This is a genomic window from Aliivibrio fischeri (assembly GCF_009727955.1).
Lineage (GTDB): Bacteria > Pseudomonadota > Gammaproteobacteria > Enterobacterales > Vibrionaceae > Aliivibrio > Aliivibrio fischeri_A.
Map to the genome: position 1 here is coordinate 897,097 of NZ_WOBR01000004.1, position 57,671 is coordinate 954,767.

53 protein-coding genes and 1 pseudogene (2 of these 54 only partly in view) are annotated in these 57,671 nt (G+C 38.6%); 27 read left to right on the plus strand and 27 right to left on the minus strand.

The features are described from left to right. The 3 genes from GNP81_RS07475 to GNP81_RS07485 form a co-directional block, all read left to right on the plus strand. Nucleotides 1-559 carry the 3' portion of a LysE family translocator gene (locus tag GNP81_RS07475; protein ID WP_011261706.1) on the plus strand. It extends 44 nt beyond the left edge of the window, so 559 of the gene's 603 nt are visible here — the last part of the coding sequence; its start codon lies off the left edge, out of view; it ends in the stop codon at nucleotides 557-559. 11 nt (nucleotides 560-570) lie between these two features. Next, a complete protein-coding gene (locus GNP81_RS07480; RefSeq protein ID WP_063647359.1) occupies nucleotides 571-1,383 on the plus strand; it encodes an AraC family transcriptional regulator in 813 nt (270 codons plus the stop codon). A gap of 89 nt (nucleotides 1,384-1,472) precedes the next feature. Further along, entirely contained in the window at nucleotides 1,473-2,426 is a 954-nt protein-coding gene (locus tag GNP81_RS07485) for a DUF2860 domain-containing protein (protein WP_155658776.1), read from the plus strand. Between the two features lie 78 nt (nucleotides 2,427-2,504). Here GNP81_RS07485 and GNP81_RS07490 read toward each other — a convergent pair whose 3' ends face one another. Together GNP81_RS07490 and GNP81_RS07495 are read right to left on the minus strand one after the other, a co-directional pair. Then, entirely contained in the window at nucleotides 2,505-2,876 is a 372-nt protein-coding gene (locus GNP81_RS07490; RefSeq protein ID WP_155658777.1) for a hypothetical protein, read from the minus strand. Nucleotides 2,877-2,894: 18 nt separating this feature from the next. Then, a complete protein-coding gene (locus GNP81_RS07495) occupies nucleotides 2,895-3,200 on the minus strand; it encodes a monooxygenase (protein WP_155652956.1) in 306 nt (101 codons plus the stop codon). Between the two features lie 133 nt (nucleotides 3,201-3,333). Between GNP81_RS07495 and GNP81_RS07500 the strand changes: the two genes are divergently transcribed. Next, nucleotides 3,334-4,221 (plus strand): LysR family transcriptional regulator, encoded by an 888-nt coding sequence (locus GNP81_RS07500; RefSeq protein WP_155658778.1) that lies wholly within the window; start codon nucleotides 3,334-3,336, stop codon nucleotides 4,219-4,221. Between the two features lie 13 nt (nucleotides 4,222-4,234). On the opposite strand, the gene GNP81_RS07505 is transcribed toward GNP81_RS07500, so the two are convergent. Next, entirely contained in the window at nucleotides 4,235-5,161 is a 927-nt protein-coding gene (locus GNP81_RS07505; protein ID WP_155658779.1) for a LysR family transcriptional regulator, read from the minus strand. A gap of 164 nt (nucleotides 5,162-5,325) precedes the next feature. On the opposite strand from GNP81_RS07505, the gene GNP81_RS07510 reads away from it, so the two are divergent. The 3 genes from GNP81_RS07510 to GNP81_RS07520 all read left to right on the plus strand — a co-directional run bounded on the left by GNP81_RS07510 (nucleotide 5,326) and on the right by GNP81_RS07520 (nucleotide 8,772). Next, a complete protein-coding gene (locus GNP81_RS07510; RefSeq protein WP_155658780.1) occupies nucleotides 5,326-6,924 on the plus strand; it encodes a DUF1254 domain-containing protein in 1,599 nt (532 codons plus the stop codon). Between the two features lie 48 nt (nucleotides 6,925-6,972). Further along, a complete protein-coding gene (locus GNP81_RS07515; RefSeq protein ID WP_236798235.1) occupies nucleotides 6,973-8,427 on the plus strand; it encodes a DUF1214 domain-containing protein in 1,455 nt (484 codons plus the stop codon). 147 nt (nucleotides 8,428-8,574) lie between these two features. Then, nucleotides 8,575-8,772, plus strand: coding sequence for a hypothetical protein (locus GNP81_RS07520; protein ID WP_011261700.1), 198 nt, complete (start codon nucleotides 8,575-8,577; stop codon nucleotides 8,770-8,772). A gap of 30 nt (nucleotides 8,773-8,802) precedes the next feature. On the opposite strand, the gene GNP81_RS07525 is transcribed toward GNP81_RS07520, so the two are convergent. Beyond that, the gene (locus GNP81_RS07525) at nucleotides 8,803-9,669 is read right to left on the minus strand and encodes a pirin family protein (RefSeq protein ID WP_063668925.1); all 867 of its coding nucleotides are present in this window, start codon (nucleotides 9,667-9,669) and stop codon (nucleotides 8,803-8,805) included. A gap of 9 nt (nucleotides 9,670-9,678) precedes the next feature. Continuing rightward, nucleotides 9,679-10,071 (minus strand): DoxX family protein, encoded by a 393-nt coding sequence (locus GNP81_RS07530; protein WP_011261698.1) that lies wholly within the window; start codon nucleotides 10,069-10,071, stop codon nucleotides 9,679-9,681. 152 nt (nucleotides 10,072-10,223) lie between these two features. Between GNP81_RS07530 and GNP81_RS07535 the strand changes: the two genes are divergently transcribed. After that, the gene (locus GNP81_RS07535; protein WP_012533793.1) at nucleotides 10,224-11,126 is read left to right on the plus strand and encodes a LysR family transcriptional regulator; all 903 of its coding nucleotides are present in this window, start codon (nucleotides 10,224-10,226) and stop codon (nucleotides 11,124-11,126) included. 10 nt (nucleotides 11,127-11,136) lie between these two features. Here the strand turns inward: GNP81_RS07535 and GNP81_RS07540 are convergent, their stop codons facing one another. From GNP81_RS07540 to GNP81_RS07550, 3 genes are all read right to left on the minus strand, one after another. Next, entirely contained in the window at nucleotides 11,137-13,014 is a 1,878-nt protein-coding gene (locus GNP81_RS07540; protein ID WP_012534226.1) for an aspartate:alanine exchanger family transporter, read from the minus strand. Nucleotides 13,015-13,104: 90 nt separating this feature from the next. Then, the gene (gene gad, locus GNP81_RS07545; protein WP_155658782.1) at nucleotides 13,105-14,499 is read right to left on the minus strand and encodes a glutamate decarboxylase; all 1,395 of its coding nucleotides are present in this window, start codon (nucleotides 14,497-14,499) and stop codon (nucleotides 13,105-13,107) included. A 275-nt stretch (nucleotides 14,500-14,774) separates the two neighbouring features. After that, nucleotides 14,775-15,665 carry a LysR family transcriptional regulator gene (locus tag GNP81_RS07550; RefSeq protein WP_047863452.1) on the minus strand — a complete coding sequence of 297 codons (891 nt, stop codon included), beginning with the start codon at nucleotides 15,663-15,665 and terminating at the stop codon, nucleotides 14,775-14,777. Nucleotides 15,666-15,800: 135 nt separating this feature from the next. On the opposite strand from GNP81_RS07550, the gene GNP81_RS07555 reads away from it, so the two are divergent. Further along, entirely contained in the window at nucleotides 15,801-17,057 is a 1,257-nt protein-coding gene (locus GNP81_RS07555; protein WP_005418817.1) for an adenylosuccinate synthetase, read from the plus strand. A 90-nt stretch (nucleotides 17,058-17,147) separates the two neighbouring features. Here GNP81_RS07555 and dcuC read toward each other — a convergent pair. The 3 genes and pseudogenes from dcuC to GNP81_RS07570 form a co-directional block, all read right to left on the minus strand. Then, a pseudogene (gene dcuC, locus GNP81_RS07560) lies at nucleotides 17,148-18,507 on the minus strand (C4-dicarboxylate transporter DcuC). Between the two features lie 2 nt (nucleotides 18,508-18,509). Further along, nucleotides 18,510-19,739 carry a peptidase T gene (gene pepT, locus GNP81_RS07565; protein WP_063647349.1) on the minus strand — a complete coding sequence of 410 codons (1,230 nt, stop codon included), beginning with the start codon at nucleotides 19,737-19,739 and terminating at the stop codon, nucleotides 18,510-18,512. Between the two features lie 165 nt (nucleotides 19,740-19,904). Next, complete coding sequence (locus tag GNP81_RS07570) at nucleotides 19,905-21,572, minus strand: glycoside hydrolase family 19 protein (protein ID WP_155658783.1); 1,668 nt, start codon at nucleotides 21,570-21,572, stop codon at nucleotides 19,905-19,907. Nucleotides 21,573-21,852: 280 nt separating this feature from the next. On the opposite strand from GNP81_RS07570, the gene GNP81_RS07575 reads away from it, so the two are divergent. Both GNP81_RS07575 and GNP81_RS07580 read left to right on the plus strand, forming a co-directional pair. Beyond that, complete coding sequence (locus tag GNP81_RS07575; RefSeq protein WP_155658784.1) at nucleotides 21,853-22,467, plus strand: fumarylacetoacetate hydrolase family protein; 615 nt, start codon at nucleotides 21,853-21,855, stop codon at nucleotides 22,465-22,467. A gap of 169 nt (nucleotides 22,468-22,636) precedes the next feature. After that, nucleotides 22,637-23,272, plus strand: coding sequence for a LysE family translocator (locus GNP81_RS07580; protein WP_011261690.1), 636 nt, complete (start codon nucleotides 22,637-22,639; stop codon nucleotides 23,270-23,272). Nucleotides 23,273-23,317: 45 nt separating this feature from the next. Here the strand turns inward: GNP81_RS07580 and GNP81_RS07585 are convergent, their stop codons facing one another. Further along, complete coding sequence (locus tag GNP81_RS07585; protein ID WP_155658785.1) at nucleotides 23,318-25,027, minus strand: phospho-sugar mutase; 1,710 nt, start codon at nucleotides 25,025-25,027, stop codon at nucleotides 23,318-23,320. Between the two features lie 248 nt (nucleotides 25,028-25,275). Between GNP81_RS07585 and GNP81_RS07590 the strand changes: the two genes are divergently transcribed. Next, nucleotides 25,276-26,271 (plus strand): 2-hydroxyacid dehydrogenase, encoded by a 996-nt coding sequence (locus tag GNP81_RS07590; protein ID WP_011261688.1) that lies wholly within the window; start codon nucleotides 25,276-25,278, stop codon nucleotides 26,269-26,271. A 50-nt stretch (nucleotides 26,272-26,321) separates the two neighbouring features. Here the strand turns inward: GNP81_RS07590 and GNP81_RS07595 are convergent, their stop codons facing one another. The 4 genes from GNP81_RS07595 to topA all read right to left on the minus strand — a co-directional run bounded on the left by GNP81_RS07595 (nucleotide 26,322) and on the right by topA (nucleotide 32,364). After that, entirely contained in the window at nucleotides 26,322-26,795 is a 474-nt protein-coding gene (locus tag GNP81_RS07595) for a response regulator (RefSeq protein ID WP_011261687.1), read from the minus strand. Beyond that, nucleotides 26,782-28,122, minus strand: a complete 1,341-nt coding sequence (locus GNP81_RS07600; RefSeq protein ID WP_155673503.1) for an ATP-binding protein — start codon at nucleotides 28,120-28,122, stop codon at nucleotides 26,782-26,784. The genes GNP81_RS07595 and GNP81_RS07600 overlap by 14 nt, the downstream gene beginning before the upstream one ends. 3 nt (nucleotides 28,123-28,125) lie before the next feature. After that, nucleotides 28,126-29,544 carry an SLC13 family permease gene (locus GNP81_RS07605; protein WP_047863453.1) on the minus strand — a complete coding sequence of 473 codons (1,419 nt, stop codon included), beginning with the start codon at nucleotides 29,542-29,544 and terminating at the stop codon, nucleotides 28,126-28,128. 189 nt (nucleotides 29,545-29,733) lie between these two features. Then, entirely contained in the window at nucleotides 29,734-32,364 is a 2,631-nt protein-coding gene (gene topA, locus GNP81_RS07610) for a type I DNA topoisomerase (RefSeq protein WP_005418793.1), read from the minus strand. 434 nt (nucleotides 32,365-32,798) lie between these two features. On the opposite strand from topA, the gene GNP81_RS07615 reads away from it, so the two are divergent. After that, nucleotides 32,799-33,044, plus strand: a complete 246-nt coding sequence (locus tag GNP81_RS07615; RefSeq protein WP_005418790.1) for a YciN family protein — start codon at nucleotides 32,799-32,801, stop codon at nucleotides 33,042-33,044. Between the two features lie 126 nt (nucleotides 33,045-33,170). Here GNP81_RS07615 and sohB read toward each other — a convergent pair whose 3' ends face one another. Beyond that, nucleotides 33,171-34,232 carry a protease SohB gene (sohB, locus tag GNP81_RS07620; RefSeq protein WP_005418783.1) on the minus strand — a complete coding sequence of 354 codons (1,062 nt, stop codon included), beginning with the start codon at nucleotides 34,230-34,232 and terminating at the stop codon, nucleotides 33,171-33,173. A 163-nt stretch (nucleotides 34,233-34,395) separates the two neighbouring features. Between sohB and GNP81_RS07625 the strand changes: the two genes are divergently transcribed. Further along, entirely contained in the window at nucleotides 34,396-35,136 is a 741-nt protein-coding gene (locus tag GNP81_RS07625; protein ID WP_336495426.1) for a YciK family oxidoreductase, read from the plus strand. An 84-nt stretch (nucleotides 35,137-35,220) separates the two neighbouring features. Here GNP81_RS07625 and rluB read toward each other — a convergent pair whose 3' ends face one another. Then, nucleotides 35,221-36,285, minus strand: coding sequence for a 23S rRNA pseudouridine(2605) synthase RluB (rluB, locus tag GNP81_RS07630; RefSeq protein ID WP_011261671.1), 1,065 nt, complete (start codon nucleotides 36,283-36,285; stop codon nucleotides 35,221-35,223). 356 nt (nucleotides 36,286-36,641) lie between these two features. Here rluB and ainS point away from each other — a divergent pair, with 356 nt between their 5' ends. Beyond that, a complete protein-coding gene (gene ainS, locus GNP81_RS07635) occupies nucleotides 36,642-37,808 on the plus strand; it encodes an N-3-oxohexanoyl-L-homoserine lactone synthase AinS (RefSeq protein ID WP_063646610.1) in 1,167 nt (388 codons plus the stop codon). A gap of 11 nt (nucleotides 37,809-37,819) precedes the next feature. Continuing rightward, nucleotides 37,820-40,282: an autoinducer hybrid sensor kinase/response regulator AinR gene (gene ainR / locus GNP81_RS07640; protein WP_155673501.1), complete on the plus strand. Its 2,463-nt coding sequence runs from the start codon at nucleotides 37,820-37,822 to the stop codon at nucleotides 40,280-40,282. A gap of 58 nt (nucleotides 40,283-40,340) precedes the next feature. Here ainR and GNP81_RS07645 read toward each other — a convergent pair whose 3' ends face one another. Then, nucleotides 40,341-40,961 carry an L-threonylcarbamoyladenylate synthase gene (locus GNP81_RS07645; RefSeq protein ID WP_011261668.1) on the minus strand — a complete coding sequence of 207 codons (621 nt, stop codon included), beginning with the start codon at nucleotides 40,959-40,961 and terminating at the stop codon, nucleotides 40,341-40,343. 73 nt (nucleotides 40,962-41,034) lie between these two features. Then, complete coding sequence (gene rnm, locus GNP81_RS07650; protein WP_011261667.1) at nucleotides 41,035-41,874, minus strand: RNase RNM; 840 nt, start codon at nucleotides 41,872-41,874, stop codon at nucleotides 41,035-41,037. 424 nt (nucleotides 41,875-42,298) lie between these two features. Between rnm and GNP81_RS19315 the strand changes: the two genes are divergently transcribed. The 11 genes from GNP81_RS19315 to GNP81_RS07715 all read left to right on the plus strand — a co-directional run bounded on the left by GNP81_RS19315 (nucleotide 42,299) and on the right by GNP81_RS07715 (nucleotide 52,521). Then, on the plus strand, nucleotides 42,299-43,888 hold the full coding sequence (locus GNP81_RS19315) for an anthranilate synthase component 1 (protein ID WP_196587336.1): 1,590 nt from the start codon (nucleotides 42,299-42,301) through the stop codon (nucleotides 43,886-43,888). After that, the gene (locus tag GNP81_RS07670) at nucleotides 43,888-44,484 is read left to right on the plus strand and encodes an aminodeoxychorismate/anthranilate synthase component II (RefSeq protein WP_155673499.1); all 597 of its coding nucleotides are present in this window, start codon (nucleotides 43,888-43,890) and stop codon (nucleotides 44,482-44,484) included. Before GNP81_RS19315 ends, GNP81_RS07670 begins: the two co-directional genes overlap by 1 nt. A gap of 26 nt (nucleotides 44,485-44,510) precedes the next feature. Continuing rightward, the gene (gene trpD / locus GNP81_RS07675) at nucleotides 44,511-45,509 is read left to right on the plus strand and encodes an anthranilate phosphoribosyltransferase (protein ID WP_419465704.1); all 999 of its coding nucleotides are present in this window, start codon (nucleotides 44,511-44,513) and stop codon (nucleotides 45,507-45,509) included. A gap of 4 nt (nucleotides 45,510-45,513) precedes the next feature. Then, nucleotides 45,514-46,926 carry a bifunctional indole-3-glycerol-phosphate synthase TrpC/phosphoribosylanthranilate isomerase TrpF gene (gene trpCF / locus GNP81_RS07680; protein WP_155673497.1) on the plus strand — a complete coding sequence of 471 codons (1,413 nt, stop codon included), beginning with the start codon at nucleotides 45,514-45,516 and terminating at the stop codon, nucleotides 46,924-46,926. 10 nt (nucleotides 46,927-46,936) lie between these two features. Further along, nucleotides 46,937-48,127 (plus strand): tryptophan synthase subunit beta, encoded by a 1,191-nt coding sequence (gene trpB, locus GNP81_RS07685; protein ID WP_063646614.1) that lies wholly within the window; start codon nucleotides 46,937-46,939, stop codon nucleotides 48,125-48,127. Beyond that, nucleotides 48,127-48,933, plus strand: coding sequence for a tryptophan synthase subunit alpha (trpA, locus tag GNP81_RS07690; RefSeq protein ID WP_155673496.1), 807 nt, complete (start codon nucleotides 48,127-48,129; stop codon nucleotides 48,931-48,933). Before trpB ends, trpA begins: the two co-directional genes overlap by 1 nt. A 301-nt stretch (nucleotides 48,934-49,234) precedes the next feature. After that, nucleotides 49,235-50,470, plus strand: coding sequence for a dicarboxylate/amino acid:cation symporter (locus GNP81_RS07695; RefSeq protein ID WP_155673565.1), 1,236 nt, complete (start codon nucleotides 49,235-49,237; stop codon nucleotides 50,468-50,470). A gap of 169 nt (nucleotides 50,471-50,639) precedes the next feature. Further along, on the plus strand, nucleotides 50,640-51,185 hold the full coding sequence (locus GNP81_RS07700) for a septation protein A (protein ID WP_155673495.1): 546 nt from the start codon (nucleotides 50,640-50,642) through the stop codon (nucleotides 51,183-51,185). A 94-nt stretch (nucleotides 51,186-51,279) separates the two neighbouring features. Further along, on the plus strand, nucleotides 51,280-51,690 hold the full coding sequence (yciA, locus tag GNP81_RS07705; protein ID WP_005418761.1) for an acyl-CoA thioester hydrolase YciA: 411 nt from the start codon (nucleotides 51,280-51,282) through the stop codon (nucleotides 51,688-51,690). Between the two features lie 104 nt (nucleotides 51,691-51,794). Then, nucleotides 51,795-52,097: a YciI family protein gene (locus GNP81_RS07710; RefSeq protein ID WP_011261655.1), complete on the plus strand. Its 303-nt coding sequence runs from the start codon at nucleotides 51,795-51,797 to the stop codon at nucleotides 52,095-52,097. 25 nt (nucleotides 52,098-52,122) lie between these two features. Next, entirely contained in the window at nucleotides 52,123-52,521 is a 399-nt protein-coding gene (locus GNP81_RS07715) for a GspS/AspS pilotin family protein (RefSeq protein WP_155673494.1), read from the plus strand. Nucleotides 52,522-52,595: 74 nt separating this feature from the next. Here the strand turns inward: GNP81_RS07715 and GNP81_RS07720 are convergent, their stop codons facing one another. The 7 genes from GNP81_RS07720 to hisB form a co-directional block, all read right to left on the minus strand. Beyond that, a complete protein-coding gene (locus GNP81_RS07720; protein WP_155673493.1) occupies nucleotides 52,596-53,546 on the minus strand; it encodes a class I SAM-dependent methyltransferase in 951 nt (316 codons plus the stop codon). Further along, nucleotides 53,543-54,229, minus strand: coding sequence for a TIGR01621 family pseudouridine synthase (locus tag GNP81_RS07725; protein WP_155673492.1), 687 nt, complete (start codon nucleotides 54,227-54,229; stop codon nucleotides 53,543-53,545). The genes GNP81_RS07720 and GNP81_RS07725 overlap by 4 nt, the downstream gene beginning before the upstream one ends. 108 nt (nucleotides 54,230-54,337) lie before the next feature. Continuing rightward, entirely contained in the window at nucleotides 54,338-54,958 is a 621-nt protein-coding gene (hisIE, locus tag GNP81_RS07730; protein ID WP_005418750.1) for a bifunctional phosphoribosyl-AMP cyclohydrolase/phosphoribosyl-ATP diphosphatase HisIE, read from the minus strand. Continuing rightward, nucleotides 54,955-55,728, minus strand: a complete 774-nt coding sequence (hisF, locus tag GNP81_RS07735; RefSeq protein ID WP_012533285.1) for an imidazole glycerol phosphate synthase subunit HisF — start codon at nucleotides 55,726-55,728, stop codon at nucleotides 54,955-54,957. Before hisF ends, hisIE begins: the two co-directional genes overlap by 4 nt. Beyond that, nucleotides 55,710-56,447, minus strand: a complete 738-nt coding sequence (hisA, locus tag GNP81_RS07740) for a 1-(5-phosphoribosyl)-5-[(5-phosphoribosylamino)methylideneamino]imidazole-4-carboxamide isomerase (RefSeq protein ID WP_054775608.1) — start codon at nucleotides 56,445-56,447, stop codon at nucleotides 55,710-55,712. The genes hisF and hisA overlap by 19 nt, the downstream gene beginning before the upstream one ends. A 186-nt stretch (nucleotides 56,448-56,633) precedes the next feature. Continuing rightward, complete coding sequence (gene hisH, locus GNP81_RS07745; protein WP_155673491.1) at nucleotides 56,634-57,248, minus strand: imidazole glycerol phosphate synthase subunit HisH; 615 nt, start codon at nucleotides 57,246-57,248, stop codon at nucleotides 56,634-56,636. Nucleotides 57,249-57,256: 8 nt separating this feature from the next. Beyond that, on the minus strand, nucleotides 57,257-57,671 hold the 3' portion of the coding sequence (gene hisB / locus GNP81_RS07750) for a bifunctional histidinol-phosphatase/imidazoleglycerol-phosphate dehydratase HisB (protein ID WP_336495427.1). It continues 659 nt past the right edge of the window; only the last 415 of its 1,074 coding nucleotides appear in the window; the start codon falls outside the window, past its right edge; its stop codon occupies nucleotides 57,257-57,259.

Sequence of the window (57,671 nt, forward strand, 5' to 3'; positions counted from 1 at the left end):
ACTCTCCCCTGGGCCTGTAAATATTCTAGCAACCATTACTGGGGCAAATCACGGTTATGTAAGGACTATTCCACATATTTTTGGTGCTACTATTGGATTTGTGTCTATTCTTATTATTTTAGGTTTAGGATTGATACAAGCCTTTGATGGTTCACATACTGCAACACAAGTACTTAATTATCTTGGCAGTGCTTTCTTACTTTATTTGGCTTATAAGGTTGCAACAAGCAGTAAAACTGAACAGGATGAAACAAAGAAAAACGACGCTCCTACTATGTTCCAAGGCCTTTTGTGTCAATGGCTTAACCCTAAAGCTTGGATTGTTTCACTTTCAGGGGTAACCGTATTTTCTAGCAACGGTGTGATTCCACTCGAAGATCTCGGGGCATTTAGTGTGATATTTTTTATCGTATGTTACTGCTGTATATCAACTTGGGCCTTATTAGGCCTTACCATTGGAAAGTATCTCGAACATCCTATCCACTATAAGTTATTTAATCGTATTATGGGAGGGTTGCTCGCACTAACAGTAGTGTATGTATTCTTTATATCAAAATAATAATGGACGTTATGTTGGCTAATTCAAATCCTCACTTTTTAAGATCATCAATTCTTCCGTTTGAATTACGTTATTCAAGTAATTCAAGCGCCTGCTATAAAAAACATACACATCAAGAATTTTCAATTGGTGTCGTGGATAGTGGGATTAGTGAGTATTTCAATCAAAATAAAAAACAAACGATATCCCCTGGTTCTACGGTAATAGTTAACCCCGAAGAAGTTCACTCCTGTAATCCACAGAAAGGAACCAATTGGAGTTATAAAATGCTCTACGTAGAACCAGAGTGGATTGCAAAGTTACAATCTCAAATATTAAATGATAACAATAATACATTCAGACCCTTTCAAATAACCCATACTGATTGCCCTTTCATTTATAGAGGTTTTCAATCTCTGTCTCATACTCTTATAGAAGATGAATCAAAAATAAAAGTAGAACAAACAGCAATCAACTTTTTTTCTGAATTGATTTTAAAAGATACAAACAACCCTTCTCTTGATGTCATTTCTAAAAAGGCGATCGATTGTGCATATCAATATATTTCAGATAACTTCGATAAGAATATTTCTATTTCTGAGATTGCTGAAGTATCTGGATTAAGTGAATTCTACCTTATCCACTCATTCAGAAAACAATACGGAATTACACCTCATGCTTACCAAATTGTTATGCGAATAAATAAAGCTAAATCATTATTAAAAAATGGGGAAAACATTGCATCTATTGCGACAGATCTTGGTTTTACCGATCAAAGCCACTTCCATCGCAATTTTAAAAGTGTTGTTGCTGCTACTCCAAAGCAATATAAACAAAGTTTATAATTTTTACTTCGACTTCTTTGTTGATATATTTCTGCGTTACTGTTTCAATATAGTTAATTAAATAATAATAACACTAGGATTGACTATTCATGAATTTACGTAAGTTATCGCTTATGTTATGTGTAACAGCATCTCCAGCAATGGCTCAACTTGCAGATCAAGAAGGTGTCAGTGGTGAAATAGCAATTACCGCGGGCTTTGCTTCATCGACATCTAACTTCAATACTGAAGGAAGTGACATAATTTCATCTAACACTCAAGCACCAACCTCTGAAGATAGTTTTCTTGCGTTCCCACTAGGAAGCATCACTTACACCTTTGGTGATGCACTAAATCAGCAAGTATATACAGGTACAAGCCGTCAGGATGTGGCAACAGGTATTGTTGTGCTAGAGGTAGGTTATAGATATCAATTTGAATCCAGAATGGTCATGGATTTCGCTATTCTTCCTACTATCATGTCAAGTGAGACGTGGGAAAATCCATATTTAGTCAATCAATCTCGAACAAAAACAGATGAATCAGGCAATGCATTTCGTTTTCAATTGAAAAATATTGCAGGTTCAAACTTTAGCCTTGATAGTGCCTTTGCAACAAAGGAAGTTGATACCGACACGGTTATCGATGAACTCAAACGCGACGCTAATACGATTTATTTAAAAGGACAATATAGACAACCACTAAGCAGAACAATGCTTGTGATGCCATCGATTATTTATCAATCCTCTTCTGCCGATGGCAAAGCAAATTCATACGACCAATACGGTGTAGAACTCAGCGTATTTAAATTAATGCAAAGACATCAAATTGTATTAACTGCCGGTTATGCTCAACGTCAATATGAATCGACAAATCCGATTTATGATAAAACACGTGAGAATAATAAACTCAGTTTATTTGCTGCTTATGAATACAAAAACATAATGGATTGGAAAGATTGGTCGCTCGTAGCTTTTGCAGGATATGGCACAGAACAATCAAATATCACTTTCTACGATAACTCTGAATACATTATTTCTACTGGCTTAAATTATAAGTTTTAAATCGACTTAAGTTGATAACACAAAAACCCTACTTTATGTGACTACTTCAGATTTCAATCATAAGTAGGGTTTCTCTGTTTATGCTTTTTTAAATTGCACGTAGGTCAGAATAGACAAAAGGATAAAAAAGGCAGGATCACTCCAACCAAAACCAACGAAGATCCCAATCACACCAGCATAGGTCGTAATAACCGCACCTAAGATATTTCCTATCAATAATGCTAAAAATAATTTTTTCGCTACAGGATTTGAGCCAATATCTCGCATTAAAAAACTAACCGCAGCAATAGCCCCCAGAAAAATGCTCGTATGTTGTGATAAAAACACCGCATATTGGTCATTTAGCTCAACGCCATACAAAGGCCACATTAACCTTGGTATAAAAAATAGAGCAAAAGCAAAACAGGTATAAATAACACCGTGAATAGTTAAAAATGTTTTATTCTTCATTATTCAATACTCAAAAGTTTAAGCAATCGGTGCGTTGTTAATGGCAGATAACTCAGCATTCACATCAAAAATATGACCTCGAATATTTTTAATACCCATTTCAGTTAAACGAGCAGAATGCATGATTAAATACGCTTGTGCTGTTGCTTCATCTTCAAAGAGATAGATCCCACCACCCAGTTGTGATTGCTCACTGGTTGTCCAAATTTTCCAAATAATACCCGGCTCTTTGTTAATTGACTCAGCTAAACCTGTCATCATTGCAGCCATTTCATCACCAAATGGGCCAGCAAAATCAAAATCAACTTGCAGTAATTTACTCATCTTTATTCTCCAATGAATCATCAAATGTCGAGGAACGAATCCGTTACCTCCTTTGCGTTGAGTGCTATAATACCTAGATAAATTACACATAAAAGTTCATAAAACTGCACATAACTGTGGGTATTTTAGACAGATGAGATTAAAAACAACGTTAGACCAATGGTTAACTTTATTTGAAATAGATAATGCAGGTAGTATTCAAGCAGCAGCCAATACATTAAATAAAAGTCATACCACGCTGATCTATTCGATAAAAAAATTAGAAGATCAACTCGGTTTATCACTACTAAAAGTGGAAGGGCGTCGAGCCGTTTTAACTAATGATGGGAAATCCCTGTTACGCAGGGCGCAATCAATGATAGAGCAGGCAAGAGCACTTGAAGAAATCAGTACCCAACTGTCACAAGGTGTAGAAGCTGAAATTACTATTGCTATCGATCACTTATGCGACCGTTCATGGTTATATCGTGCCATGACCACGTTTATGAAAGAGAATACCTCCACTTCCGTTCAGGTTGTAGAAACCTCGCTGTCTAAAACAAGTAATATGGTCACCTCTGAAAGCGCTGATATTTCCATTATTACGTTGCCTATTACCAATCACCCGTGTGAAGCCTTTGGAATCACACGCATGTTACCCGTCGTATCCATCCACCACCCACTTGCAAACCTACCCGCCCCTAGCTTGGCTGATCTCACCACCAATTGCCAAATCGTAATCCGAGATCTCGGTGCGAGCAACAAGCAAGATGTGGGATGGTTAAAGTCAAATCAACGCATTACAGTCGATAATTTTGACCATGCATGGCAAGCAACCAAACAAGGCTTAGGTTACTGCCGATTACCGCAACATGTGATTGAACAGCATAATGATAAAGAGATGGTAGTTTTACATATTGAAAACGCATCAAGTTACCAAGTACCTTTGCATTTAACTTTACCTAAAGGCGCAAAAACAGGGCCCGCAGCAAGAGCTCTATATGATTTATTGATTCAATCAATGAAGAATAGAGTTGAGTAATTAATGACTCTTTTTAATCAATCTTAATCTCAGCGGCTGCCTCTTGAGTACACTCCTTTAACCATTTAATTAAAGGAGTTCTCCGATTTTTACTCGCTACAACAAGCCCTATTTCTCCACCCGGTTGAATAACATCATCTGGCAATAGTAGTTTCTGAAAGTCACTACCTAAGGTATTTGCTAATGATTCTGAGCATGGAAAAAGCATATCCGTTCGTTGTATTGAATTTAAGATGACATCAAGGTAGCTGCTTCTCAGCCTCATGCGACATTCTTTATTTAATGATTTTAAAGAATTAACCACATAAGCTTTATGCTCATTCCAATTTGGGATAACAAGTGTCGCAATATCTAATTGAGCTGCATTTTCAAAGCTTTCTTCACCCGTAATTAGAGGGTGTTCTTTACGTCCAATCAATACAAAACGATCGGTGGTCAGTACCGACTGAGAAAGCTGTTTTGAAATTTCTAATGGAAAATAATTTAAACCTAACTGTATTTGATCATGCAAAATATTTTCAGGCGTTGCCCTGTCCCAATTAGAAAATACCACTTCAACATTTGGTGCTTTTTCTAGAATAATGCCACACAAATTAGAAGCAATGGACGGAGCAATAAAACCATTCATAGCGATATTTATTCTTCCCTCTAACTGTGAACTATCAAATTTATCTGATGGTTCTAAAGCAGAAAAAAGTAAAGTCATTGCAGGCGCAATATTATCTCCAATCTCTAATGCCTTAGGGGTTGGCGTTAAGCCATAATGACTGCGTATAAACAATTCATCTTCAAAGAAGTCTCTTAATCGAGCAAGTGCCCTACTGACACCAGGCTGGCTTAAAAACAAACGTTCAGATGCCTTTCGGGTATTACGAACTTCTAATAAAACCGTAAACACTTTGAGTAAATTAAGATCCAGCTGATGAATTTTATGCTTCATTTTGTCCTACTTACTTATCCAAATTAGTACCATAAACGAATCACGCCACCAATAATGACTAAATGATATATCTCATATCCATTCAATTCATTATCTAGGTTATCAAAAATAAACAACAATGTAATTCAGTTGAGCAAATACCTTTGCCTTATATTGGAGTACACATGAAAAGAACCTTACTTGCTATATCAATTTTCGCTATCACGTGTAATGCATCTGCGAGCAGTTCACCTGATGCCGTATCTTCTATGTCAGATAGATATTCAACATTGGCTAACTTAGAAATGAACGGTGGATTTCCGACAGAAACCAGTCAAAAAATCCTTCAAAATGAAAGCTATTTTCAACGTGCATCCATGCTATATCAATGGGCTCTGCCTATTGTAAATATGAAAGCGATGCAAGAAGGTCACGCAGAACTAATGAATGGTACCGCCTATAATAAAATAGCCATTTACCAAGATCGTTTAAAACCCAATTCATTAATAACCACACCAAACTCAGATGTTATCTATGCAATGGGCTGGCTAGATATGAAAGAAACCGGTCCTTTAATTATAGAACATCCCGCAGGTTTACAATCATTAATGGATGATATGTACCACCACCCACTACGAGGTCCATTAGATAAAAACCAACCGGGTGGACAATATTTAGGTGATATTGGTAATGCTGGTCCTGACAAAGGTAAAGCGGCGAAATTTCTTATTTTACCGCCAAATAAAAAGCGTGAAGATTACGCCCAGCTAGCAGATAAATACTTTATTTATGAATCAAATACTTCTGAAGTATTCTTATTCCTTCGCTCTTTCTTTAAAGACATGAATAACCTTGAGCCTGCAGTTAATCGAGTAAAAGAAATCAAAGTATATCCACTAAATGGCAGTGCTGAGTCAATGGAATTCTTTAATGTCTCTGATGTTCCTTCTAAATCGATTTGGGATAACGATTATCGATTCTATGAAACATTAAACAGAGCCGTTCAAAATATGGAGTTGGCTACGTTTGATCCATATATGAATGGTGTCATGGCCGCAATTGGGATAAGCAAAGGAGCTGAATTTACACCAACAGAAAAGCAAAAAGAGATGCTAACAAAGGCCGCTCAAACTGGTTGGAAAATTAGCAAAGAGATTGCCCTTAACTTTGATGAGAAATCAAGTAAAACCACTGGTGATACATGGTTTTGGAAAGAAGCACCATCGTGGGTTGCTCACGCATTAACTGACAAAGGGAATCAATATCATGCGCTATCAGACCCTTATTATCACAATATAAAAACCGGCTACACCAATGTCGATGCTATCACTCATATGTACACCAACCATTATTCTATGTCTTCAGGAATGATTAACGCCAAAATAGGAGCAGGAGCTAAATACGCTGGTGCATATAAAGATAAAGACCTCAATCCGTTAGTTGGCTCTTGTAATTACTCTTTACACATTCCTGCAGATGTACCTGCTAGCTTATTCTGGTCGGTCACCGCTTATGATGCAGCAACGGCTGCGGGTGTTAATGTTGAAAATCATCAATGGCCTTCACTTGGCGATCGTGATAATCCAATTAAAAACAGTGATGACTCTGTCACATTATTCTTTGGTCCAACCGCGCCAGAGAATGTGCAATTAGCCAAAAATAACTGGTTGCAATTTGATAATGACAGCTGGTTCTCCTTGATCCGTTTTTATGGTCCTCAACAAAGTTTATTTGATGGTTCTTGGGTCCCTGGTGAATTTGAAAAAATTAACTGCGTGAAATAACCAACAGTTCAATAGGATAAACACATGAAAAAAACACTCATCGCTTTAATGCTAGGCACAATAAGTTTCACTACATTCGCTAATGATTACCTTCCATCTGGAGGTTATGAAACTCTAGAAACACGCAGTGGCCAACTCACCTTTGAAAATGGCTTTGAGCATGGCGTACCAACTAACAAAACATCACAGAAATTATTTGATGAATTGGATTATCAACGTGCAGTACAAGGATATATTTGGGCAACACCGATCGTAAGTTTCTATAAATGGAAAAACGATCACTACCAAACTTGGGGAACAGAAAATGGCCAACTCGTTTACCAAGCAGGCTACGAGTCCAAACTAGGAGGCTTAACTTATAACACTTCAACACCTTATTTAATTGGTTATATGAACTTAAATAATGGACCAATTGTAATTAATCTTCCAGATACCCAATTACGTGGTGCGGTTCATAACATGTGGCAAATTGGTAAAGAACAAATGACTAAACCTGGAAAGTATGTCATTTACAAAGCAGAAAATTCAGTACCAAGAGTAAAAGGTGCAACATTAATTGCAATGGATACTAATGACTTCTTTTTTGGTGTGCGTTTAATGAATAAAGATGCCAAAGTTCGTTCAACCATGATGAATTCCATTCAAAAAGGCATTACGGATATAAATGGTAACCCATTAACAAACAAAGGAATTTATCATGTAAAACGTGGGATTGACCATAAACAACCACGAGGTATGGAATTCTGGGAAGTCGTTAACCAAGCTATTCAAGCGAATCCAGTGCAAGAGCGTGATCGTATGATGATGGATATGCTACGCCCTTTAGGCATTGAAAAAGGAAAACCATTTACACCAACCCCAAAACAGCAATCTTTATTAAAAGAGGCAGCTATTGTTGGTGAAGCTATGACAAAAAATATCGATTTTAATAAAACCGGTCGTCTTGATCATGCAGAATATGGTCCAAAAGGTAATCCTTGGGAAATAGCAACCGCATCTACACCTAACCAAGACCGAAATAATGGTATGGATTTAGATGGACGAGCAGCATGGTTTTATGAAGCCGTAACCAATGACATTGCCATGCACGGTATGGACAATGGTGGTTGGGGACAAGTATATCTAGATAATTACTATTCTGGAGAAAAAGATCACGGCTTAGATGGCGGTAAACACTACACATTAACCATCAAAAACCCAAATACGTACGCTGATTTATTCTGGACAATAACCGTTTATAATGTTGAAAATAGAGCAATAATTGAAAACGATTTAGGTCGCGCAGATGTGGGCTCCAATATCAAAGGTTCGGTCTATAATAAAGACGGTTCAATCACCTTACACTTCTCTCCAAAGAAACCTAAAGGTGTTGCTGAGGCAAATTGGGTTCAAACTAACGAAAAGGAAGGTTGGTTTGTTTACTTTAGAGCGTACTCACCGAAAAAAGCTTTTGTTGATGAAGAACCAAAAACCTTGCTTCCAAACTTTGAAGAAGTGAAATAAAAAATAATATTTAAATAACAGCCTTCTGGTTACTAAAACTAGAAGGCTTTTTTATCAACAAAATGCGCCGTTATTCATTTAGATTGCTATAAAACGTTCATCTATACATTTCTTATGTTATGGTTCTTCTCAACAATAAGGATCCTTATGAACGATTATGAGCTTTTCATAAAAATCAATGACGCTATTCTACTTGAATTTGATGTGTTTAAGCCTTGGGAAAAAACCATGCTATTAAGTACTCAAAACCAAATGATGGATAAATACCCTCTCTCTGAAGAACAAATACAACTATTAAATAAAGTTCTTAATAAGAAAAGACCTAAAAAACGAAGAAAAAAATAAAGCCATATTAAATAACATGGCTTTTCAACCTTAGTGGAATCGACCTTGGTTAAAGTCATCAAATGCTTGTAATACTTCTGCACGAGTATTCATTACAAACGGACCACCTCGAGCAATCGGTTCATTTAATGGTTTACCAGCAACAAGTAAAAATCGGGCTGAAGAGTCATCAGCAACAAAGGAAACGTTCTGCCCCTTACTAAATACTGCGAGTGATCGCATATCAACAGTTTGAACTTGATTATCATCACTCTTAATACCCACATTACCTTCAATAACATAGATAAAAGCATTGTGCTCAAACGGTAAGCTTTGTTCTAACATTTGTCCTCTAGGTATATTGATATCCATATACGTAGGATAAACATGAACATTATTCACTGGTCCTTTTGTACCTAGATTTGTTGAACCTGCGATAACTCGAATCTCAATACCATTTTCTCGCTTTTCTAAAGGTGTCGTTTCTGGTGGATACTCTTGATAAGCAGGCTCAATCATTTTTGATGCTTTTGGTAAATTAACCCACAATTGAAATCCTTTCAGTAATCCCTCTTCCTGCTCAGGCATTTCGGAATGCAATACACCTTTTCCTGCGGTCATCCATTGCACGCCACCGGATTCAACAACACCTTCATGCCCAGCACTGTCTTTATGGCGCATTTTGCCATTTAGTAGATAACTGACAGTTTCAAATCCTCGGTGCGGGTGCGTTGGAAAACCACCTATATAATCTGAAGCATCATCACTTTCAAAACAATCCAGCAATAAAAAAGGATCAAGCACGTCTAGCTTTTGTGTACCAATAATACGAGTGAGTTTTACACCATCACCATCTGATGTTTCGACTCCAGAAATGGTTTGTACAACTGTTCTGTTTTTTTGCATTACTTCGGACATATAAACCTCCTATGACTCGTTTTTATTACGATTATCTATCGCATACGAGCCCGCACCTTGTGCAAATATCACTAAAAAACCACCTGCTAAGGCGATATTTTTCATAAAGCTTGTCATTTCAGATTGATCGGAAAAATCGGCATGAAAAAGTAACGCAGATAATGCACTAAAACCTGCCAATGCAAACGCTGCATATCTCGTTTTCCAACCTAACATCACGGCTAAACCGCCAACAACTTCGGTTAAAATAACTAATGGTAATAACGCTCCAGGTACGCCCATCGCTTCCATATAACCTTGCGTCCCTTCATATTGTGTAATTTTACTTAAACCCGATGTAACAAATATTAGAGATAAAAAGAAACGCCCTGTTGGTGCTGCCAGTTGTTGTAATTTATTCATGATTTTTCCTTTTCATACATTAAATTAGACATATATCTTTCATGTCTCATCACTTGGTATAAAGAATAGCCATTGAAGGAATCTTGATAAACAGCAATACTGAGGAAACACTGTTCTCATTTAGAGAACAATAAACAAATAAAGGAATGGATATGGGGCAATTAGAAAGCATGCGAATTTTTATTACTGTTGTTGAAACTGGCAGTATTACCAGAGCAGCAGAGCGACTTAATCTTGCCAAATCAGCCATCAGTAAACGCCTTAGTGAGTTAGAGCAACAACTCGGAGTGAAGCTACTTAATCGAACAACCCGAACATCAAGTTTGACTGAAGCTGGTCAAGTTTATTTGAATAAATGTAAATTAATTTTGGATGAAGTGGACGATCTACATTGTCATATATCATCGACTAGTAGCAAATTAAATGGTGTATTAAAGCTAGCGGTTCCATTAACCTTTGGACTCAAGCACCTTGTCCCTGCTCTCGACAATTTTGCAAAGTTACATCCAGAGCTAAAATTAGATATCGATTTTTCGGATAAAAAAATAGATTTAGTTGAAGATGGTGTTGATTTGGCGATTCGAATTGGCTCTCTGAATAATTCAACTTTACGAGCGAAACCACTCGCCCCTATCCATCATGTATTATGTGTAAGTCCAGATTACCTAACGGAACATGGACATATCACAACACCTAATGATCTAAAATCTCATAAATTATTAAGGTATAGCCAACAACCACTGTCCGGTGTTGAGTTAATAGATAACAATAACAAAACAATGACAGTTCCGATGGAAAGCTTTTGTATCGCAAATAATGGGGATTTTCTAAAAACAATGGCGGTATCTGGACATGGCGTATTATTCACACCTAAATTTATTGTCTGGGAAGAGCTAGCAAATGGCTCCCTAATACCAATCATGACCGATTATCGCTTCAACTCTATTAAGGCTTATGCCGTTTACCCAGAGACCCGCTACCTACCTCGAAAAGTTCGAATGTTAATCGACTTTTTAAGTGAATATTTCGGTAACGAGCCCTACTGGGATAAGTAATTAAACGAAATTAATACAGCACCATCGCCAGATAACCTAATACAAGAACAATCATTGATGTTAATGCATAAGGAACAGGGTAGCCTACTGCAGGCATATCGCTTTGGCATTCATCTTGAGCGCCTTTCATTGCAGGTGTGCTATTACGTCCACCAGCACAAGCACCAGCCAGAATTGCAGGGTTCATTTTTCTGACGTATAAACCATAAATCCACGCCAATAATGGAGGAAGTAAAGCAGCAACCAACCCTAACACTGCAATTTTAATCACAACAATGCCTTGGAAAGACGCTAATATTTTAGGGCCCACAGTTGCTGCTAATACCGCAACAAATAGACTCAAACCGATATCTTGTAAGAAGCTACGAGCCCCTTCACTCATAGGTCCACCAAAAGCAGGATTACGAGTACGTAAAAACGAGAATATTATCCCTGTCAACATACAACCAGCAGATGTGCCTAAAGCAAATGGGATCCCCCCTAACGTAACGCTAAAGTGACCACAAACGTAACCAATCAATAAAGAAAGTGCCAAGTAAAAAGTCTCCGTTAGCGTGCTCTCTACAATTGGATTACTGTTCAGTTTCTTACCGGCTTGCTTAACGCACCAATCAGACCCTGCCACACGTATAACATCGCCTACTTCGACAATGGTTTGAGGTAAAATAGGAAGTTGATGCCCTTGTCTAAACAAGGCTTTCATATAAATACCAAAGCCAACTTCTTTACTGATATCTTCTATCGTTTTACCTGTATATTCCGATTTACCTAGGTGAATATCCGCAACTTCAATATCAACATTACGTGCTCTTGGTTCATCTACCTCAATACCTACAGAGGATTCTCCTCCTTCAATCAAGACATGGTAATCACCGCGAATACCAATAATATCGCCAAGTTGAAGTATTGGATTATCTGATGCTTCATAAACATCCTCACCGCGCACAACTTTAAGAATCGCAGCATGAGGATAGCGATGAAATAATGATTCAACATCTTGACCAACCAACTCTTGGTGATCAACACGATAGGCACGAATATCCAAAGGAAGCACACCTAAATTCGAGAAACCATTGGTACTTGGTAACGCCTCTGTGTCCCCACCAGCACCAAATTCAGCCTCGGCATCTTTACCTGCTTTTACTGGATCAATTCCAAACATAGCAGGCAGATACTTAATAAGTAAGATGATGAATACACTTGATAAAATGTAACTGATAGCATAGCCCGCAGCGATATTGGCACTGATCTGATCAAGTGTCATACCTGCAGGAGCTTTAACGGCTCCTGAATTAATCGCAGATTGAGCAACGCCCATAACAGCAGTTACTGTGTAACTTCCTGAAATTATCCCAGCCGCATAACCCGGTGCTAAATCCAATAATTTAGAACCAAAGAACACAATAAGAAAGTTACTAAAAACAACAATTAACCCAATAACTACAAAGTCTAAACCGCCTCGAGCTAAACCAGAGAAAAATTGCGGCCCAACTTTCATACCAATTGCATACATAAACATCATCAAGAATATGTCCGAGACTAATCCCGGTGCATTAATATGTAATCCATAAATAGAAAAAGCAGGTAAAGCAATAGCCACACCAACCACTAAGGTGCCTGCTGTTGAGCCTAAATTAACCCCTTTTATTGTTACTTTGCCTAATGGATAACCAATGGCGATGCTTAAGAAAAGAAACACAAACGGATTTTGTGCAATATAAGAAAAGAGAAAACCAAAGACACTAGATGCATCTTGAGTTGCTTGATTTTCTAATGATTCAGCCAAAGCCAAATGACTGAAGAAAGTAACACATAGTAAAGTAAATAACTGAACCCAACCTTTGGAGCGAACCCAAGTAAATGGACGACCTATTTGACCGATATTCATAATTATTTCCTATATTTTTAGGAAGGAGAGATCCTCTACAGAACAATAGAGGATCTAAAAAGCAAAATGTCTATATCACGACGAAAGGGATTAGCCGTGGTTAAATCCTGATGATTCCAACTCATCACTACCATGAGAAATAGGATGCTTAGCAAAAAACTCAACGCAATGTTTTAAGTCCGCAACCAATAAATCCGCTTGATCTCGACTGAATCCATGACGTACTAAAATACGCATGATGACTAAATCTTCACGTTTTGGTGGCATTGCATAAGCCGCAATTTGCCAACCACGAGAACGAATTCGATCCGATAGGTCAAACAAATTAAAACCAGGATCAACGCCTTCCTTCAATGACCAACTCATTGCTGGAATACCACCTTTACCATCATAGATAATTTCAAACATACCCAGTTTTTCAATTTCAGATGATAAATAAACAGCAGTGTCATAACACGCTTGGTGGATCTTACGATACCCTTCTTTTCCTAAACGTAGGAAATTGTAGTATTGCGCTACAATTTGGCCACCTGGGCGAGAGAAGTTCAATGCAAAGGTCGGCATATTGCCACCTAAATAGTTCACATTAAAAATCAAATCTTCATGCAAGGCTAATGCGTCACGCCAAATTACCCAACCCACACCTAGTGGGCTTAGGCCAAATTTATGACCTGATGCATTAATCGATTTAACTCGAGGAAGACGGAAGTCCCACTCTAAATCAGGATCACAGAACGGAGCTAAGAAACCACCACTCGCCGCATCAATGTGCATTGGAATATCTAAACCCGTCTCTTCTTGTAACTTATCTAGCGCTTCATGTACCGCTTTCACAGGCTCATATTGACAAGTAAAAGTCACCCCCAGTGTTGGAACAACACCAATGGTATTTTCATCACAACGTTTAATCACTTCTTCAGGCGTCATGATCAAGCGATCGCCTTCCATTGGGATCTCACGTAATTCAATATCCCAATAACGTGCAAATTTATGCCAACATACTTGAACGGGACCACAGATCATATTTGGCTTATCTGTTGGTTTGCCAAGTTTTTTCATTTTTTCTCGCCAAGCCCATTTTAATGCCATACCACCTAGCATAGCGGCTTCACTTGAACCTGTAGTTGAACAACCTAGTGTGTTTTCTGCGTCAGGAGAGTTCCATAAATCCGCTAGCATATGCACACAGCGAGATTCTAATTCAGCAGTTTGAGGGTATTCATCTTTATCGATCATATTTTTATCGATACATTCATCCATTAATTTATGGACTTCATCTTCAACCCAAGTTTGGCAAAACGTTGCTAAGTTCTGTCGAGAATTACCATCCATCATGAGCTCATCATGAATGACTTGGTAGGCATGACGTGGGTCATGTTCTTGTTCAGGCATTTTATATTTTGGCATGGATAACGAAAGGTCAGCTGATGAATAAATATCATCAAGAAGATCATCTCTGACTGCGTTTTTGGAATGAAGAGGCATACGTTTTAGCTCCATTGAATTGAACATACAATAAGAATACAAACTGTCGAATTAACTAAATTCGGCCTTAATTAATGAGCAATTTACAATACTGTCAATTAGTTACTCATTAATATTTAGTTACATTTCTAGACCCTTTAATGAGCATTGTCAACGTTCTTTCGCAGCCTTTTTTAGAGCATAACTGTCTTTAAAATGATAATCAGTATCATAAATGCCACACCATTTCTGACAAACCAGACAGTTTAAATTCAATGTAAAACGATAAATAATGTCTACTTTTGAGAGCGAATAATCTCGTCATCCACCCACTTTAATAATTGTTTAATTGCCTTAGATAAAATCTGATTTTGACGAACTATATAACCTAAACTTGTTGTCGGAAATTCAGGTAATGGCGTTACTTTTGTTTTAAGATCTCTCTTTGGATGAATAGAAAACTCAGGCACAATCGCTACCCCAAACCCAGCTTCAGCCCAATCTATTTGGGCATCGACACTACCCACTTCCATGATTCGATATTTGGGTAATTTCAATGAAGGTAACGCCAAGTCTAACAAGTCTCTTGTTCTGGTGTCGTGCCCTAGCAAAATCAAAGTCGGTTCTTCATCCACAACAATTGTAGGATCCAAATACGCTTGTTGCCACTCTTCAAGGTGATTACCTAATGCACACCATTTTATTTGCTGCAATTCGGTAAAATGCAGAGGTTGGCTCTCTTTCTGTGCAATAACAAAGCCCAAATCAGCCTCTGCACTTTTTACTAACTCAGATGCCTGTGAAGAGGTGGTATTAAGCAATGAGAAATCAATTCCTGGAAATTCTTGCTTAAATAATTGAAATGGCCCTATCAATAATAAACGCGAGATAATATCGCTTGCTGCAATGGTTAACGTTCCTCGACTCAAATCATTAATCGCATTCAAATCCGCTTGGCATACTTGCAGCTCCATTAACGTATTTTGGCTCGTCATTAATAAGCGATTGCCCGCTTCCGTTAAATGAAAAGGATTTCTCTCTATCAATTTCACGCGTGTTGCAGCTTCTAACTGTTTGATATGCAAACTAACATTGGGCTGTGTCATATGTAATGCTGCTGCTGTTTTACCAAAATGCTTTAACTCTGCCAATGTCACGAAGGTTTTCAGCCAGTGAAGATCTAACATGCTCATACTCTCTTTTTGAATATATTTCACTCAATATGATATATGAATTTCTTATCAAGTCGATAATTATAATTAATTTCTCATATTGCAAATCTGATATTAGGATAGTGTCTTAATCATTAAGGAGTTTGTGTTATGCCGTCTATTGTTGTTGTTGGTGCTAATTGGGGCGATGAAGGTAAAGGCCGCATCGTTGATTTTCTTGCTGCTGAAGCGGCTGCAAGTATTCGTTTTCAAGGTGGTAATAACGCCGGTCATACTGTTGTAAATGACTTTGGTACCTTTAAGCTACACCAACTTCCAAGCGGTATTTTTAACCCAAACTGTACAGCGGTTCTTGGCCCTGGCATGGTTATTAGCCCTGCAGCATTAAGTGAAGAAATTGCTGAAGTAAAAGCCGCTGGCATCGAAGTTAAAATGCACATTTCTGATCGTGCAACACTTTGCCTTCCAATCCATGCACTTGAAGATACATTAGAAGAATTACGTTTAGGTGATGGTGCTTACGGTTCAACTCGTCAAGGTATTGCTCCTGCATACGGCGACCGTGTTATGAAAAAAGGCATTCTTGTTGGTTGGCTAAAACAACCTGATGTACTTCTTGAGCGTATTAAATTCATGCTTGATTGGAAAATGCCACAGCTGAAAGCGCTTTATCCTACTTGTGACTTCAGCCAAACCGCTGAAGAAATGACAGAATGGTTATTAGAAGTGACTGCTCCTTGGCGTGAATTTATTTGTAATGTTACTGAACCACTAAAAGTAATGCAGAAAAACGACGCAAACTTATTGTTTGAAGCACAACTAGGTGCAGGCCGTGATTTAGTTTACGGTGAATACCCATGGACTACGTCTTCAAATGTTACGGCGGCTTATGCTGGTATCGGCAGTGGCTTACCTGCGTTACGTCCTGAACGTGTTATTGCTGTGGCGAAATCGTTCAGTTCTTCGGTTGGTACAGGCACCTTAGTTACAGCAATGGAAGAACAAGATAACTTCCGTGAAGCAGCTAACGAGTATGGTGCAGTAACAGGTCGTCCACGTGATATGGGTTACTTTGATGCGGTAGCAACACGCAACGGTGTTGAACTGCAAGCAGCAACGGAAATCGCATTAACAAAAATCGACTGTTTAAGTGGTATGGCAGATCTTAGAATCTGTACTTCTTATGCTGGTGAGCACACTGAGAACCCTATTTGGCCTCAAACATCAGCATTAAGTCCTGTGTACGAAAAAATGGAAGCATGGGAAGAAGACATTACAGGTTGTCGTACTTTTGAAAGCTTGCCAAAAGCGGCTCAAGCTTATGTATTACGTATTGAAGAGTTAATGGGAGTGCCAGTAAGCATGGTATCTGTTGGTCCTGAGCGTGAGCAAATGATCATCCGTTAATCTAATAAACTAATAAAGCCACACATACCTATTTTGGGAATTTTAGGTCGTGTGGCTTTTTATTATGATAGTACTTATTTGATTAACTATTTAGCTATAAAAAGCGTAAACAATAACAAAATGAAACACAAAGCCGACTAAAACAGGAACTGATGTTCGCTTTGCAACTTCAAATGGACTTAACTTGGCACCCGTTGCTGAAGCAATAACAACAGCAGAAACAGGTGACATTGCTCGACCTATTGCTGAGGCTTGTTGCATTGGCATTAGCATTGCCGCTGCGTTAGCCCCCATACTGGAAGCTATAGTAGGAATTAATTCAACAAACGCCAAGAATGGCGCATTCCCCGACCCCATGATTACCGCAGCCATTAACGTCACTACAGCAAAAACAAACGTCATCGCTACACTTGGTAAACCCACTGATTTAGCCATCATGATTAGGTTGGTAATCGCTCCTGTTACTTGAATTCCATAAGCAAAAACACCAGCAGCAACTAATAATACAACCACACTGCTAAATGCACTCCCCATTCCTTTTGAGAACACATTGAAACCATCAAAAACCGTTTTTAAACTTCTTTTCGTTATGCATTCACACAACATAGCAACAAACATTGAAACAAATACAATCGTCGTCACATCCATATTGATCGTTGAAATGACGAGTTTAGAAAACACAACAGCCATAATAATAGGAAGCAAAGGTAAAATGACATAATAACTAGGTGCTAACACTTCCTCTTTTTGTGTCTGTTCAATTGATGCTTGTTCGAATTGTTCAGGATGCTTTTTATCAACCTGTGTCTGCCAAATAACATGCATAATACCGATAACCACCATTGTTGCTACCGATGTTGGAGCTTGATAATGAGAAACATAACTCATCAAGTCCATACCTAAAGCTTCACTTGCACGTATTGCATCAACCCCTGTTGGCGTAAAACTTACCGCTAATGAACTAGCAATAACCGCCGCGGCGCTACCACGAGAAATACCCAATCCCAACATCACAGGATAAAGTGTTCCCATCAATAACACACCAAGACCGGTAGCTGAAGGAATTGCCAGTTGTAAGATACTTGCCATACAGTAAGCAAAGAACAACATAATGTTTTTATTTTGAATACGGCTTAGTGGCTAAACGAACGACAACATCGTTAGCTCCAATATGACTCATATAATCAGCAAAACCGACCAAAGCCATAATCATTAACCCCAGCGCTCCCGCTCGATATCCCATTAAAAATTGTATGTATTTAAACGGCTCAAATCCTGAAAAATTAGTCGATGTAACCGAAGCTGGCAACATTGGGCCCCAGCCAAAAAGCCCAGTTGCGAAAATCAATATCGTCCCTGACATTAATAAAGTAGGTTCAGCTTTATACCCCTTTAAAATCATCCTTGCCGCAATAACAACAACGATAAGAACAAGTAATAACGAAGCCATGACTACACCTCTTCATGTTTCGTTAAGTTAATAATGATTGTTTTCACGACATTACTTGCAGCAATTAAAGATGAGACAGGAAGGTATTCAAATATTGAGTGGAAGTTATGTGCGCCGGTAAAAATGTTAGGGCATGGCAAACCTTTTTCAGACAAAACCGCACCATCATAGCCACCGCGCATCGGTATAACTTTAGGTTCAATGCCATTTTCCTTATATGCTTCCAATGCAAGATCAACTGGCAGCATGGAGCCTTTTAAGAAGTTATGAACGTTACTGTAACGATCACTTAATTCAAGAGTTGCACGGTTATTGTTTTCTTCATTGAACATTCGAACTTGTTCAGCAATAAAGGCTTTACGATACACATATCCTGATTCAGTGAAATCTCTGATATCCATATTAAGCACTGTTTTGGCAGAATTTCCCGCCAACTTCTTCATCCAGTAATAGCCTTCTCTTCCTTCTGTATGCTCAGGAGTTTCTTTCTCAGGAAAACGGGACATAAATGAATTAGCCAGTAACAAAGAGTTAATCAAATTACCTTTAGAGTTCATAGGGTGTGCAGACTGCCCCGTAAACGTAACGACCGCATTACCTGCATTCCAGTTCTCACATACAAACTCACCAATGCCACAGCAATCCAAAGTGTATGCAAAATCAGCACCAAAACCGTCAACATCAAAAGCATTCGCCCCTAAAAGACCTTGCTCTTCATCAGGAACAAAACCAACCTTAACCGTTCCATGTTCAACATCTGGGTTGTCTTTAAAAAACTGTAACGCATTTAAGATAGCGGCAATGGCTGCTTTATCATCTGCGCCTAATAATGATTGACCGTCACTTACAATGATGTCTTGACCAATATAATTAGTTAGTTCTGGATATTCAGCTAAAGATAAAACAGGTCCTGTTGCGAGAGGAATATCGCCACCTTTATAATGAACCACTACGGCATGGGTGTCTTCTGTACGTTCAGAGCTGGTATCAAGGTGCCCAAAGAAAGCAACGGTTGGTAATTTTTTTTCGGTATTAGATGGCAGAGTTGCCGTAAGAATAGCGGTATCACGAAGAAGAATATCTGTACAACCTAGCGCTTCTAATTCCTTTTTAACCAAACAAGCCAATTCATATTGCCCTTCACTTGAAGGCATAATGCCTGCGGCCCCATTAGCTTGGTTTGTTGTCGTATTAATCTTTGTGTAACCTAAGAAACGTTCTACTACATTCATTGCTTTAATCCAAAACGATTGATAAAACAACGATATTACAAACTCTCCATCTTATTTAAGTGACTACTCTCTCAATAACCACAATATAAAAATGGTTATTTATATTGCAAAAATAAAAAACACCTTCCAAAAACATCTGGAAGGTGTTTACCTTTATTTAACTAATTAATCTACATCATTAATTACTTCAATATTCGGGAAGTTCGCTTCTACACATTTAGTATAATCGCGGAACTTAAATGCCGAATGAGGTGTTTGATAGCCTACTAACTGACATGCGTAAGCTTTACCATCTGGCGTTTCACTTGACCATCCCCAATCTTGCTCCCAGTAAATATTAACTGCTCCAGCGCCTGCAGCATCAAACTGCTTCATGCCTTTACAACCAAGTATTTCGGTATCTTCAATTGGCACACCTAGGTAATTTGCCATTTCTTTGTAATATTTAATACGATTTAACGATTGTGCTACTTCAACACTGCCGCCACACTCAACACCACCATTAATGATCTGAGTGGTTACACCAAACCCAGGAACTAAGCCGTTATTTAAATCGGCTTGGTTTGGTTGCCATGTTCCATCAATAACATGCAACATGCTTGGCTTTGGTGGTTGTGGATAAACAAAGAAAAAGACCGCTGAAGACAGATTTAACCACGTATCTGCCACCATTTCAGGATTATCTAACAGAGTTCGAACGGTACCAAACATCGCATCAGAAAATGGTCCGTAGTTGTAGTTATAACTTAACTGCTTCGCTCCACGGCCAAAGTATGATTTAAACTCGCCGTTATCAAACGTACCACATGGCCATGTTTGACCCTGCCATACGTCAGGATTACATTCACCGTTATAGCCACCACGCATTTCTTCAGTCCAGCCCATCTCACGAACATGAACTAAACCTTGACGCCACTCAGGCACTTCCCAATGAGCAGTGTGTCCACCGGTCTCTTGAGTAAAGTGAGCAAACATAGTTGCCAGTGACTTTTTACAGATAGCATCAGAGTCACGTCCATCTTCATAAGTACCACAGAAAGCTGGGAATTTACCCGTTGCCTGCAAGAAATGACGGTATGTATATTCAGGAGCACGCTTAGGGAATAAGAAATTCCATGTACTTTCAGAAACAATTTGCTCAATACGTTTTACGTTCTCAGGGTTTGATTCTGCACCAGGAATAATGCGTTCAACAGATTCATTATCTAATGTGGCAATGGATGCTTTTACATCATTCATTACATCAAAATTTGTTAATTCCGCTTCTTTAGCATCCAATGCAGATTGATTTACTTTATAGTCTCCGCCCGTTGGAGGAACTTCAGGATCAACTGGTGGAATTTCTGGGTCTACTGGTGGAATAAGATCATCTTCGGTAATTTTTTCCCAAGCGTCTACCCATGCAGTACCTGTTCCTGGAGCATAGGCCCAAGCGGCTCCTGAACACCAAGTAGCTGTAACGCCTGTTTTACAACGGTATAATTGATTTTCGTTTTGAACAACATCACCACCTTTGTATTTTTCACCCTCTTTATATTGAGGATAATCTCCTTCAGGTAATTCAACCTCAGGCTCTTCAGGATCAACAACGGGTGGCGGAGGCGTTACACCATCTCCTTCTGAGATAAGCTCCCAAGGTGTATCCCATGGATTTGCAGCAACATCAGCAGGACTTTGACCCGGATTTGCCCACCATTTAGCTTCATATATATCCCCATTAAATGATACTTGGCTACCAGCTTGATAGCTTTGCTCTTGGTTATATATTTCAGCAGCATTTACATAAGCAGAGGTCGCAAGCATAACTGCAATGCACAGACTATTTAGTTTCATAAAATTCCCTTATTTACTTATTATTAGATTTAGTCGGTAACCGACTGATCGGAATATAACAGGGAAATTTATTTTATTATCACAAATAAGACGACATAAAATAACGATTCGTGACCTTACTTCAGTTATTTTTATTATTTAAATGATATTGACCGTTGCATGACAGTATTTTCTAATTTTTAGCTAAATGTCGAATTTTTAATAAATACTAATAAAATTAAACGTAATTGAAATAATTTCACGATACAATTTCGAATTATTTTTGTGCTAAGGAAAAGCAATGAATACCATTCGTTTTGGAGAGCAGCTGATCACCCCAACTAAGTTGCTGTGTATCGGTCGCAATTATATTGATCATATTAGTGAACTTAATAATTCGATTCCTGATCAAATGGTGGTATTTAATAAACCCAATTCCTGCATCACTTCTACTTTAAGTTCATTCCATCAAGAACGCTTACATTATGAAGCTGAAATTTGTTTCCTAATTAAAGATGAACAATTACATGCAGTGGCCATTGGGCTCGATTTAACCAAACGTGACTTACAAGCTGAACTTAAAAGTAAAGGATTACCTTGGGAACGAGCAAAAGCATTTAATGGTTCTGCTATCTTCAGCCGTTTTATCCCTATTGATAACCTTAATATCGATGCACTCCAAATCGAATTATTTATTAATAGTATGCGAGTTCAATGTGGCAGCGTAAGCCAAATGATTTATTCTCCTGAAACGATTTTAAATGACTTAAAAAGTTATACCCAATTATGTGATGGTGATGTCGTTATGACAGGCACCCCACAAGGTGTAGGCGAAATACACATGGGGGATATCTTTCTTGCTCGATTAAAATTAGATGGAAAAACACTAATAGAGACTGAATGGGTTGCAAGGTAACGTATTTAATTAAATACAATTAACAATCAATAACACAACCGTATATTAACAATATTATTTATAATATTTAATATGCTGATTTTTTATTCTATTTTGAATCTTTAAGAATGGAAATCTGGATTACTCTACTATAAAATCCGCCCTCTTATTTATAATTTAAAATAAAATAATGATTGATATTACTATTCTTCCAGTTTATTTGACTGCTGTTATTGCCCTCTTATTACTTCCAGGTCCAGATATGCTACTTATTGCAAGTTCAAGCATGAGCTATGGACGAAAAGTAGGATTATTTGCAAGCTTAGGGAATGCAACGTCAGGCATTATTTTGACGTTATTAGCAGCTCTTGGTGTATCAGCTCTTATCGCAATGAGCCCTCTTGCATTAAAAGCATTACACCTTCTTGGTGGTATGTACTTACTAAAAATGGGATGGGATTGCATCCGAGCAGAAGCAGATGAAGCACCTGAATTAACTGATGGTTCTAAAATGGCGACTACCTTTTATCAACGAGCATTAGTAAGTAATCTATTAAACCCAAAAGCACTTGTTTTCTTTGTAATGTTTTTACCTCAATTTGTTTCAACAAACATTACAGCAACATCTGGAGAGCAGATGCTCGCTCTTGGCCTATTACTAAATGTGCTTGGTTTACTGTTTAATTTACTGCTTGTTGCATTGGTTGGCACTCTTGGTAAATCATTACTTAATAACGTTAAGTTTAGAACGTACCAACATAAGTTTATGGGCGGAATATTCATCATTCTGGCCGTATGGATGTTAAGTGCTTTTGTCACCGCATAAAAAAACGGCGAGGTTCTATCCTCGCCGTTTTTATTTCATCTCACATTAAAATGTTAAGCTTTTTTGATGCTCGGCGATAAGATTATCCATCGCGGCTTGAGCTTGCACTTGTTTGTCAAAATAATCCTCACCTTCAGAGATATCTGCCACTACTTCGTAATAACACTTCAACTTAGGCTCTGTTCCTGATGGACGAACGATAATTCGAGCTCCATTCTCAAGATGATAAATAAGTACATCACTCGCAGGTAAATCGATCGATTCTGTTGCCCCATTAGGTAAGTAACGTAACGATGCTTTTAAATCTTCGACAACATCTATCTTCACACCTGCAATGTGTGTGGGTTGATTTGCACGCAAGTGTTCACCTATTGCTGGAGAGCTAGGGTCAAGAGCAATACTGCGTTGTGCATTAATATGAATGCCATGCTGACGATAAATGCTTTCTAATTGATCCCATACACACTTACCTTTCGTCGCCAATTCCGCCGTTAATTGTGCAAAGGCAACTAAAGCAGATAAACCATCTTTATCCCAAACTTGACTCCCAATGGTATAACCAAGTGCTTCTTCGTAAGCGAATAAAAATTGTTTTTCATTCGTCTCTTTTTGCATAGCGACATTCGTTAACCATTTAAAACCCGTTAATGTTTGGAAATATTCAGCTCCCATCGACTCTGCAATTTTTTTAAGTAACGTTGATGACACAATCGTATTACCAACCAGTTTCCCGCTTGCTTCTGTATGCGTTAGTAAATAATGTCCAAATAAAGTACCTACTTGGTCACCAGTTAGCATTTTATATCCACCATCAGGTTTTCTTGCAGCAAGTGCAAATCGGTCTGCATCAGGGTCATTGGCACAAGCAATATCAGCATTAGCAGAAGCGGCTAATGCTTCCACCATGTCCATTGCGCCAGCCTCTTCAGGATTGGGGAAGTTTACTGTTGGAAAATTACCATCAGGCTCTCTTTGCTCTGCCACACTAAATACATGGTTAAAGCCTGCATCACGTAATAGCGTTTCGGCCATATCAGCACCCACGCCATGCATCGCGGTATAAGCAATAGTTATACTTGATGGATCAGTATGATTAGAAAGCAATTTATTGCTGTTCATTGTATTTCGATAAGTTTGGTAGTAATCATCTTCTAACCAAACTAGTAGCCCTTTTTCTTCGGCTTCATCTAACGGCATCATTACAATCGATTTTGTTGCTGCAATATCGATAGTTTGCGCAATACCAGAATCATGTGGTGGAATAATCTGCGCCCCATTTTCCCAGTACACTTTAAAGCCATTGTATTCTGGTGGGTTATGACTTGCTGTAACAACCACAGCACCAGCCGCATTGAAATGTTTAATACCAAAAGCAACGATCGGTGTTGCTGCTACTTTTGATGTTAAAAATACCTTAATACCAAGCGCTGTTAAAACACTCGCGGTATCATGTGCAAACTGCTTTGAATCATTTCTTCCATCGTAACCAACAACCACACCACGTTGCTTAGCATCTTTCACTTGGTCAATAAGGTAATGTCCCAACCCAGTAGCGGTTTCTTGAATCACTAAACGATTCATTCTATTTGGCCCTGCGCCGACTTTACCTCGTAAACCAGCCGTACCAAATTGTAAACGTGAATGAAAACGCTCTTCTAGTTCTTGTGTATTATGACTATCAACCAAACACTGAAGCTCTTCACGAGTTTTAGGATCAGGATCTCGCATAAGCCACTCTGTTACTTTTTGCATCATAATATCAACCTCTTAAGCATTATCTTTCCATTGATTCTAAATGATAAACATTATCAATTACTAGAACGCAATCGCTAAACTCTCATAAAAAACCAGTACTGAACAAATTATAGCGTTTATACGTATCTTTATATTAAGTTTAATTAAAAACCTTTTTTATCCCATTCTGTCTTGAGAATTCTTAAGACTAAATGGTAGAGTGGAAACAGTGAAATTAAATATAACCTGTTTATTTGTAAGGATATTATATGAAAATCGCAATGTTCAGCACCAAATCTTATGATGAAACATCTTTCAATAGTATCAATCAAAACTATCAGTTTGAATGTCAGTTTTTCAATTTTCAGTTAACTGAAAGCACAGCTCCTATTGCCAATGGAGCTGATGTTGTCTGTGCATTTGTGAATGACGACTTGTCAGCACCAGTACTAGAAATACTAGCCAAGCAAGGAACAAAACTTATCGCTATGCGATGTGCTGGTTTTGATCGTGTTGATCTTGAGGCTGCTAAGAAATTAGGAATGCAAGTAGTTCGTGTTCCTGCCTATTCTCCAGAGGCTATTGCTGAGCATGCCGTTGGTATGATGATGTGTTTAAACCGTCGCTTCCACAAAGCGTATCAACGTACTCGTGATGCTAACTTCTCTCTAGAAGGCCTTACTGGATTTAACTTTTTCGGTAAAACCGTTGGGGTGATTGGCTCAGGTAAAATTGGTCTAGCAACCATGCGTATTCTAAAAGGATTGGGAATGAATATATTGTGCTTTGACCCATACCCAAGCCAAGTCGCCATTGATATGGGTGTGAAATACACAACTCTTGACGAAATATTTTCTCAATCAGATGTGATCACTCTGCACTGTCCATTAACACCTGAGAATACCCATCTTCTAGATACAGATTCATTTTCTAAAATGAAAGATGGAGTAATGATCATTAACACAAGCCGTGGTGGATTGCTTAATTCAGCTAGTGCAATTGAGGCATTAAAAGCTGGGAAAATTGGCTCACTTGGTTTAGATGTTTACGATCACGAAAAAGAGCTTTTCTTCCAAGACAAATCAAATGATATTATTAAAGATGATGTTTTCCGTCGCTTATCTGCTTGCCACAACGTACTGTTCACAGGGCATCAAGCATTTCTAACTGAAGAAGCGCTAGACAATATTGCTTCAACAACACTAGGAAATATTGATGCTTTCTTAAAAGGTGAAGCATCGGGTAATGAACTCATTACCAATTAACTGACTTAAGCATCTCCTACTCACTGTAGTGAGATGCTTAAATTACTTACCTATCGTAATCTATCTAGTACGACTTGTTGATCTAAATGTTCTTGATAATCCGTATATTCCAACCCTTTATCAAAAATGTATTCAGTGATAAGTCTTGTAGCTAGTGCCAGCAATTCACTCGCATTCCACGGTTTTTCAATATAACTTTCAATACGTGCTCGATTAATCGCAGTAATAGTATCTTGATGAGTCGCTTGCCCAGTTAATAGTACTTTTTTGGTTCTCAAAAAACGGTAGTCATGAGATACATCCGTTAATAACTCAACACCATTTTTACCCGGCATAATATGGTCAGAAATCACAAGAGCGATATAGCCGCCTTCACTATCTAATTCATCCAATAGATCTAATGCTTCATCCGCAGACTCGCACTCTTCAATATTCACCCAAGTTTTAAGTGGTGCCAAATCTTGTAAAACGGCACTCAGAACTTCTCTTTGGTCGTCCACACAAATCAGATTAAGTTTTTCCATGACTGTCCTCGACAGGTAGTTTAATTCTAAAAATGGTTTTCTCTTGGTTACTTTTCACCGCTATCGAACCACCATACCCACTGATAATTCGTTTAACTATAGCCAAACCAAGCCCTAAGCCAAACGAAAGCCCACCTTTTTTAGTGGTAAAGTTTGGTCTGAAAATTTTTCTTCTTGTCGCTTCATCAATCTCAGGGCCATTATTAGCAATCGTAACCAAAACAAATCGATTCGATACCCGAGTTGATATTTCAATTTCCGGTTCCTGTGTATGCTTCATGGCATCACTGGCATTCTTAATTATGTTTGCCCAAATTTGGACGAGCTCAGTAGCCGATGCTCTTACCATAGGTATTGCTGCAGGACTTAAATGAACCGATACTCGTCGTAAATCACTTTGCAATAACACAAGAGCTTTATTTATGCTGTCGTTAACGTCTAAGACTTCATCGGTATCAATATCAGTGCGTCCTAGTTGCTTAACGGAACGAACAATCCCAACCGAGTGCCTTGCAGCAAGACGCATATCGTGAAGGTCTCGTCCTATATTCCAATACCGCACCGCTTGCTCTGGGCTTTTTAACCAATACTTTGAAAGTTCTCCTTCAGGAACCGCACGAGCGAGTTCTCTTGCAGTATCTCTTTCAATACCATAAGTCACTTCCAATTCACGTCCGCGTTTTCTCACCTCCGCTGAACTGATGTTTTGTCCAAACATTAAACCTTGGTCAACAAAACTGCTCGCTTCGGGATGAATCTCTTCAAGTAGCTCTAAAATAATACTTTGAAGTCTTTCTGTTTTACTACTCAATACCCCAACAGCATTATTCAACTCATGAGCAATACCTGCGGCAAGTTGCCCTAACGTTGTCATTTGCTCTGCGGTATATAACTTTTGTAACGCTTTCTCTTTTTCTATAGATTCATGCATTGCTCGTCGCTGGCGACGTGAAAGCTCATTAACAATAATTGGAGTAAATTGCGCCGTTAAAGGACCATATCTATCCAAATCAATGGCCGTTGTTTTAGAGTCAATCCACCCTAATTCAGTTTCTGTTTTAGTAATGACCGTCGACGACGCTATCAATGTTTCAGAGAAAAAGCTGTGAACGCCAATGAATGCCCCTTCTCCTGCACTGAATACTTTGACTTGCGCTTCGCTATTTTCTTCTTGATAAAACCCTTCAAGTTCACCAGAGCAGACATAATACAAACGATCATTATCTTCTCCTTGCTCAAGTAGTGTTTCACCTGCAGGAAGCGTCACCCGACGCTCAGGTTGAGAAAAATACGCTCCAATTAATCGCTGTAATTTTTCTTGATTCATAAACTATCCAATATGACCTACTGAATGAAGAACCCACACCATAACAAAACTTAATAAAACCCCAACAATCCCTAGAATAACGCCGGTTTTCGCCATTTGGCTGCTTTCTACATTTCCTGTTGCGTGTGCTAACGCATTAGGTGGCGTACTGATAGGCAAAGACATACCTAAAGATGCAGCAAAAGTTACAATTAAGATTAGCGTAAGTTCGCCACCCAGCGGAGTTAACGAGCTCATTGAAGTACCAAGAGCTGCCATAATTGGCATTAATAAGTTTGCTGTTGCAGTGTGCGACATAAAGTTTGCCATTAATAAACACAAGAACGCAGCACCAAATAACACAACATAAGGAGAATAAGAGTCAAAAGGAATACTATGAACAACCAGTTTCGCTAAACCCGTTTTATCTAATGCAAGACCTAGGGCGATACCACCAGAAACTAGCCATAACACATCCCATGAGATCTTCTTAAGATCTTCTTTGTTTATGATCCCTGTAATAGAAAATATGGCTACAGGAATTAAAGCAACTGTATACGAATTCATGCCATGGCTTGATCCCATCAACCATAATAAAATCGTCCCTGCAAACGTGATATAAACCGTAATGGCTTTCGGCGTTTTTAAGAATTTACCCTTAATATTTAAGTTCATGGATGTTTGTTTAGCAGGATACAAATAGTTAATTAAAAACCATGCTAACGCCATCATCACAATAACAAATGGCACACCAAAGACCATCCATTCACCAAACGTAATTAAATTATCACCTACTAAATATTTAAGTGCGATTGCATTAGGAGGAGTACCAATTGGTGTACCAATACCACCAATGTTTGCTGCAATAGGAATACACAAGGCAAAAGCAACACGTCCTGGATCTTTAGGACCAAATACAGCAATAACAGGCGTTAAGATAGATAGCATCATCGCCGTTGTCGCCGTATTTGACATGAACATTGAGAAAATACCCGTGATCAGCATTAAGCCTAACATTACAAATTTAGGATCACTGCCAAACGGCTTTAGTAATACACGTGCTAAGTTAACGTCTAAACGATATTTCGTTGCCGCCATTGCGAGAAAGAAACCACCTAAAAACAGCATAATAATTGGGCTTGCAAACGTCGCCATAATGTCGCTGTAATTCAACAACTCACCAAATTGAGGTGAATCTTGGTTCATCTTAAATAAGAAAAAACCTTTATTTGATACCATTAATAATTCTAAAACGATGATCACAACCGAAGTGGCATAAATTGGGATCGGTTCAAATACCCAACATAGCGCTGCTAATAAAAATATAGCAATAACACGCTGTTGGATTATGGTCATGCCTTCAAATGGAAAGGCTGACAATGGCATCAATAAAATGATGAGAGGAATAATTGTTGGGATTAAATACTTCATGTATTGACGCATAACGTTTCCGACTTCCATAGAACAATAAATGTTGAATTCCATCGATTATCTACTTTTACTGCTATTCGGTATAACGTGTTAGATCAAAGATTATTTTGAAATAATTAAAAATATGACTATTTGTGACAAATATTACGTAAAAAAAGAGCCGCATTTCTGCAGCTCTTTCATTTGATATCTTATTATTGATTATTTTTCAGCTTTTGGCTTCTTACGCTTATCGGTAATAGCCCACTTTCCATCAATATATAAACCAGTCCAACCTGTTGGCTTGCCATCCACTTCTGAACGAACATAGTTCTCTTTTGTTTTACGACTAAAACGAACTACCGCAGGTTTACCATCAGGGTCATGTGTTGGCGCTTCTGTTAAGTATAAGAACTTAGGCGACAAACGATCCTTAAATCGAACTAACTCTTCCACTAATGGTGCACGTGTTTCACGTGATTTAGGGAAAGTGCTCGCAGCTAAGAATAGACCTGACGCACCATCACGCAATACAAAATAAGCATCTGATTTTTCACATACTAATTCTGGTAGATGTACAGGATCTTCTTTTGGTGGAGCAACTTCACCATTCTTTAAGATCTTACGAGTGTTTTTACATGTTTCACTCGTACAGTCCATGTATTTGCCAAAGCGACCGTTTTTCAGTTCCATATCAGAACCACACTTGTCACATTCAACAACAGGACCATCGTATCCTTTAAGTTGGAATTCACCCTTTTCGACCACATAACCTTCACAGTTCGGGTTATTACCACAAACATGAATCTTACGTTCTTGGTCAATTAGATAAGGATCCATCGCCGTTTCACACTTAGGACAACGTTTCTTCGCACGTAATGCTGCAGTTTCTACGTCTTCTTCAAGAACATTTACAATGCCCTCTTCACTTCCTAAGTTAATGGTTGTTTTACAACGCTCTTTTGGTGGCAATGCATAACCTGAACAACCAAGGAAAACACCTGTAGATGCAGTACGGATACCCATATTGCGACCACATGTTGGACATTTAATGTCTGTCTCAACGATGTTATTTGGTGACATACCGCCTTCAGATTCATCTAGCTCTGCTTTTGCAATGTCTGCAGTAAAATCTTGGAAGAATGTATTAAGCACATCTTTCCAATCTTTTTCGCCTTCTGCAATTCTATCTAGATTACCTTCCATGCGAGCAGTAAAGTCGTAATCCATTAAATCATCAAATGATTGATTTAGACGATCAGTTACGATTTCACCCATTTTTTCAGCGTAGAAACGACGGCTATCAATACGAACATAACCACGATCTTGAATCGTTGAGATAATCGATGCGTAAGTCGATGGACGACCAATGCCTTTTTTCTCAAGTTCTTTAACTAATGCCGCTTCTGTGAAACGAGCTGGTGGCTTAGTAAAGTGCTGCTTAGGATCCAGTTTTTCTAACTTTAGCTTATCGCCAAGTTGCACAGCAGGAAGCAGTTGATCTTCATTTTTACCCATTGGGCGCTGTACACGAGTCCAACCATCAAACTTCAGGATACGTCCTTTAGCTTTTAGTGTGAATTCGTCTGCTTTTACGCTCAATGTTGTTGAATCATATTGCGCAGGTGTCATTTGACAGGCTACGAATTGATTCCAAATTAAGTTGTACAGTTTATGCGCATCAGCTTCCATACCTTGTAGGTCGTCAGCTTTTACTTCTACGCTTGAAGGACGAATCGCTTCGTGGGCTTCTTGAGCACCTTCTTTGCTACCATAAACAATAGGAGCTGATGGTAAATAACTATCGCCATACTCAGAACCAATAAACTCACGTAACGCCTCTACAGCTTCTTTACTTAAGTTAGTTGAGTCAGTACGCATATAAGTGATGTAACCGCCCTCATAGAGGCGCTGAGCTAACATCATCGTCTTTTTAACACCGTAACCTAGACGTGTACTTGCCGCCTGTTGCAGTGTTGATGTAATAAATGGTGCAGATGGCTTACTTTTCGTTGGGCGATCTTCACGTTTACACACTTCGTATTCTGCATTTTGAAGAATGCTAACAGCCGCTTCTGTATCTGCTTGATTAAGCGGTTTGAATGCTGAACCGTTACGTTGTGCGACTTGCAGACGGAAGTTTTCTTTATCTGCTGTTAACGTGTCTGCGTGAATATCCCAAAATTCTTCAGGAATAAAAGCATTGATTTCACGCTCACGCTCTACCAATACTTTCACTGCTACCGATTGCACACGGCCAGCAGATAAACCACGAGCCACTTTCTTCCACAATAACGGAGACGCCATAAAGCCAACAACACGGTCTAAGAAACGACGAGCTTGTTGTGCATTTACACCAGGCATACTTAGTTCACCTGGAGTTTCGAATGCCTGTTGAATCGCATTTTTCGTGATTTCGTTAAAAACCACACGTTTGAAGCGTGAATCATCACCACCGATGATCTCGCGAAGGTGCCACGCAATAGCTTCCCCTTCACGGTCCAAATCGGTTGCGAGATAAACGGTATCTGCGCTTTCTGCTAATTTTTGTAGTTCTGCTACTACTTTTTCTTTACCCGGAAGGATTTGGTAGTTAGCTGCCCAATCGTTGTATGGGTCAATACCCATTTTATTAATTAGGTTCTTTTTATCTCTTTCTTTTTTAATTCGTGCTTTTTCTTCAACACTTAACCCTTTGGTCGACGCTGCTGCCTTTTTGCCAGTGCTTGTCGAACCCATAGGCAAATCACGTACGTGACCTACACTGGATTTTACGATGAAGTCTTTGCCAAGGTATTTATTGATGGTTTTCGCTTTGGCTGGTGACTCCACGATAACTAGAGATTTACCCATAATGTCTCACTAACGTCCTCGTGTTGAAATTTACTTAGCTGCCGACTTTCGTTTAGTCCACAGCTAAAATCTAATGTTTATCTATATATTACTATTGAGGGTGTATGGCATCACGTCAACCACTTTTTTTACAAACAGTGCTGAATGGTCGCGCTTTGGACAGTTGTTAATCAAATGTGATTATTCAACGAGCAAATCCATAACAGTGCGCATCTATTAGCATTTACTGAGTTTAAGCTCAAAAGCTTAGTTTAATATCTTGCACCTGCTCACAATAAAATGCCTTTTTGTGACTCTACTTATCTTTCAATGACTTTGGTAAGAAAAAGTGAATACAAGTAAACTATTATTTTGAATTGATATGCCACATTCGTTGTGATTTTCATTTTTTGAGCTTAGAATCCCTCTTTTATATAGCAAAAAATGAGTGACTTATGAGCGATAAAAAATCCATTTCTGAGGCTGATTTACTGTTAATTGCCAATCAAATCATTCAAGATCACGAAAACTACCTTGAAGGTATGCGTGCGACTAGCGTAGAAGAGAAAGATGAAGTTCTTGTGTTTAAAGGAGAATACTTCTTATCAGACCAAGGTCTTCCTACTGAAAAAACAACCGCTGTTTTCAATATGTTTAAATACCTTGCGCACCATTTATCAAAAGAGTTTACGGTTAAATAACTGCGACTTTTTTTGGTACAATGTAGACAATAAAAAAGGCTGAAATCTCAGCCTTTTTTGTCATATCTACCCTATTAATAACTGAACAGATATGGTCTAAATTAATGCGCTTTCTTGCATTAAAAATTAAACAATCGGTCGCTGACCTTTGCTAATTAAACGCATAAATACGTTCTCAGCAGACTGGCCTGCAATCCCCGCAATTTTATCGCTTAACTTTTTCTTTTGAACGTAATGAATAGCTAAAACTTCACGATTTTTACATGCTTTTGTTAAATAATCGTCCGACGTTTGAATCTCATCAATTAGACCTAACTCCAACGCTTGTTTACCGAACCAATGCTCGCCTGTTGCTACTTTTTCAAGATCTAGCTCTGAACGATGCTCACGAATAAAATCTTTAAATAAAACATGAGTTTCTTCCAACTCTAATTGGAATTTTTCACGTGCTTTATCGCTATTTTCACCAAACATTGTTAGGGTACGTTTGTATTCACCAGCGGTTAATTGCTCAAATTCAATATCATTTTTCTTCAATAATTTATTGAAATTTGGCAACTGAGCAACAACACCAATCGAACCAACGATTGCAAATGGTGCAGCAATGATCTTCTCACCAATACATGCCATCATATAGCCACCAGAAGCTGCAACTTTATCTACAGAGATCGTTAATGTAATGTTTGCATCACGTAAGCGATCAAGTTGAGATGAAGCAAGGCCATAACCATGAACCATACCACCACCACTTTCAAGGCGTAAAAGTACTTCATCACCTTCAATAGCAACCGCTAAAATAGCTGATACTTCTTCACGTAGCGCAGCAACTTCTTTCGCATCAATGCTGCCATTAAAGTCCAAAACGAACAAACGAGCATCACGCTTTAACTCAAGTTCACCCGCTTTTGCCGCTTGCTTGATTTCTTTCTGTTTTGCTTTTTCCGCTTCTTTGTCTGCTTTCTTTTCAGCCTTTGTACGAGCTTTTAATTCTGCATCATCAAATAAGTGATGCTCTAATTCAACGACAGTGTCCTTATACTGTTCAGTTAAATTAGTTACCTCTAATTCACCTTTTGCACCAGCAGATTTCCCACCAACCGCTTTAGCTGCAATTAGAATGGCAATAATAGAAACAACAACAGTTGCGATCTTTGCTAAAAAGAGACCGTAATCAAACAAAAATTCCAATGTAATACCCTCTTAAGTATGTTTCGTGTATTGTACTCGACTTAACTCGAAGTTAGTTCACATTATGATAATAAATCGCACTAAACGCGCATTTTTACATCAACTTACAACACTAATTTGTAAAAATTTCTCAATGTGAACGTTGAAATACAAGGATTACAGAGTGGATTATCAGGTTTCTTCTGACGCATTAAAAAATAAAGTTATTTTAGTTACTGGTGCTGGTGATGGTATTGGTAAACAAGCCGCCTTACATTATGCTCAACATGGCGCTACCGTTATTTTATTAGGGCGCACTGTCACTAAATTAGAAGCGGTCTATGATGAGATTGAAGCCGCAGGTTACCCAACACCTGCAATTGTTCCTTTAGATTTAAAAGGAGCTACCAAACAGCACTACGTTGACATGGCTGAAACTATTCAAAGCCAATTTGGACAGCTAGATGGTCTTCTTCATAACGCTGGTTTATTAGGTATGCTTAGTCCCTTCGAACAATTTGAAGAATCCATTTTTGATGAAGTCATGCAGATCAATGTCAAAGCTCAATTTTTGATGACACAAGCCCTACTTCCTGTTCTACAACAATCTGATGATGCCCGAATCATCTTTACCACTTCAACAGTTGGACATCAAGGGCGAGCATTTTGGGGAGCCTACGCTATCTCAAAATTTGCTACAGAAGGCATGATGCAAACATTAGCGCATGAAATGGAAAGCACCAAGGTAAAAGTAAATGCTATTAACCCTGGAGGTACTCATACTCGTATGCGAGCTCAAGCCTTCCCTGCTGAAGACATTAGTTTACTTAAAACACCAAAAGACATTATGCCTCTTTATGTATATTTAATGGCACCAGAAGGCGTTAACGTACACAGTCAATGTATTGATGCTCAGGCAAAATAAATTTTTAAAGAAACGAACAAAAAAGGGTTGCTACCTTACGGTGCAACCCTTTAATTATTCATCTAAGTGTTTTTAACGATGCAATTAACGCTGTCTAGGTTTAGACTTTGGCGCTTTACCGTTTGGTGAAAACTTACTTCTTACTGGTTTTTGACCAGCCGCTGGTTTTTTACCTTTCGATTGTGGCTTACCTGAAGGTTGGCTATCCCCATTATTAGAGCCACGTTTTGCTGAAGGCAGTGAACTACCAACTGGTTTTTTATTGTTGCGGCCACGACGACCCGCTGGAGTATTACGCTCCTCTGTTGAACGCTCATCATAACGCTTAACAGCACGACGGATCTTTTGAGTTTTTGATTTAGCACGCTTACGAGACTCTTTATCTACATCAAGTAGACTTTCTTTCTCTGGCGGTAATTCAACCATCTCACGTAGGTAGTTAACTTCTTTAAGTTCAAGCTCCATCCAACCACCACGTGGTAAAGCTTTCTCAAGGAAGATATCACCGTAACGAACACGTTTTAGACGACTTACTGTTACACCTTGCGAATCCCATAAACGACGTACTTCACGGTTACGACCTTCATTAATAACAACGTAGAAAGTATGGTTCATACCTTCACCGCCGGCGTACATTACATCTTCAAAACGCGCTTCACCGTCTTCTAGTTTTACACCAGTAACTAGATTACGAATCATTTTCTCGTTAATTTCACCAAATACACGACACATGTATTCACGTTCAACTTTACGACTTGGGTGCATCAAACGGTTTGCTAATTCACCATCTGTAGTGAAAAGCAATAAACCAGCGGTATTAGCATCCAAACGACCAACTGATACCCAACGAGAATCACGAATTTTTGGTAAACGATCAAATACAGTACGACGACCTTCAGGGTCATGACGTGTACATAGCTCACCTTCAGGTTTATGATAGGCAAGTACTCGACAGATCACATCAGTTGACTCTTTAACCGATACGACATGGCCATCAATACGGATTTTAGCATCCACGTTTTCTAGGCGATCGCCTAATTTTGCTCTCTGACCATCAACACTAACACGACCAGCTTGAATCATGGTTTCTAGCTCACGACGAGAACCAAGACCAGCTCGTGCTAATACTTTCTGTAATTTTTCGCTCATTCTTTACCTTTTTATGTCGCCTTCACAGGCGTCAATTAACTTCTTATTAATCAAGAGGATGAATAGATAATCCTTCACTCTTAATCACTATCAAATTCTATGAAGCGTGATTATACAATATTGTTACTAATAAGCGGTAAGAATTTAATCAAAATTTAATTTTAATTTTTGTCGTAAGACACGCAAAGTGCTCATAACACCACTACCTATTTTTACTATACTGATTATGCTGAGAAAGTAATTTTCTCAGTAATTTTAATGACTTATCAATCAATAAGGTAGTATTATGAAAAACTTCACACTTCTTTTAAATACACTTCCATCTATCTCTCACGAAGAGATAGTCGAAAAAAAACCTGCAATATGAATTTATAAAAGAGTTGTACGATTATTGTTCTCAAACGCAGAATTTTAATTTACTTCAACAACTGATCAATGCAAGAGAACGAATCATTTTGAATAAATTTGAAGGCGGAACGATTGGAAATTTGGAATACTTATTTTCAACATCAGAAGCGGCAGAAATCTTAGGAAAACAACCTTGTAGTTCATTACCTAAGATCTATTTTCATATAGAACAAATGGCTATCAAAGTTTTTGGTTGTCTTTTGAAATGCAGTACTGAATTTGAAATGTTTAAACTTATTCATAAACCCATGTCTGTACTTCATCGTCATCTAGATATAACGAAAAAAAACAGCACCTCAGCCATTATTGATGAAAAATATCATTACGAACTGGTTCAAGATATCTCAACAGACGAACGTTATTTCCACACTGAATTTAGCGAACACCCCCTTCCTCTTTCAGATGCCATTGTACTCATTAATATCGCTACCTTCATTAAAGAACACAAGTGGTATGAAATGCTAAATCATCTAGAAATTTCGTCCAAAGGAGAGCATTTTATTCTCTATCAATATACTGACAACAATATCTATCCAACCATTATTTCATCTGCATTAATCCAAACCACATCGAATAAGCATGATTGGCTCTTTTTCGACAATTTCTTTCAAAATACCAAATGGAAACCAAACCTCAACGCTGATGGACTGTTATCTCTTTCTCATGCGACATCCATGAGTCCGTTAGCAAGGTCACAGTTTGTTGATAAAAGCAGTACCGAAATCGAAAATGACTTATTTTATTCTATCTTAGATAAAACAAAGGCATGTGAAGCGATTCGACTTACTATTAGTGGGGAGAAATCTAAAGCTAACTATCATCTGTATTTAGCACAAAAAGGATTGGCTATGGCTTTAAAGGAAAGTGGAAGAGATATTGTATTCACGATAATAGAAAAACCAGCAATGGTATTATTTTATCAATCGATGAATTTGCTGACACCAACTCAATCTCCTTATGTTTTCACAAGTGAGCAAGATGTAAATAAATCAGGAATAATCACTTATAAAGGGATCTGGCTTTTAAAAAATGCATCATCTGCTTTCAATCAATATAGTTTTAAGGCATACAATGCTAATATTATAAGCCTAAGAAAAAAACTTCGAAATCAGTGAGTTTTATATAAATGTTAACTACTTTACCTAAAGTTTATTTACTACTGACAACCTCAGCAATCATCTTGCTTTGGGTAGGGTATTTTGTCCGCTCTCTATATAGAGAGCGGACAAAGGTAAACCCTTACATTTATTCATCATACATTTTTTATGCGTTCTTTATTATTCTATGGATACTAAGTAACGCCTACTTTCAATCACCATTACTCACTTATTTCGATGAATCCGCGGCTATTTTCATGGCACTTTTTGCCAATATGACTTCGTATCTAGCATTTGCGTTTGCTTTTCTATTTTCATGTCGTTTAGCGTCAAAACACTCAGACAAAAGACTCTCTAAATGGCAATTTGGCTTAACGAGCATAACAACACTTGTCGCACTAATTGTGAATGTTATCCCTAACTTAACGGTTATAGGAGTGACCATTCAAGCTCCTAGCGTATTCACCATTGAGTTCGGGCCCTTTGCTCCTTTGTTTTTCCTAAACGCATTTTTGTTTGTAATTCTAACCAGTATTAATTTCTTTAAACTTAGAAAAAGTAATATAAAACTTAATAAAGAAAAATCTGTTTATCTAATGATTGGGATATTTATTTACATGATCTCAACCATTGCTTCTCAAATTATCATCCCTGTCATATGGGCAGATTTTTCATATACATGGCTGCCTCCAACCTTATCAGTCACAGAAGCTTTATTAATTGGTTACACTCTACTTTATCATCGACTATATAGTTTTAAATATCTATTATTCTGGTCACTCTCATATTCAATAAATTTAATATTGTATATAACCCCTATTGTAATTATTTATAGTTCATCAAGTAACCCTAACTTATTCTATGTTTATGCTTTATCAATTATAATAACCGGACTATTTTGGGATAAAACACTTAAAAAATCAAAAAAGATAGCATCTATTATTATATATAAAGATCAACAAACACCCGTTGAGAAAATATATAAGATAGCTGAGGAATTTAAATACTCAAGCAGTAATGCCATCATAAAATTAGCCTCAATACTAAATACTCCAAAAGAAGAATTATTATTAATTGGAAAAAACACGAATTACAATATTTTCATCCCACACTTAAATGAAAGCCATTCCGCTCTGGTTAAAGATGAGCTCGATTATCAAATCCATTACGCTCTTGAAACTGGTAATTCAGCACTTCATCAAGTGCAAGAAAAAATGGATCAAAGCAAAACCGCATTAATCTTACCTATTTTTGGTGAAAATAAGCTAATATCGCATTTCTTAATCTCAGCAAATAAACACGATAATGCAACCTTTTCAAATGAAGAGATCTCAGCAATTCAATGGGTGTTAACCAAGGTTCAAGGTTATATTGAAAGTGAGCAAAAAGTCCGTCAATCACAAGCTCTTGCTAACTCTATTGCTCATGAGATGCGAAATCCATTATCACAACTTCAATATCATTTTGAAAAAATCAAACATCACTATCAAAAAAATACTGAACATGAAAAGCAAGAAGATCTGATAAAAAATGAATTAAACCAAGGATGTTTAGCGATTCAAAAAGGAGCGCAATTAATTGATATCATTCTTAGTGAAGCAAAGAATACAACAATAAGTGATGCTCTATTCCAACACTATTCAATTTCACTGTTAACTCAACAAATTATTGATGAATATGTATTCGACTCTGAAGAAATGAAACAAAAAATAACCCTGAATCTTGAAGACGATTTCATCGTAAATATCAATGATACTCTATATGGATTCATACTGTTTAATTTATTAAGAAATGCAATACATTACTTTGATGAATATAAAAGTTCTATATCTATTCGATTAGTTCGAGGATTTGCGACCAATAAATTAATATTTAGAGACACCGGCCCAGGAATTGATTCTCACATTCTTCCTAATATCTTTGATGATTTCTTTACTCATAATAAGAAAGGCGGCAGTGGGTTAGGACTATCTTATTGCTTACGTGTTATGCATGCCTTTGAGGGAAACATAGTCTGTTATTCAACCAAAGGTGAATTCACCGAATTTGTACTTAGTTTCCCCCATATAGAAGGAGATATTAATACATTAAACTCCCACAAACCAAATACTCCATCGTTAATTAATAAGAAAGATAATTCGCTTAAAACAGTATTAATTGTTGATGATAAAAAAGTACAACGTATGTTAATACACACTTTCATAAAGCAGGATAATTTAACACTTTTACAAGCAGAAAATGGTGAAGAAGCAGTAGAAATAGCCACAAATAACAAACTTGATCTTATCTTTATGGATTCTCGTATGCCAGTAATGAACGGAATTGATGCTGCTAAAAAAATTAAAATAATCTATCCTAATTTACCGATTATCGCGTTAACGGGTGAATCCAGTCATGAAGAAATCAGCGCTATAACACAAGTTATGGATGGTTACCTAACAAAGCCAGTCTCTAAAGCACAATTGCAGCAAGTCGTAGATAAATGGCTATAGTTGAAATAAAAAAATAGCCAGAACGACTGTCTGACTATTTCAAACATTTATTATTCAGTTATTCAAATGGAGTTGGATCACCAGCACCTACTCGAGCAATCTTAATATCATCATCGCTAAAGTCGATAACGGTTGTTGGCTGTTCACCTAAATAACCACCATTCATAATTAAATCAACAGCATGTTCTAACTGATCACGAATCGCTTCAGGATCAGATTCTGCCATTTCATTTCCGGGCAAAATCAAGGTTGTTGACATCAATGGTTCGCCTAACGCTTCCAACAAATCCAAAGCGATCTTATTATCAGGCACACGCATACCAATGGTCTTACGTTTTGGGTTCATTAAACGACGAGGCACTTCCTTTGTTCCTTTAAAAATAAAAGTATATGCGCCTGGCGTGTTATTTTTAAGTAATCGGAAAATACTGTTATCAACACGAGCATAAATAGATAGCTCAGATAAATCACGACACAGTAACGTAAAATTATGTTTGTCATCTAAGCGACGGATCTGACAGATTCGCTCTAATGCTTGTTTATTCTCAAGTTGACAACCCAACGCATAACCTGAATCTGTTGGATAAATTACCACACCGCCATCACGAATAATCGCCACGGCTTGATTAATTAAACGTGCTTGTGGGTTTTCTGGATGTACGTAAAAAAATTGACTCATAATCCCTCCTGCTTAGCAGGTCATAGTGATATTTGGTTTTTATTTTAGTTTTATACTAAATCCATTTTCTGTTTCAGCTTGGTATATCCCATTTTTGCCAAACAGGAACGACTCCTTCTGGCAACCATAAATTTCGCCCTAACTCCGTCCAAGGCGATGAGTAATGAAAATCAGAGCCTTGGGAAGCTTCTAATTCAAATTGAATTGCATAATCAGCAAGAACTCGACGCTCTTGCACCCCTTGCTGCGGTAATGCAACTTCCATCGCATCACCTTTTGCCTCAACAAACGCAGCTAATAAACGTTTTATCCATTTTGCTGTTAACTTATAGCGACCAGGGTGAGCAAGTACTGCAACTCCTCCGGCCTTATGAATCACATTAACGGCTTCTTCAATCGTACACCAATCTGGCGGCACATAACCTATGTTATTGCGAGTTAAGAATTTTTTAAATACCGCCTGCATTGTTTTAGCGTGACCTTCATCAACTAACCACTTACCAAAATGAGCACGAGTTAATGTGCCATCTCCAGCTAATGCTTTTGCCCCTTCTAATGCCCCTTCGTAACCCGCTTTCTCTAAGCGTTCTGCCATTTTAATTGCACGAGCATCTCTTCGAGCTTCTTGATTTTTAATTAGCTCAATGAGATCAGGGTGGTGAATATCTAAGTTTAAGCCAACAACATGAATGTCTTTATTGCTCCATAACGTCGATATTTCAATTCCATTTATCAATTGCAAAGGTAAATTTTGATCTTTAATTGCCGCATGAGCTTCATCAAGACCCGCAACAGAGTCATGATCAGTAATAGCAAGCACCTTCACATCAAAACTAACCGCTCTTTCAACTAATTCTGTGGGTGATAAGCGTCCATCTGACGCAGTTGTGTGACTATGTAGGTCTATTTTCATAATTATTCTTGACTTTCTTCTTGCGCACTAGTTTACTAGTACACAGTTAAACACTTTCTCACCAAATTGAAATTGGTCAATAATAGGTACTTTATGTCACAGCTTAACAGACAACAAGCAATCTTAAAAACATCAGTGGTAAGCTCACGATGGTGGCACTGCTTTGGGTAGTGTTTTGTGCTAATTTATTTTTGACATAAATCCACTACCCGCAACTAAGCGGGTTTTTTTATGTCCGAAATACACATTGATGATGTGATAGATAGTACAAAAGCACAATTGAGAAATAACGATGAAATAATATACAAACCGCCTTTTAGCCCTCATAAGTTTTAACAAAAGAGTGGCAACAACTGTGAAATATGCGACTATGCCAATACAATATAATTTAACACAAGATCAACGAATTAGCAGGGAGGCTATAATGCGTTCATCACATTCACAAGATAGTAAACTTGAACTACTTTGCCTTGATGTCCCATACGTTTCAGATCCAACGGAGCTGTATTCCACATTGTGTGCTGACGGCGCAATGAGTTTATTACTTGAATCCGCAGAAGTAGATTCAAAAGAAGACCTAAAAAGTCTAATGCTAATTGACGCTGCTGTTAGAATTCATTGCTTTGGCAAAGACGTAACTTTAGAAGCAATGACAACAAATGGTGAACTATTATTAGCTCAACTTGCTCAATGCTTACCATCGACATTGATTCAATCAGTTTCAAATAATCTGTTAACACTTCATTTCCCTGATGCTAATCAAGATCTAGATGAAGACAGCCGTCTTCGAGAACTGTCATCGTTTGATGCGCTACGCTTTATTCAACATCAATTCGACTTATCAGGCTTACCTTCAAATGCATTATTCCTTGGCGGTTTATTTGCTTATGACTTAGTTGCCAATTTTGAAAATCTAGGTAATGCCGATTCAACAAATAAGTGCCCGGATTACCTTTTTTATATTGCAGAGACACTACTGGTTATTGACCATCAAACTCAAAAGTCCACGTTACAAGGTACGCTTTTTTCCCAAAATAAAGAAATAAAGCAACAAGTATCAAAACGTTTGTCTTCCATAAAAACATTCTGCTCTGAATCTCATGATGTCCCATTAGCGCCAGTCTTAACTGAATGTAATGCAGTTCCAAGTGTCTCTGATGATGATTTTTGCCAAACAGTTTTAAATTTAAAAGAATTTGTCATCAAAGGAGATGTGTTCCAAGTTGTTCCTTCTCGTCGTTTTACTCTGCCTTGCCCTGCTCCACTTTCCGCTTACCGCGAACTGAAGATCGGTAACCCAAGTCCTTATATGTTCTATCTGCAAGATCGTGATTTCACACTGTTTGGAGCCTCTCCTGAATCAGCTCTTAAATATTGCAAAGTCAGCAATCAAGTTGAAATTTATCCAATAGCAGGTACTCGTAAACGTGGTAAAAATGCAGATGGTTCCATCAACCACGATTTAGATAGTCGTATCGAATTGGAATTACGCTGTGACACAAAAGAAAATGCAGAACACATGATGCTAGTTGATTTAGCACGAAACGATGTGGCTCGAATTTCGCAAGCTGGCACTCGTCACGTTGCTGATTTGCTTAAAGTGGATCGCTATAGTCATGTTATGCATTTAGTGTCTCGAGTGGTTGGGCAACTCAGAACCGAACTCGATGCTCTTCACGCTTATCAAGCATGCATGAACATGGGAACCCTCACTGGAGCTCCTAAAATTCGAGCAATGCAACTTATCCGTGATGTAGAAAAAACTCACCGTGGTGCTTATGGTGGCGCTGTGGGTTATTTAACTGGCGATGGCAGCATGGATACCTGTATTGTGATCCGTTCAGCTTATGTCGAAGATGGTGTTGCTCAAGTTCAAGCTGGTGCCGGCGTAGTATATGACTCAGATCCTCAGGCAGAAGCTGATGAAACACGAGGCAAAGCGCAAGCGGTTATCTCAGCCATTCAAAAAGCACATTTATCGGCAACCGCGCAACAAGTTAAGGAGACAAAATAATGGCTCACATTGTATTACTCGATAACTTTGATTCCTTTACCTACAACTTAGTTGATCAATTTCGCTCTCTTGGTTACCCAGTGACGATTTACCGTAATAGCTTAAGCGCAGCCGCTTTTGAAGAAGCCGTAAATAAGCTAGACAATCCAGTTGTCGTTTTATCTCCTGGCCCTGGAGCACCATCAGAAGCAGGTTGTATGCCTGAAGTTATTCAGCGCCTAAAAGGCAAAATCCCAATGATAGGTATTTGTCTTGGGCACCAAGCGATTGTTGAGGCCTATAACGGTACGGTTGCCGGAGCAGGTGAAATTGTTCATGGTAAATCAGCAATGATGAACCATAACCAACACCCTATTTTTAATGACTTACCAAATCCACTCTCTATTGCTCGTTACCACTCATTAGTGGCAACAAAGGTAACGAATGAACTAACCATTACAGCCACAGTAGATGACCTTGTAATGGCCGTAATTCAAGAAGAAGACAAGGTGTGTGGCTTCCAATTTCACCCAGAATCCATTTTGACGACTCAAGGGGCACAACTGCTCATTAATACCTTGAATTGGGCATTAGATTCTAACAGCAAAAGACAATAAAGAATAAGGATATTCTCATGACTCAAATAGAAACCATTTTTAACAAGCTATACGATCAAGTTTCTCTTTCAGAATCAGAAAGCCAAGTTCTTTTTGATGCCATTATTAAAGGCGAATTAGATCCTATACTACTGACATCAGCACTCACCTGTTTAAAATTGAAAGGTGAAACACCGGATGAGATTGCAGGGGCTGCCAAAGCATTATTAGAGAACGCAAATCCATTCCCTCAACCTGACTATGATTTTGCGGACATTGTTGGCACCGGTGGTGACGGCTCAAATACCATCAATATTTCCACCACGGCCGCATTTGTTGCCGCAGCATGTGGATTAAAAATTACGAAACATGGTAACCGCGGCGTTTCAAGTAAATCAGGCTCTTCTGACCTGCTTGATTCCTTTGGCATTGATTTAGCCATGTCTGCAGAAGACACAAGAAAAGCGGTTGATGATTTAGGAGTCGCCTTTTTGTTTGCTCCGCAATACCACGGTGGTGTGCGCCATGCGATGCCAATTCGTCAAACCATGAAAACACGTACCATCTTTAATATCCTTGGGCCTCTAATTAACCCTGCACGTCCCAATATTGAGCTTATGGGCGTTTACGATGAATCACTGGTTCGTCCTATTGCGGAAACCATGGTAAACATGGGAATGAAACGAGCTGCGGTTGTTTTTGGATCTGGTTTAGATGAAGTTGCCATTCATGGCCCAACAACGGTGGCAGAAATTATTGATGGTGAAATTAAAGAATACACATTAACGCCAGAAGATTTTGGACTGAATACTCACCCACTTGATTCGATTAAAGGCGGAGAGCCAGAAGAGAATAAAGCCATTATTACGGATATTTTAACGGGTAAAGGGACAGACGCTCAATTAGGTGCTATCGCCGTTAACGTTGCCCTATTAATGCGCTTGTTTGGCCATGAAGATCTAAAAGCTAATGCACAAAAAGCCATCGATGCCATGAATTCAGGTAAAGCCTTCGAATTGGTACAACAACTGGCTGCAAGAGGATAAATGAATGACACAGCAATTGTCTGAACACATCTCAGTAGAAAATACAAAAATGGCTGAAGTGCTTGTAAAAATAGTAAAAGACAAAGCCATTTGGGTCGAAGAGCGTAAGAAACAACAACCTCTCAATGATTTTCAATCGTCATTAAGTCTATCTGACCGTAGCTTTTACGACGCATTAAAAACAGGCAAAACCGAATTTATCCTTGAATGTAAAAAAGCCTCACCATCAAAAGGATTAATTCGAGATGATTTCGATCTCGATTACATTGCTTCTGTCTACAATAATCACGCGAGTGCCATTTCTGTATTAACTGATGAAAAGTATTTCCAAGGTAACTTTGATTTCTTATCTATTATTCGAAATCAAGTGTCACAGCCTATTTTATGTAAAGATTTCATGATAGATGCTTATCAAGTGTATCTTGCTCGTCATTACTCTGCTGATGCCATTTTATTAATGCTTTCTGTTTTAGACGATGCGCAGTACAAAGAACTTGCAGACATAGCACATTCATTAAACATGGGTATTTTAACGGAAGTCAGCAATGAAGAAGAACTGCATCGTGCAGTGGCATTAAACGCAAAAGTCATTGGAATTAACAACCGTAACCTACGTGACTTATCAACGGATTTAAATAGAACAAAAGAACTAGCTCCTCTACTGCCTAAAGGTACAACCATTATTTCTGAGTCAGGTATTTATACTCATCAACAAGTAAAAGATCTGGCTCAGCACGCTTCAGGCTTTCTGATTGGTAGCTCACTAATGGCAGAAAAAAACCTAGAGATTGCAGCAAGAAAAGTTATTTTAGGTGAAAACAAAGTCTGTGGATTAACTTCAGAGCAAGATGCGAAAGCCGTTTACGACTCTGGAGCTGTCTACGGCGGACTTATTTTCGTAGAAAAATCACCACGTTTTGTTTCTCTTGAAACCGCAAAGAAAATAACCCAAGCAACTGCATTACATTATGTGGGCGTTTTCCAAAATGAGGATGCTCAGCGTGTTGCTCAGTACGCCACTGACCTTTCTCTATCAGTGATTCAACTGCATGGAAATGAAACCGAAGAGTATATTACTGAGTTAGCCTCTTTATTACCGACTCACACTCAAATTTGGAATGTCATTTCTGTGTCAGATGATGATCAAAGCATTTCACTTCCACAAACTCAAGCTGATAAGGTGTTAGTTGATTGTAAAGTAGGTTCGCAGGTAGGAGGCACTGGCGTTAGTTTTGATTGGAATAAACTGCCTCACCACAACATCATGCTTGCCGGTGGACTTGAATTAAATAATACCAAACAAGCAGCGCAACTCGGCTGCTACGGATTAGATTTCAACTCAGGAGTAGAAAGTACTCCGGGTAAAAAAGATCATAAAAAATTAAGCGCCGCATTTAGCGCATTACGAGACTATTAAGGAAAATATCATGGCAAAATTAGATGCCTACTTCGGCGAATACGGTGGTCAATACGTTCCACAGATTTTAGTTCCAGCTTTAGAGCAACTAGAACAAGCCTTTATTGATGCACAAGAAGACCCAGACTTTCGTTCTGAGTTCATGACGCTTTTACAAGAATATGCGGGTCGTCCAACCGCATTGACTTTATGCCGCAATTTAACCAAAGGCACAAAAACAAAGCTATACCTTAAACGTGAAGATCTTCTTCATGGTGGTGCACATAAAACTAACCAAGTACTTGGCCAAGCACTACTTGCAAAGCGTATGGGCAAAGATGAGATCATTGCTGAAACAGGTGCAGGCCAACACGGTGTTGCCACAGCGCTAGCTTGTGCACTACTTGGGTTAAAATGCCGAGTTTATATGGGAGCTAAAGACGTAGAACGTCAAAGCCCAAACGTATTCCGTATGAAACTAATGGGTGCAGAAGTCATTCCTGTTCATTCAGGCTCTGCGACGCTAAAAGATGCATGTAATGAAGCATTACGTGACTGGTCTGCAACCTATGAAACTGCACACTATTTATTAGGAACAGCGGCAGGCCCTCACCCATTCCCAACTATAGTTCGTGAGTTCCAACGTATGATTGGTGAAGAAACTAAAATGCAAATCTTAGCGCGTGAAGGTCGTTTACCTGATGCGGTTATTGCTTGCGTGGGTGGCGGTTCAAATGCTATCGGTATGTTTGCAGATTTCATTGAAGAAGAAAGCGTAAAACTAATTGGTGTTGAGCCTGCAGGTAAAGGTATTGATACCGACCAACACGGCGCACCACTTAAGCATGGTAAAACAGGCATTTTCTTTGGAATGAAAGCCCCATTAATGCAAGATGAACACGGACAGATTGAAGAATCATACTCAGTTTCTGCAGGTTTAGACTTCCCATCCGTTGGTCCACAACACGCCCACCTAAATGCTATTGGTCGTGCTGAATACGGTGCAGTAACAGATGATGAAGCATTAGAAGCATTCAAAATTCTTGCAAGAAATGAAGGTATTATTCCAGCATTAGAATCTTCCCATGCTTTGGCATATGCATTACAACTTGCACAATCAGAGCCGGAGAAAGAACAACTATTGGTAGTAAACTTATCTGGCCGAGGCGATAAAGACATCTTCACAGTACATGACATTTTAAAAGAAAAGGGAGAAATCTAATGGATCGTTATCAAGCCCTATTTGCTCAGCTAGAGAAAAAAAACCAAGGTGCCTTTGTTCCTTTTGTAACGATTGGCGATCCAAACCCTGAGCTATCTTATAACATCATGGAGACCCTGATTGAAGCTGGTGCCGATGCATTAGAATTAGGTATTCCGTTTTCGGATCCTCTTGCTGATGGCCCTACTATTCAAGGCGCAAACATTCGAGCATTGGATAGCAAAACAACACCAGCAATTTGTTTTGAGCTCATTACAAAAATTCGCTCTAAATATCCTGATGCGCCAATCGGTCTTTTAGTTTATGCTAACCTTGTTTTCGCAAATGGTATTGATAACTTCTACACAAAATGCCAACAAGCAGGTGTAGACTCTGTATTGATCGCCGATGTACCGACTAATGAATCTCAAGAATTCAGAGAAAGTGCAATAGAACATGGTATTCACCCTATTTTCATTGCACCCCCATCAGCATCGCCTGAAACACTAGAAACAGTTGCTAAATTAGGTGGCGGTTACACTTACCTTCTTTCTCGTGCAGGTGTTACTGGCGCCGAAACCAAAGCAGGAATGCCTGTTGCCCAATTACTAGAACGTCTTAATCAATACGATGCACCACCTGCTATTCTTGGTTTTGGTATCTCAGAGCCAGCTCAAGTAGAAGAAGCGGTAAAAGCTGGAGCTGCAGGTGCTATCTCAGGCTCTGCAACGGTTAAATTGATTGAACAACATCAAGCTAACCCAGAGGCATTATTAAAAGCACTTGCGGACTTCACATCGTCAATGAAAGCAGCAACACAAAAATAATACATCTAATTAATCATGATTAAAGAGGCTAAATTAAGCCTCTTTTTTTTCCTCGATATATACCAACCTAATTACCCTCTCCTAAATTGTTAATAAAATACATCAGCACATAACGACACAGAACAATAAATACACAATTAAATATACAAAAGTTAATAAACACATTGCCATATGTTAATTTTACGTGTAAAACGACACCCGAATTTTTAATAACAATACACATAATAAATAAGAGCTATTCACTAAATTTTCGTAAGAACACAACATAGAGGTAGACAAAGTGTTAAACAAAAAAGGATTTATGAACAACATTGGGGTTCAAGTCGTTATAGCCATGATTATAGGTACCATGGTTGGGGCAACAATGGGCGAATCAGCATCCATGTTTGCGCCTCTTGGGACCATTTTTATTAATCTAATTAAAATGTTAGTTATACCATTAGTTGCTGTTGCTCTTATTTCGGGAGCTGCAGGATTAGGTAACAGTAGTAATGCAGGAAAAGTTGGTTTAAGTACACTAGGTTATTTTGGTATAACATCGGCACTAGCTGTTGCCTTAGCGCTATTTATGGGTGAAATTTTTGAACCGGGAAAAGGGATTGATGTTTCAGGTGTAGAAGGAATGTTCTCTTCTGCCTATGCATCTAAAGGAGAACTACCTACTTTTTGGGCAACCATTACAGGCATGATCCCAACCAACGTTTTCCAATCCTTAAATGAAGCAAATATTCTACAAATACTTGTTTTCTGTCTATTTTTTGGTATCGGCTTATCTAAATTAGAAAAAACACGTCGTGAACCAATGCTTAATGCGGTTAACGCAATTGTTGATGTGATGGTTTGGATGATCAACAAAGTAATGATCATTGCTCCTATCGGCGTATTTGGTTTAATGGCAGAAGCCGTTGGTACGTTTGGCTTTGGTGCACTAATGGTGGTATTTAAGCTATTCGTTGTCTACGTTGCTGCTATTGTTATCTTTGGCTTTGTAGCCTACCCACTGATGGTTGGGTTATTTACTAAAACCTCTGCAAAGCAATTCCTTGTTGCAATGAAAAAACCACAAGCTGTGGCTCTTTCAACAGCATCATCAATGGCAACACTACCAGTTACGATGGAAACCGTTGAGAAAGATTTAGGGGTTCGCAACTCTACCGCCTCTTTTGTCTTACCGCTTGGTGCAACCATTAACATGTCAGGTAACGCAATTTACTACGGCCTAGTTGCTATCTTCTTTGCTCAACTGTTCAATATCGACCTATCTATTGGCGCCTACATCGCTATCATTGTGACTTCAACTCTAGGTGCTGTTGGCCAAGCTGGCGTTCCGGGGCCTTCTTTCTTAGTGGTCGCAGTTTTATTAGCGGCAGGCATCCCAATCGAAGGTTTACCACTGTTATTCGCACTAGATCGTATCTTCGATATGATCCGTACAGCCTTAAACATTACAGGTGATGCGGCGTGTGCAGTGATCGTTGATGCGATGGTTGAAGAAGAACACAAAAAAACAGTAAGAACAGAAAATCAAAATGCTTAGAAAAAGTTAACCTAAATAAACCCAACTTAAATCAACAAGGCCAATTATTTCACATTGGCCTTTTTTTGATCATCGAACATAAAATGTAACAAGCAATTTTTAGCGATTCCCTACTCCTTCAATTTTCGTTACACTCACAACATAATTTATTATTGGCTCAACATAAAAAATGAAACAAATTCTAGACTTTATCCCACTGATTATCTTTTTTGCTCTATATAAGATGTACGACATCTATACAGCAACAGGTGCTTTAATTATTGCCACAGCCATTCAACTTGTTGTGACCTACGCTTTATACAAGAAAGTAGAAAAAATGCAGCTAATCACCTTTATTATGGTGACCATATTTGGTGGCATGACCATATTTCTGCATGACGATAACTTCATCAAATGGAAAGTAACCATTGTTTACTGCGTTTTTGCTGCTGGTTTAATTATTGCGCATATTCTGGGCAAACCTGTAATTAAAGGCATGCTTGGCAAAGAAGTTACATTGCCTGATGATAAATGGACTAAGATCAACCATGCATGGGTATTATTCTTTACTGTTTGTGCTATTGCGAACCTTTATGTTGCCTTTGAAATGCCATTAGACGTATGGGTTAACTTTAAAGTCTTTGGTTTATTGGGATTAACTTTCTTATATACTCTATTCACTGGTATGTACGTTTATAAACATATGCCAAAAGAGAAAAAAGAAGAACAAGAATAGCCAAAAAGATAATGATTAAGCCGTGTATACAACACGGCTTTTTTATGTGGTAAACTCAGCTCAATTCTATTTTTTGTTGTATTGGAACCCAACTTTGACAAGCCCAAATAACCTTGGACAAGCCCCTAAAGGCCAACTACTTCTTCGAACTCTCTCTATGCCTGCTGACACTAACGCTAATGGTGATATTTTTGGCGGTTGGATTATGTCACAGCTTGATTTAGCTGGTGGTATTTTAGCAAAAGAGATTTCTGGTGGCCGAATTGTTACGGTTTCAGTATCAAGTATTACCTTTAAAAAACCAGTTAAAGTAGGTGATGTTGTTTGCTGTTATGGTGAATGCGTTAAGATTGGCCGAACCTCAATGAGTATCAACCTTGAAGTATGGGTTAAACCTGTAAAAGAAGATGGGATTGGTGACCGCTTTCAAGTTTGTGAAGCCACTTTTAACTATGTTGCTATTGATGCCAGCGGAAAACCTCGTCCAATTCCGAAAAATGCGTAGTATTTGGAATAATTTTCATTATTTTTCAAAAAGCTCTGGTTTATGACTGGGGCTTTTTTTATGATGAAGAGATCAATGATGATATTTAATTAAAGGACTCTATAATGTGGTATGTGATTTTTTCTCAAGATGTTGAAAACAGCTTAGAACGTCGTTTAAGTGTTCGTGAAAAACATCTAGAGCGCCTTGCTCAACTACAGAATGAAGGCCGTTTATTAGTAGCAGGACCTATGCCTGCAATTGATTCTGAAAATCCAGGAGAAGCAGGCTTCACTGGTTCAACAGTTATTGCTGATTTTGCTTCATTAGAAGCAGCTCAAACTTGGGCTGATAATGACCCTTATATTGATGCTGGTGTTTACGCAAAAGTAATTGTTAAGCCATTTAAAAAAGTGCTTCCAGCTTAATAAATATAAACAATAAGATTATCTGATGAAAAAAATTCTACTCACTGCTATTAGTGCAATCATCCTATCTGGCTGTGCATCTAATGAGCAGCAACAAGAGATTGAAATGCTTGCAGACTATCGTGCAAGTGTTCTTGCTAGTGTGCTCCCCCTAGAGATGGGACAACTGACTTTATTACAAGCAAAAGCAAAGCAAGGCGTCGTTAAAATGATGTTCTTGGACGGTGGTAATGGTGAAATCAGTACCAATCAAATCATTGAAAATAGCATAACTACTTTTTGTAAAGATAAAGAAGTTCGCCCTGTGTTAGATAAAGGGGTAACTTATCGCTACATTATTCGTAATTCACGTGGTCAAAAACAAAATGATATCATTGTAAATGAACAATCGTGTTTGGATCGCGAACAAGAAAACGAAGAATAATACAGCCTCACCAAACAAAAAAAGCCCTTTTCATCAACATGATGAGAAGGGCTTTTTATATCAAACTAATTAGATTAACGAGTAAAACGCATCACTTTTAGACCACTTTCAGGATTAATGTCACTAAACTCTGGTGGGTTATCTAAACGCTCAACAAACTTAAGCTCAGGCGCTTCTTCAGCCATTCCATCAATTAAGAAATCAGTAGATACCGCTGGCGAATTCACACACGCTAATACTTCACCCGTTTCTGTTAATAGACTAGGTAAACGGCGTAAGATCTTCTGATAATCTTTAGTTAAAGCAAAGCTACCTTTCTGAAAACTTGGCGGATCAATAATGATAAGATCATATAGACCTAACTTCTTAATCTTACCCCATGATTTAAAAATATCATGACCTAAGAATTTAACTTTAGACAAGTCATGCTGATTTAGACGGTGATTGTCACGACCTCTTCCTAATGATGCTTTGGCCATATCTAAATTAACAACTTGAGTTGCACCACCGGCAATCGCTGCAACAGAAAAGCCACATGTATACGCAAACAAGTTTAATACTGATTTACCTTCGCTGTGCGTCTGCACCCATTTACGACCGTATCGCATATCTAAAAAGATCCCCATGTTTTGGTTCTTTTTAAGCTCTAATTGATACTTTAGGTTACTCTCTTCTACGACAGGAAATGTATTTTCCTCTCCCCAAACTACTTGCGTTGGGGCGAATTCTTGATAACGATGTTGCAATAAAATCGACGTGCCATTTGCAACTTTCCATAATGAATTTTCTGCAAGCTTATTTAACTTAACAATTAATTGTTCAACAAATTCAGGAGTTTGCTCTTTAAATAAAGCCACCACAAGCTGGCCAGTTGACTCTTTTTCCTGTAACCAATCAACCGTAATTTGCTCTAACCCCTCAAAACATTGACCGCGGCCGTGAAACAAACGACGTAGTTCACTTGGCGGATTATTCAATTGCTCTTCAAGATGTGTAAATAACGTATCTAATGCTTCTATCTTCATGATTTCTTCTTAATCTCTGGCCAAGTTAATGTCCACGGTGTTTGCCACTGAGCTAATCCAGCTTGAATGGTGTCATTTTTCCATTCTTCACCTTGTTTTGGTGTTTCAATAAATTCAAACGCTTGCTCTTGATAAGTAAAACGTAAAGCATAAGCGTGGAGATAACCACGATCTGCGTTAGATGAGCTGTAAATTGGATCGCCTAAAATACCCGAACCGACGCTTTTTAGTGCTACACGTATTTGATGGGTTTTCCCTGTATGAGGCTTACATAAGAACAAACGGTTACCATCATTCGCAGCGGTTGAGAAAAACTGTGTCACCGCAGGATTTTCTTTGCTATTAATCAATTTCCACGAAGCACGGCGTGAACGTTCCATATCGCCAATAACCAAGCCTTGCTTCTTCTTCGGTTTTTTATCGCCAATTGCTAAATAATATTTCTCAACTAATCTGTTTGCGAACAGTTGTGATAATTCACTAGCGGCAGCTTGGTTTCTACCAATCAATAATAAACCTGATGTCATCTTATCTAAACGATGAATTAAATAGAGTTGTTTATCACCCGTCTCTTTTGCTAATTCAATCAGCAATGAGGTTTCACCATCGTCTTTATGAACACTTACATTGGGGTGTTTATTTATGACAAGAAAATCTGAATTTTGATAAAGGATATCGAACATTGGCGCTCCTAAAATTGAGCGCAGAGTATAACGAGGATGGTATTTCAATTCCAATAAAAACGCCGATCAAATGATCGGCGTTATTTTGCTACTGTTCAATTTAAGGAACTACTTATGACGCTCTTTCAATTTATTAATCACATCATCAAACGATAAGCCTTGATCTTGCAATAGCACAAATAAGTGATAGATCAAATCCGCTGATTCACACACTAGCTCCGCCTTGTCACCCGACGTCGCTGCAAGCGCGACTTCAACGCCTTCTTCGCCAACTTTTTGCGAAATACGTTTGGTGCCACGGGCGTAGAGACTTGCTGTGTAAGATGAGTCAGGATCAGCATTCTTACGCTCGGCGAGTAGCTGTTCCAACTGATGAAGCCACACCAATTGAGTTTCTTCGGTTTTATCGCCATCCCAACACGTTGTTGTTCCTGTGTGACACGTTGGACCAACTGGGTTTACTTTAATAAGCAACGTGTCGTTATCGCAATCCAGTGAAATATTAACTAAGTTCAAGCTGTTGCCAGACTCTTCGCCTTTAGTCCATAAACGATTTTTAGTACGAGAAAAAAACGTGACTTTGTCTGTCTCTAGCGTTTTAGCCAAAGCATCTTGGTTCATGTAACCCATCATCAACACTTGGCTTGAACCAAAATCTTGAATAATTGCAGGTACTAAACCATCCACTTTTTCCCAATCAATACGTGTTGCTAATTCTTGTTGGCTCATCGGCGTACCTCTACATCCTGTTCGGCTAAATAGTCTTTTAATTCACCAATATTGATGATTTGTTTGTGAAATACCGATGCAGCTAATGCACCGTCTACGTTTGTTTTATTATATGCGTCTGCAAAGTGAACCATTTCACCAGCACCACCTGATGCAATTAGTGGCACATGACACACTTCTCGCACCATATTCAATTGCTCAAGATCGTAACCATTACGAACACCATCTTGATTCATCATATTTAGTACAATTTCGCCCGCACCACGTTTCTGTACTTCTTGCACCCAATCTTTGGTTTCCCACTTAGTTGCCTTAGTTCGCTCTTCATCACCGGTAAATTGATAAACTTGGTATTTACCAGTCTCTTTATCAAAGTAAGAATCAATACCCACTACGATACATTGAACACCAAACTTATCTGCAAGCTCTGTGATAAGTTCTGGGTTCGCTAATGCAGGAGAGTTAATTGATACTTTGTCAGCACCAAATTCTAAAATCTTTGCTGCATCTTCTGCGGTTTTAATACCACCAGCAACACAGAATGGAATATCAATCACCTCAGCTACGCGAGCAACCCAGCTTTTATCGACCACACGACCATCACTTGATGCGGTAATATCGTAGAAGACGAGCTCATCTGCACCCTCTTCCGCATAACGCTGTGCTAGGGGGACAATATCACCGATGATTTCATGGTTACGAAACTGAACGCCTTTTACTACTTGACCGTCTTTTACATCAAGACATGGAATTATTCGCTTTGCCAACATTGGAATGCCTCCTCTGCGGTAAATTTGCCATCAAGCAGAGCTCGGCCCACAATCACACCAGCAACACCAGAGCCTTTCAACGCAGCGATATCATCTAATGAACCAATGCCGCCTGATGATTGGAATTGTACTTGAGGGTACTGTTTACATAGGTCTACGTAGAGTTCTACATTCGATCCTTGCAACGTACCATCGCGTGAAATGTCAGTACACAGAACATGCTTCAAACCAACGGTTAGATAATCTTCAAGCAGCGCTTCAATCGTTACACCAGAATCTTCTTGCCAACCTGAAATAGCCACATTACGAGTACCGTTTTCATCAATATTGATATCTAATGCTAATACGATTTTTTCAGCACCGTACTTTTCCATCCAGCCTTTGACTAATTCTGGCTGTTTTACTGCAGTGGAACCAACAACCACACGCTGTGCACCCGCGTTTAATAAATCTTGTACATCCACTTCATTACGCACACCACCACCAATTTGAATATTGGCAGGGGTACTTGCTAACAAGCGTGCAATTAAATCTAACTGACGTGCTGTCGTGTCTTTTGCGCCAGTTAAATCCACAAGGTGCAGCCAGTTAGCGCCCGCTTGGTGATACAAATTAAACTGCTCGGCTGGATCAACTTTGTATTCTGTTACTTGCCCGTAGTCGCCTTGAAACAGACGAACCACTTGGCCTTCAATTAAATCTAATGCTGGAATAATCATTCTAATTCCTTTTAGCTCTCACTTGTGGAGAGTCCTATTTCTCTTTTAACTCTATCGCTACTAAAAGATGTAGGATTCAGGGCGCTTCGCTTGCAGGTTTCAGGGTAGTTGTTGTGATATTAGGATTAACCCCTACCCACCCCTGAACCCTTTGAGGGAGCTTGCGACCGATCTGAACCCTGCCTTTTACAGCTCCAAAAAGTTCTGAATAAGCTTTGAACCAACTTTACTTGAGCGCTCTGGGTGAAACTGAACTCCGTAGTAATTATCTGCTTGCAGTGCAGCGGTGAACGGTTGTCCGTAATCACAAGAAGCAATGGTATAATCGCCTACTTGCATCCCAAAGCTGTGTACAAAGTAGAAATAACTGTTCTCTGGGATGTCTTTAAACAGCGGATTACCTTCAACAGGTTTAATGGTATTCCACCCCATGTGAGGCAGTGGTAAATCACCGGTTTGAAGCTTACGAACTTCACCTTCACACAAACCTAAACAATCCACAATTTGATCGGCTTTTTGACCTTTTTCTTCGGAGAGTTTACCCAGCAACTGCATACCTAAACAGATACCCAATAATGGCTTTTCTACTTGTTTAACTAACTCAATGAGATCACGTTCAGCCAAGTTTTTCATCGCTTCGCTTGCCGTGCCAACACCTGGTAAAAACAGCTTATCTGCAGCCAGAACCACTTGAGGATCTCGGCTTATCGTAACCTCGTAACCCAAACGCTCAATCGCAAATCTCACTGATGAAACGTTAGAACAACCCGTATCAATAATAACGACGTTTTGATTTGTCATAGTCACTCCTACAATACGCCTTTTGAGCTTGGCAGTTCATTACCTTCTACCTTAATCGCTTGGCGTAACGTACGACCAAACGCTTTAAATAAGCTTTCAATAATGTGGTGATCATTATGACCCGATGAAGAAAGGTGTAGCGTACAAGCAAGAGTATCCGTTAGAGAACGGAAGAAGTGAACCACCATTTCGGTTGATAAATCTCCTACTTGCTCACGGCTAAATTCAGCATCAAACTTCAGATATGGACGACCAGATAAATCAAGCGCACATTGTGCTAAACACTCATCCATTGGCAAGCTGAATCCAAAACGACCAATACCACGCTTGTCGCCTAACGCCTCTTTTAACGCTTCTCCCAATGCAAGAGCGGTATCTTCAATGGTGTGGTGATCATCAATGTGTAAGTCGCCCTCTACATTG

What these genes read in the sequence shown, in the direction of transcription:
- GNP81_RS07585 (WP_155658785.1), bottom strand. Translation starts at nt 25,027, where the DNA reads ATGATGCAAAAAGTAACAGAGTGGCTTATGCGAGATCCTGATCCTAAA.
- GNP81_RS07605 (WP_047863453.1), bottom strand. Translation starts at nt 29,544, where the DNA reads ATGCGTCAATACATGAAGTATTTAATCCCAACAATTATTCCTCTCATC.
- rnm (WP_011261667.1), bottom strand. Translation starts at nt 41,874, where the DNA reads ATGAAAATAGACCTACATAGTCACACAACTGCGTCAGATGGACGCTTA.
- GNP81_RS07480 (WP_063647359.1), top strand. Translation starts at nt 571, where the DNA reads ATGTTGGCTAATTCAAATCCTCACTTTTTAAGATCATCAATTCTTCCG.
- GNP81_RS07535 (WP_012533793.1), top strand. Translation starts at nt 10,224, where the DNA reads ATGGGGCAATTAGAAAGCATGCGAATTTTTATTACTGTTGTTGAAACT.
- GNP81_RS07600 (WP_155673503.1), bottom strand. Translation starts at nt 28,122, where the DNA reads ATGAATCAAGAAAAATTACAGCGATTAATTGGAGCGTATTTTTCTCAA.
- GNP81_RS07720 (WP_155673493.1), bottom strand. Translation starts at nt 53,546, where the DNA reads ATGAAGATAGAAGCATTAGATACGTTATTTACACATCTTGAAGAGCAA.
- rluB (WP_011261671.1), bottom strand. Translation starts at nt 36,285, where the DNA reads ATGAGCGAAAAATTACAGAAAGTATTAGCACGAGCTGGTCTTGGTTCT.
- GNP81_RS07700 (WP_155673495.1), top strand. Translation starts at nt 50,640, where the DNA reads ATGAAACAAATTCTAGACTTTATCCCACTGATTATCTTTTTTGCTCTA.
- GNP81_RS07510 (WP_155658780.1), top strand. Translation starts at nt 5,326, where the DNA reads ATGAAAAGAACCTTACTTGCTATATCAATTTTCGCTATCACGTGTAAT.
- GNP81_RS07525 (WP_063668925.1), bottom strand. Translation starts at nt 9,669, where the DNA reads ATGTCCGAAGTAATGCAAAAAAACAGAACAGTTGTACAAACCATTTCT.
- GNP81_RS07590 (WP_011261688.1), top strand. Translation starts at nt 25,276, where the DNA reads ATGAAAATCGCAATGTTCAGCACCAAATCTTATGATGAAACATCTTTC.
- topA (WP_005418793.1), bottom strand. Translation starts at nt 32,364, where the DNA reads ATGGGTAAATCTCTAGTTATCGTGGAGTCACCAGCCAAAGCGAAAACC.
- GNP81_RS07550 (WP_047863452.1), bottom strand. Translation starts at nt 15,665, where the DNA reads ATGTTAGATCTTCACTGGCTGAAAACCTTCGTGACATTGGCAGAGTTA.
- hisIE (WP_005418750.1), bottom strand. Translation starts at nt 54,958, where the DNA reads ATGAGCCAACAAGAATTAGCAACACGTATTGATTGGGAAAAAGTGGAT.
- GNP81_RS07570 (WP_155658783.1), bottom strand. Translation starts at nt 21,572, where the DNA reads ATGAAACTAAATAGTCTGTGCATTGCAGTTATGCTTGCGACCTCTGCT.
- GNP81_RS19315 (WP_196587336.1), top strand. Translation starts at nt 42,299, where the DNA reads ATGCGTTCATCACATTCACAAGATAGTAAACTTGAACTACTTTGCCTT.
- GNP81_RS07615 (WP_005418790.1), top strand. Translation starts at nt 32,799, where the DNA reads ATGAGCGATAAAAAATCCATTTCTGAGGCTGATTTACTGTTAATTGCC.
- GNP81_RS07725 (WP_155673492.1), bottom strand. Translation starts at nt 54,229, where the DNA reads ATGTTCGATATCCTTTATCAAAATTCAGATTTTCTTGTCATAAATAAA.
- GNP81_RS07595 (WP_011261687.1), bottom strand. Translation starts at nt 26,795, where the DNA reads ATGGAAAAACTTAATCTGATTTGTGTGGACGACCAAAGAGAAGTTCTG.
- GNP81_RS07670 (WP_155673499.1), top strand. Translation starts at nt 43,888, where the DNA reads ATGGCTCACATTGTATTACTCGATAACTTTGATTCCTTTACCTACAAC.
- pepT (WP_063647349.1), bottom strand. Translation starts at nt 19,739, where the DNA reads ATGAATGTAGTAGAACGTTTCTTAGGTTACACAAAGATTAATACGACA.
- GNP81_RS07715 (WP_155673494.1), top strand. Translation starts at nt 52,123, where the DNA reads ATGAAAAAAATTCTACTCACTGCTATTAGTGCAATCATCCTATCTGGC.
- gad (WP_155658782.1), bottom strand. Translation starts at nt 14,499, where the DNA reads ATGCCTCTTCATTCCAAAAACGCAGTCAGAGATGATCTTCTTGATGAT.
- GNP81_RS07520 (WP_011261700.1), top strand. Translation starts at nt 8,575, where the DNA reads ATGAACGATTATGAGCTTTTCATAAAAATCAATGACGCTATTCTACTT.
- trpB (WP_063646614.1), top strand. Translation starts at nt 46,937, where the DNA reads ATGGCAAAATTAGATGCCTACTTCGGCGAATACGGTGGTCAATACGTT.
- trpA (WP_155673496.1), top strand. Translation starts at nt 48,127, where the DNA reads ATGGATCGTTATCAAGCCCTATTTGCTCAGCTAGAGAAAAAAAACCAA.
- hisF (WP_012533285.1), bottom strand. Translation starts at nt 55,728, where the DNA reads ATGTTGGCAAAGCGAATAATTCCATGTCTTGATGTAAAAGACGGTCAA.
- ainR (WP_155673501.1), top strand. Translation starts at nt 37,820, where the DNA reads ATGTTAACTACTTTACCTAAAGTTTATTTACTACTGACAACCTCAGCA.
- trpCF (WP_155673497.1), top strand. Translation starts at nt 45,514, where the DNA reads ATGACACAGCAATTGTCTGAACACATCTCAGTAGAAAATACAAAAATG.
- hisH (WP_155673491.1), bottom strand. Translation starts at nt 57,248, where the DNA reads ATGACAAATCAAAACGTCGTTATTATTGATACGGGTTGTTCTAACGTT.
- GNP81_RS07575 (WP_155658784.1), top strand. Translation starts at nt 21,853, where the DNA reads ATGAATACCATTCGTTTTGGAGAGCAGCTGATCACCCCAACTAAGTTG.
- GNP81_RS07515 (WP_236798235.1), top strand. Translation starts at nt 6,973, where the DNA reads ATGCTAGGCACAATAAGTTTCACTACATTCGCTAATGATTACCTTCCA.
- GNP81_RS07495 (WP_155652956.1), bottom strand. Translation starts at nt 3,200, where the DNA reads ATGAGTAAATTACTGCAAGTTGATTTTGATTTTGCTGGCCCATTTGGT.
- GNP81_RS07695 (WP_155673565.1), top strand. Translation starts at nt 49,235, where the DNA reads ATGAACAACATTGGGGTTCAAGTCGTTATAGCCATGATTATAGGTACC.
- GNP81_RS07580 (WP_011261690.1), top strand. Translation starts at nt 22,637, where the DNA reads ATGATTGATATTACTATTCTTCCAGTTTATTTGACTGCTGTTATTGCC.
- GNP81_RS07490 (WP_155658777.1), bottom strand. Translation starts at nt 2,876, where the DNA reads ATGAAGAATAAAACATTTTTAACTATTCACGGTGTTATTTATACCTGT.
- GNP81_RS07710 (WP_011261655.1), top strand. Translation starts at nt 51,795, where the DNA reads ATGTGGTATGTGATTTTTTCTCAAGATGTTGAAAACAGCTTAGAACGT.
- GNP81_RS07500 (WP_155658778.1), top strand. Translation starts at nt 3,334, where the DNA reads ATGAGATTAAAAACAACGTTAGACCAATGGTTAACTTTATTTGAAATA.
- GNP81_RS07530 (WP_011261698.1), bottom strand. Translation starts at nt 10,071, where the DNA reads ATGAATAAATTACAACAACTGGCAGCACCAACAGGGCGTTTCTTTTTA.
- GNP81_RS07540 (WP_012534226.1), bottom strand. Translation starts at nt 13,014, where the DNA reads ATGAATATCGGTCAAATAGGTCGTCCATTTACTTGGGTTCGCTCCAAA.
- GNP81_RS07485 (WP_155658776.1), top strand. Translation starts at nt 1,473, where the DNA reads ATGAATTTACGTAAGTTATCGCTTATGTTATGTGTAACAGCATCTCCA.
- hisA (WP_054775608.1), bottom strand. Translation starts at nt 56,447, where the DNA reads ATGATTATTCCAGCATTAGATTTAATTGAAGGCCAAGTGGTTCGTCTG.
- GNP81_RS07645 (WP_011261668.1), bottom strand. Translation starts at nt 40,961, where the DNA reads ATGAGTCAATTTTTTTACGTACATCCAGAAAACCCACAAGCACGTTTA.
- GNP81_RS07555 (WP_005418817.1), top strand. Translation starts at nt 15,801, where the DNA reads ATGCCGTCTATTGTTGTTGTTGGTGCTAATTGGGGCGATGAAGGTAAA.
- GNP81_RS07505 (WP_155658779.1), bottom strand. Translation starts at nt 5,161, where the DNA reads ATGAAGCATAAAATTCATCAGCTGGATCTTAATTTACTCAAAGTGTTT.